The organism is Tabrizicola sp. YIM 78059 (assembly GCF_004959785.1).
GTDB classification, from domain to species: Bacteria; Pseudomonadota; Alphaproteobacteria; order Rhodobacterales; family Rhodobacteraceae; genus Tabrizicola; species Tabrizicola caldifontis.
The window spans coordinates 226,060-275,347 of record NZ_SJZH01000004.1 but is presented as its reverse complement, the minus strand read 5'-3'; the positions used below and the strand labels follow the sequence as shown (position 1 = coordinate 275,347).

Below are 49,288 nucleotides of genomic sequence, written 5' to 3'. Positions count from 1 at the left end.
TCCGCGAAGGCGGCCGCACCGTCGGCGCAGGCGTCGTTTCGAAAATCATCGCCTAGATCGCGGCTTGCAATAGGAACGGGCGGGCTGTAGAAGCCCGCCCTCCGACCAACGAAACAGAACCTCTCGGGTGGGTGCCATTGCTCAGGCCGATGTTCTAAAAGGAAAACAGTGATGCAAGGTCAGACCATCCGCATCCGCTTGAAAGCGTTCGACTACCGCGTGCTGGATGCCAGCACCCAGGAGATCGTGAACACCGCCAAGCGGACGGGCGCCCAGGTGCGCGGCCCGATTCCCCTGCCGAACAAGATCGAGAAGTTCACGGTTCTCCGTGGTCCGCACATCGACAAGAAGTCGCGTGACCAGTGGGAGATCCGCACGCACAAGCGTCTTCTCGACATCGTCGATCCCACCCCGCAGACGGTGGACGCGCTGATGAAGCTCGACCTCGCCGCCGGCGTGGATGTCGAGATCAAGGTTTGAGGAGGGCAGATCGATGCGCTCTGGAGTGATCGCAAAGAAGCTGGGAATGACCCGGCTGTTCCTCGAGGATGGCAAGCAGGTTCCGGTGACGGTCCTGCAACTGGACAGCCTGCAGGTCGTGGCGCAGCGCACCGTCGAAAAGGACGGCTATACCGCCGTCCAGCTGGGCGCGGGCGTTGCCAAGGCCAAGCGGACGAGTGCCGCGCAGCGCGGGCATTTCGCCAAGGCCAATGTGGCGCCGAAGCGCAAGATCGCGGAATTCCGCGTCTCGCCGGATTGCCTGATCGATGTGGGGGCGGAAATCACCGCCGACCATTATCTCGCCGGTCAGTACGTCGATGTGGCCGGCACCTCGATCGGGAAGGGCTTTGCCGGCGCGATGAAGCGGCACAACTTCGGCGGTCTGCGCGCCAGTCACGGCGTGTCGATCAGCCATCGCTCGCACGGTTCGACCGGCCAGTGCCAGGACCCCGGCAAGGTGTTCAAGGGCAAGAAGATGGCTGGCCATCTGGGTGCGGTTCGCGTGACCACGCAGAACCTGCAGGTGGTGCGCACCGATGCCGAGCGCGGTCTGATCATGATCAAGGGCGCTGTGCCCGGGTCCAAGGGTGGCTGGGTCACGATCAAGGACGCCGTCAAGAAGCCCGCGCTGAAGGACGCGCCGCGTCCGGCCGCGATCCGCACCGCTGCCGCTGCTCCGGCCGCCGAAGTTGCCGCCGAAGGGGGTGAAGCATGAAACTTGATGTGATCAAGCTGGACGGCAAGAAGGCCGGCTCGATCGAGCTGGACGAGGCGCTGTTCGGCCTCGAGCCGCGCGCCGACATCCTGCACCGCGTGGTGCGCTGGCAGCGGGCCAAGGCCCAGGCCGGCACGCATTCGACGCTGGGCAAGTCGGACGTCTCCTACTCGACGAAGAAGATCTATCGCCAGAAGGGCACCGGGGGCGCACGCCACGGGTCGAAGAAGGCGCCGATCTTCCGTCATGGTGGCGTCTACAAGGGCCCGACCCCGCGCAGCCACGCCCATGACCTGCCGAAGAAGGTTCGCGCCCTCGGGCTGCGGCACGCACTGTCGGCCAAGGCCAAGGCGGGTGAGCTGGTGATTCTGGACGCGGCTACCCTGGCCGAGGCCAAGACCGCCCAACTGGCCAAGATGAAGGCGGAACTCGGCTGGAAGCGCGTCCTGATCATCGACGGCGCTTCGGTCGATGCGAACTTCGCTCTGGCCGCCCGCAACCTGGAGGGCGTGGACGTCCTGCCGACCATCGGCGCGAACGTCTACGACATCCTGAAGCGTGATACGCTGGTCATCACCAAGGCCGGTGTCGAAGCCCTGGAGGCGCGTCTGAAATGAGCAAGGCACCCAAGACCGCTGCGGCCCTGAAGCCGGAGCACTACGACCTGATCCAGAAGCCGGTCATCACCGAAAAGGCCACCATGGCCTCCGAGGCAGGTGCCGTGGTGTTTCAGGTCGCCATGGACGCGACCAAGCCCCAGATCAAGGAAGCGGTCGAAGCCGTTTTCGGGGTCAAGGTGAAGGCGGTGAACACCACCATCACCAAGGGCAAGGTCAAGCGCTTCCGCGGCCGTCCCGGCGAGCGGAGCGATCGCAAGAAGGCCTATGTCACGCTGGAAGACGGTCAGACTATCGACGTCACCACCGGCCTCTGATAATAGGCGCGCGACTCACGGCGGCCCCGGGAAGACCGGGGCCGTCATGTTTCGCTAAATCGGGGATCTTCGGAGCCCTTCACCGCCGGGTGGCGACACCCGTGCAAGCAAACGGAAGACAGGAAACATGGCACTCAAGTCGTATAAACCGACGACGCCTGGCCAGCGCGGGCTGGTTCTGATCGACCGTTCGGAGCTGTGGAAAGGCCGTCCGGTCAAAGCCCTTACCGAAGGGCTGATCGGCACCGGCGGCCGGAACAACCTCGGACGGGTCACCATGCGTCACCAGGGCGGGGGGGCCAAGCGCCTTTACCGCGTGGTCGATTTCAAGCGTCGCAAGTTCGACGTCCCCGCGACGGTTGAGCGTATCGAATACGATCCCAATCGCACCGCGTTCATCGCCTTGGTCAAGTATGCCGATGGCGAGCTGTCCTATATCCTGGCGCCACAGCGTCTGGCCGTTGGCGACCAGGTCATCGCCGGCGCCAAGACCGACGTCAAGCCGGGCAACGCGATGCCGTTCAGCGGCATGCCGATCGGGACGATCGTTCACAACGTCGAGCTGAAGCCCGGCAAGGGTGGTCAGCTGGCCCGTGCGGCGGGCACCTATGCGCAGTTCGTCGGCCGCGACGGAGCCTATGCCCAGATCCGCCTGTCTTCGGGTGAACTGCGCATGGTCCGTCAGGAATGCATGGCCACCATTGGTGCCGTGTCGAACCCCGACAACTCGAACCAGAATTTCGGGAAAGCAGGGCGCATGCGCCACAAGGGCATTCGCCCGACGGTCCGCGGTGTCGCGATGAACCCGATCGACCACCCGCATGGCGGCGGCGAAGGCCGGACCTCGGGCGGTCGTCACCCGGTCACTCCCTGGGGCAAGGGCACCAAGGGCAACAAGACGCGCAAGCCGAAGGCTTCGGACAAGCTCATCGTCCGGTCGCGTCACGCCAGGAAGAAAGGGCGTTAATCCATGGCACGTTCCGTCTGGAAAGGCCCGTTCGTCGACGGCTATCTGCTGAAGAAGGCAGAGAAGGCGAAGGCATCGGGCAAGGGCGAGGTGATCAAGATCTGGTCGCGCCGCTCCACCATCCTGCCGCAGTTCGTCGGTCTGACCTTCGGCGTTTACAACGGCAAGAAGCACATTCCCGTGCTCGTCACCGAGGAAATGATCGGCCAGAAATTCGGCGAATATTCGCCGACGCGGACCTACTATGGTCACGCCGCCGACAAGAAAGCGAAGAGGAAGTAAGCCATGGGTGCGGAAAAGAACCCCCGCCGCGTGGCGGACAACGAAGCGATGGCCGTGCTGCGCATGCTGCGCACGTCGCCGCAGAAACTGAACCTGGTTGCCGGCATGATCCGCGGCAAGAAGGTAGACAAGGCACTGGCTGACCTCACCTTCTCCAAGCGCCGCATCGCGGGTGACGTGAAGAAGTGTCTGCAGTCGGCGATCGCCAACGCAGAGAACAACCACAACCTCGACGTGGACAATCTGATCGTGGCGGAAGCCTGGGTCGGCAAGAACCTGGTGATGAAGCGGGGCCGTCCGCGGGCGCGTGGCCGGTTCGGCAAGATCATGAAGCCGTTCTCGGAAATCACCATCAAGGTCCGTCAAGCCGGGGAGACCGCGTAATGGGACAGAAGGTTAACCCGATCGGGATGCGCCTGCAGGTCAACCGCACCTGGGACAGCCGCTGGTTCGCCGAGTCGAAAGACTACGGCAATTTGCTGCTGGAAGACCTGAAGATGCGCGATTTCATCCATCAGGAGCTCAAGCAGGCGGGCATCAGCCGCGTGATCATCGAGCGTCCGCACAAGAAGTGCCGTGTGACCATTCACAGCGCGCGTCCGGGCGTGATCATCGGCAAGAAGGGTGCTGACATCGAGACGCTGCGCAAGAAGCTGTCGCAGTTCACCAAGTCGGAGCTGCACCTGAACATCGTCGAGGTCCGCAAGCCGGAGCTCGACGCCCAGCTGGTGGCCGAATCGATCGCTCAGCAGATGGAACGCCGCGTCTCCTTCCGCCGCGCGATGAAGCGCGGCGTGCAGAACGCGATGCGGATGGGCGCGCTTGGCATCCGGGTCAACGTGTCGGGCCGCCTCGGCGGGGCCGAGATTGCCCGGACCGAATGGTATCGCGAAGGCCGCGTGCCGCTGCATACCCTGCGCGCCGACATCGACTATGCGCTGAGCGAAGCCCAGACCCCCTATGGCGTCATCGGCGTCAAGGTCTGGATCTTCAAGGGCGAGATCCTGGAACACGATCCGCAGGCGCATGACCGTCGTCTGGCCGAATCCGCCGACGGTCCGGCTCCGCGCGGTCCGCGCCGCGAACGGGCGTAAGGAGTAGAGAAGATGCTGCAACCCAAGCGCACCAAGTATCGCAAGATGCACAAGGGCCGCATCCATGGCGAAGCCAAGGGTGGGTTCCTGATCAACTTCGGCTCCTTCGCCCTCAAGGCAACCGAGCCCGAGCGCGTCACCGCGCGGCAGATCGAGGCGGCCCGCCGCGCGATTACCCGCCACATGAAGCGCCAGGGCCGGGTCTGGATCCGGATCTTCCCGGACGTTCCGGTGTCGGCGAAGCCCGTCGAGGTCCGGATGGGTTCGGGCAAGGGTTCGACCGACTATTGGGCCTGCAAGGTCAAGCCGGGCCGGATCATGTTCGAGATCGACGGCGTGAACGAGGAGACAGCACGCGAGGCGCTGCGTCTCGGCGCGATGAAGCTGCCGGTCAAGACCCGCGTCGTCGCGAAGGAAGACTGGTAAGGATCGGTGCGCTGTAGCGCACCCTGCGATCATGGCCCCCGCTGGAAACGGCGGGGGCTTTTTCATCGAACGGCCACCCCGCGCCTCTCCTCCCCTCGTGCGGGGGGATGAGGGAGGGGGGCACCCGCGAGGACAGTATGCCGGACATCACCTCCCTTTTCGTCACCCGCCTCTACCGCGCGAAACTGAACGAACTCGCCAAGAAGAAGGTTGATTACGACGAGTTGCGCATCACCTGCGAAACCATCGCCGAGGATGACGAGGCGGGCCAGGAGTGGTGCGAGGCGAACGGCTATCCCGGCTATACGTCCTATGCCTCGCTGAATGATCTGGCGTGGCGGATGCCGATCTTCGCCGATCTGGAAAAGGCGCTCGACCGCCACGTCGCCGCCTTCTGCGCGGACCTCGGCTTCGACCTGGGCGACCGCAAGCTGAAATGCAACTCCCTCTGGATCAACATCCTGCCCGAAGGCGGCACCCACGCCAGCCACATCCACCCGCATTCGGTGATCTCGGGCACGACCTATGTCGCGATGCCGGAGGGGACCTCTGCGCTGAAGCTGGAGGATCCGCGCCTGCAGATGATGATGCTGGCCCCCGTGCCGCTGAAAACCGCACCGCAGGAATTGCAGCGGTTCGTCTATGTGAAGCCCGCGGTGGGCGAGGTTCTCCTCTGGGAAAGCTGGCTGCGCCACGAGGTGCCGATGAACATGTCCGAGGAGGAGCGGATCTCGGTCAGCTTCAACTATGGGTGGGCGTGAAGGCGGGATTGTAAGGTGTGCTCCAGCGCACCGTCCGCCGGTGTGCTGGAGCACACCCTACGATTGCCCTTGCCCCCTGCCGACTTCCCCCCTATACGGGCGCATCTGCGATTCCCGGGGGCGACTCGGGCGTCGCGGATTGTCATTGATCCGCCAGGCGATCAGTTACCCTGACCCAGGGGCTGACTGGCGATTGTGAAAAGGAAAGACCGGCATGAAAGCCGAAGAACTGCGTTCGAAGACGCCGGACCAGCTGCGCGACAGCCTGATCCAGCTGAAGAAGGAAGCCTTCAACCTGCGCTTCCAGCAAGCGACCAACCAGCTTGAGAACACTGCCCGCATGCGTGCCGTCCGCCGCGACGTTGCCCGCATCAAGACCGTTCTCAACCAAAAAGCCGCTGAAGCTGCGAAGTAAGGGGTAAAGCCATGCCGAAACGCATCCTGCAAGGCGTCGTCACCTCGGACAAGAACGAGCAGACGATCACCGTTCTCGTGGAACGCCGCTTCAAGCACCCGCTGCTGCAGAAGACCGTCCGCAAGTCGAAGAAATACCGGGCGCATGACCCGGAGAACAAGTTCAAGGTCGGCGACGTGGTCCGCATCGAGGAATGCGCGCCGATCTCGAAGACGAAACGCTGGACCGTGGTGACCGACGCTACCGCGTAAGTCGCTCCGGTCCCGAACGAAACCCCAGGGCGCGTCCCTGAAGGTCGGGAGACTGAAAAAATGATCCAGATGCAGACGAATCTGGATGTCGCTGACAACTCCGGCGCGCGCCGGGTGCAGTGCATCAAGGTTCTTGGCGGTTCGCACCGCCGTTATGCTTCCGTGGGCGACATCATCGTGGTGTCGGTCAAGGAGGCGATTCCGAAGGGCCGCGTGAAGAAGGGCGACGTCCGCAAGGCCGTCGTCGTGCGCACCGCCAAGGAAGTCCGCCGTGAAGACGGCACCTCGATCCGTTTCGATCGCAACGCCGCCGTCATCCTGAACAACCAGGGCGAACCGGTCGGCACCCGCATCTTCGGGCCGGTCGTGCGCGAGCTGCGGGCCAAGAACTTCATGAAGATCATCTCGCTGGCTCCGGAGGTGCTCTGATGGCTGCCAAGCTGAAGAAGGGTGACACGGTCGTCGTGCTTACCGGCAAGGACAAAGGCAAGACCGGCGAGATTTCGGCTGTCTTCCCGAAGGAAAACAAGGCCATCGTGGAAGGTGTGAACATCGCCATCCGGCACACGAAGCAATCGGCGGCGTCGCAGGGCGGCCGGCTGCCGAAGGCGATGCCGATCGACCTGTCGAACCTGGCGATCGTGGACAAGAACGGCAAACCGACCCGCGTCGGCTTCCGCATGGAAGGTGACAAGAAGGTCCGTTATGCCAAGACAACCGGGGAGGTGATCTGATGCTGGATGCAGCGAAATACACGCCCCGCCTGAAGGCCGTCTATGCGGACAAGATCCGCGCGGCGATGAAGTCGGAATTCGGCTACAAGAACGACATGCAGATCCCGAAGCTGGACAAGATCGTCCTGAATATGGGGGTCGGTGAGGCGGTCAAGGACACCAAGAAGGTGAAGCAGGCCGCCGAAGAGCTGTCGCAGATCGCCGGTCAGAAGGCCGTGGTCACCAAGGCCAAGAAGTCGATCGCCGGCTTCCGGGTCCGCGAGGACATGCCGATCGGCTGCAAGGTCACGCTGCGCGGCGACCGGATGTACGAATTCCTCGACCGGCTCATCAACGTGGCGCTGCCCCGCGTCCGCGACTTCCGCGGCGTCAAGGGCAACAGCTTCGATGGTCGCGGCAACTATGCCATGGGCCTGAAAGAGCACATCGTGTTCCCCGAGATCAACTTCGACAAGGTCGATGAGGTTCTGGGGATGGACATCATCATCTGCACCACCGCGAAAACCGACGCGGAAGCCAAGGCGTTGTTGAAGCATTTCAACATGCCCTTCACGTCGTAAGCCGCGAGGAACCTGAGATATGGCAAAGAAATCCATGGTGAACCGCGAAGTGAAGCGGGCGAAGCTGGTGAAGCAGCATGCTGCCAAGCGCGCCGCGCTGAAAGCGGTGATCAACGATCAGTCGAAGCCGATGGAAGAGCGTTTCAAGGCGACTCTGAAACTGGCCGAGATGCCCCGCAACTCGTCTGCGACGCGGATCCACAACCGCTGCCAGCTGACGGGCCGTCCGCATGCGTATTACCGCAAGCTCAAACTCAGCCGCATCATGCTGCGCGACCTGGCCTCGTTCGGCCGGATTCCCGGCATGGTCAAGTCAAGCTGGTAAGGGAGGCATCAGATGTCCATGAACGATCCTCTCGGCGATATGCTGACCCGTATCCGCAACGCCCAGATGCGCGGCAAGTCCACCGTGACGACCCCCGCCTCGACGCTGCGCGGTCGCGTGCTGGAAGTGCTGCTGTCCGAAGGCTACATCCGTGGCTACGAAAAGAACGACACGGCCAATGGCCAGGGCGAATTCGTCATCAGCCTGAAATACTACGAAGGCGAGCCCGTGATCCGCGAACTGAAGCGCGTGTCCAAGCCCGGCCGTCGTGTCTACATGGGTGTCAGCGAGCTTCCCTCGGTCCGGAACGGACTGGGCGTCGCTATCGTCTCGACCCCCAAGGGCGTTCTTTCGGATGCAAACGCACGCGCAGCCAATGTCGGCGGCGAAGTGCTTTGCACCGTGTTCTGAGGAGGGTTGCATGTCCCGTATCGGCAGAAAACCGGTTACGCTGGTCAAAGGCACCTCTGCCTCGATCAGCGGCCAGACCATCGAGGTGAAGGGCCCGAAGGGCACCCGTTCCTTTACTGCGGGCGACGATGTCACCATCACCATCGAGGGCGATGAGGTGAAGGTCACCCCGCGTGGCCTGTCCAAGCGTGCGCGTCAGCAGTGGGGGATGACCCGCTCGATGATCGAGAACCTGGTGACCGGTGTCTCGAACGGCTTCAGGAAAGAGATGGAAATCCAGGGCGTCGGCTACCGTGCCGCCGTTCAGGGTAACATCCTGAAACTGTCGCTCGGTTACAGCCACGAAGTGAATTTCGAAGTGCCGAAGGGGGTGACCGTCACTTCCTCGAAGCCGACCGAGATCATCGTGGAAGGCATCGACCAGCAACTGGTCGGCCAGGTCGCCGCTAACATCCGCGAGTGGAAGCGGCCGGAGCCCTACAAGGGCAAAGGCATCCGCTACAAGGACGAGTACATCTTCCGCAAGGAAGGCAAGAAGAAGTAAGGGTGGCGAAAATGGCTTTGAAAAAGAGAGAGCTGTTCCTCAAGCGCCGCCTGCGCGTCCGGAACAAGATCAAGGCGACCTCGCATGGCCGCCTGCGCCTGTCGGTGCACCGTTCTTCGAAGAACATCAGCGTCCAGCTGATCGACGACGTGAAGGGTGTGACCATTGCTTCGGCGTCGAGCCTGGAGAAGGAACTTGGCGTCGTCGGCAACAACAACCTGGAAGCGTCGGCCAAGGTCGGCGCGGCGATTGCCGAGCGGGCAAAGAAGGCCGGTGTGGAAGAGTGCTACTTCGACCGTGGCGGCTTCCTGTTCCACGGCAAGATCAAGGCGCTTGCCGATGCCGCCCGCGAAGGCGGCCTGAAGTTCTGATCCCGTCCGCGCAGGCGGGCAGATTGAACAAGGCGGGCGGCATCCGTGCCGCCCCGATGATCCGGGTTCCCGGCCAGACCGGGGGCACCAGGATTGGCTGCAACGGCGCGAAGTGCGCCACCACGAAGGAATTGCCAGATGGCAGAACGTGAGAACCGCCGGGAGCGTCGTGACGACCGTCGCGACAACCGGCCCGAAGAAACCCCGGAATTCGCCGACCGTCTGGTCGCGATCAACCGCGTCTCGAAAACCGTCAAGGGTGGCAAGCGCTTCGGCTTTGCGGCCCTGGTGGTCGTTGGCGACCAGCGCGGCCGTGTCGGCTTTGGCAAGGGCAAGGCCAAGGAAGTGCCGGAAGCGATCCGCAAGGCGACCGAGCAGGCCAAGCGCAGCATGATCCGCGTGCCGCTGAAGGACAGCCGCACGCTGCATCACGACATGGAAGGCCGCCACGGCGCGGGCAAGGTGGTGATGCGTTCCGCTGTCGCCGGTACCGGGATCATCGCCGGCGGTCCGATGCGCGCCGTGTTCGAGATGCTTGGCGTGCAGGATGTCGTCGCCAAGTCGATCGGCAGCCAGAACCCCTACAACATGATCCGCGCCACCATCGACGGGCTCAAGCGCGAAGCTTCGCCCCGTTCGGTTGCGTCGCGTCGTGGCAAGAAGGTGGCCGAGATCCTTCGGAAGCCCGAAACTGATACCGTGGAGGCCTGAGCATGGCTGACAAGAAGAAAACCATCGTCGTGAAGCAGATCCGCTCGGCCGCCCGCCGTCCGGCCGTGCAGACCGCGACGCTCAAGGGCCTCGGCCTGAACAAGCTGAACCGCACCCGCGAGCTGGAGGACACCCCCTCGGTGCGCGGCATGGTGAACTCGATCAGCCACCTGGTCCAGATCATCGAAGAGCGCGGGTAAGCGACCGTCGGCCGTAGGGTGGGCAATCTGCCCGCCGACTGCTGGAGCACAGAACGCCCTCGCGGAAACGCGGGGGCGTTTTGCCGTTGGCCGCAAGACCACACTTTGGCGCAAAGCATGGATTGGCCCGGTCGTTCCTTGCCGGCTAGGCTTTGACGGCCAGCCACTTACTTAATGGAGCCGCCATGATCGTCCGCACCCTCTCCTCCATCCTTGACACGCCGGCACACGTGAAGGGCGATGCCTTCGAAAGCCGCCGCATCCTGCTGGCGTCTGACGGGCTTGGCTATTCGCTGCACGACACGGTCTGCAAGGCCGGGACCGAGCAACATCTGGAATACAAGCACCACGTCGAGACCAACTACGTGATCGAGGGGCAGGGGGCTGTGACCAATGTGGCCACCGGGCAGAGCTGGCCGCTCGGTCCCGGCACGGTCTATGTATTGGACAAGCACGAGGCGCATCTGTTGCGGGCCGACACCGACCTCAGGATCATCTGTGTCTTCACCCCGGCGCTGACCGGCCAGGAAAGGCACGATGCCTCGGGCAGCTATCCGGCTGCCATCGAGGCCCCATAGCCTTGCCAAGTGGCCCGGGGTCGTGTATCGGCCCGCGGTGGCCTGCTGGTGCCACTGGAATCAACAAGAAAAGCCGTGTTGTCCCCATCCGTCGCAGGTAGGGATATTCCGGCCAAGGAGATTGCGACATGAAACTGCATGAACTCGCCGACAACGAAGGCGCGGCCAAGAAGAAGAAGCGCGTGGCGCGTGGTCCGGGCTCGGGCAAGGGTAAGACCGCCGGGCGCGGGATCAAGGGCCAGAAGTCCCGGTCGGGCGTTGCTCTGGGGGGCTACGAAGGCGGCCAGATGCCGCTCTATCGCCGCCTGCCGAAGCGCGGCTTCAACAAGCCGAACAAGCTGCACTACGCGGTCGTGAACCTCGGGATGATCGAGAAGTTCATCGCCGCCGGCAAGCTGGACGCCAAGGCCGATATCACCGAGGACGCGTTGGTCGCGGCCGGTGTCACGTCGAACAAGCGCGACGGCATCCGCGTGCTGGCCAAGGGCGAGATCACGTCCAAGGTCAAGCTGGTCGTGACCGGCGCTTCGGCCTCGGCGGTGGCAGCGGTGGAAAAGGCGGGCGGCAGCGTCACGCTTCTGGCGCCGGTTGCGGCTGCGGCCGAATAGGGCCCCGGGCGCGGAGGCGATCAAATAGCCATTGTGAGCGGCCGGAAGGTCGCTTACATCAGCTTCCAGTTTTCCCGCGCCGCCAACCGGAGAACGGTCTGGCGGCGCTTGCCCTGAAAGAGACCCGACATGGCATCTGCTGCAGAGCAAATGGCCGCCAACCTCAGCTGGAGTGCGCTGGGCAAGGCAACCGACCTGCGCCAACGCATCTTCTTCACCATCGGCCTGCTGATCGTCTACCGGCTTGGCACTTATATTCCGGTGCCGGGAATCGACGGCCAGGCCCTGCGGGAGTTCATGTCCCAGGCGTCGCAGACAGTCGGGGGGATGCTGAACCTGTTCACCGGTGGCGCACTGGCCCGGATGGGGATCTTCGCGCTGGGGATCATGCCCTACATCAGCGCCTCGATCATCGTGCAGCTTCTGGCCACGATGTATGCGCCCTGGCAGCAGCTGCGCAAGGAGGGCGAACAGGGTCGGAAGAAGCTGAACCAGTACACCCGCTACGGCACGGTGGCGCTGGCGATCCTTCAGGGCTATGGCATTGCCATGTCGATCCAGGCAGGCGGGCTGGCCCATTCTCCGGGTCCGTTCTTTGTTGCCGCCTGTGTCATCACGTTGGTCGGCGGCACGATGTTCCTGATGTGGCTGGGCGAACAGATCACCGCACGCGGTATCGGCAACGGGATTTCTCTGATCATCTTTGTCGGTATCGTTGCGGAAATCCCCGCAGCCATTGCCCAGTTCCTTGCGCAGGGGCGGTCGGGCGCGCTGTCAACCCCGGTGATTCTGGGGATCCTTGTGATGGTTGTCGCCGTCATCACCTTCGTCGTCTTCATGGAACGCGCGCTGCGCAAGATCAGCATCCTTTACCCGCGCCGCCAGGTTGGGATGAAGGTCTACGAAGGTGGGTCGTCGCACCTGCCGATCAAGGTGAACCCCGCTGGGGTGATTCCGGCGATCTTCGCCTCGTCGATCCTGCTGCTGCCGACGACCGTCAGCACCTTCTCTGGCGGGGGGACAAATCCGGTTCTGTCTTGGCTGGCGGCGAATCTGGGCTACGGCCAGCCGCTGCATCTTCTGTTCCTGGCGGTGATGATCATCTTCTTCGCCTATTTCTACACCTTCAACGTGGCGTTCAAGGTGGACGATGTGGCCGAGAACCTGAAGAATCAGAACGCGTCGATCCCGGGTATCCGGCCGGGCAAGAAGACCGAGGACTACCTGGAATATGTGGTGAACCGCATCCTCGTGCTGGGGTCGGCCTATCTGGCTGCGGTCTGCCTCCTGCCCGAGGTGCTGATTGCCGAACTGGGGATCCCCTTCTATTTCGGCGGTACTTCGGTGCTGATCGTGGTCTCGGTCACGATGGACACGATCCAGCAGGTCCAGTCGCATCTGCTGGCGCACCAGTATGAGGCCCTGATCGAGAAATCGCAGCTGCGCGGCAAGAAGAAGACTGGCGCGCCCAAGGCTCCTGCACGGCGCTGATCCTATGGCGAACATCATCCTTCTGGGGCCGCCCGGCGCGGGCAAGGGAACGCAGGCAAAGCGGCTGGAACAGACGCGCGGCATGGTGCAGCTTTCGACTGGCGACATGCTGAAGGAAGCGATTGCCAAGGGCACCGAGCTGGGCAAGCGAGTCGAAGGCATCATGGCCCGGGGCGAGCTGGTGACGGACGAGATCGTGATCGGCCTGATCGAGGCGAAGCTGCACGAGGGCGCGAGAGGCGGTTTCATCTTCGACGGGTTTCCGCGCACGCTCCGACAGGCCGATGCGCTGGGTGAGCTCCTTCAACGGATGGGGCAGAAGCTTGATGCCGTGATCGAGATGCAGGTGGATGATGCGGCTTTGGTGGCGAGGGTCACCGGACGCTTCACCTGTGGCAACTGCGGTGCGGTCTATCATGATGTCACCCGCCCGACGAAGGTTGCAGGAACCTGCGACGTCTGCGGCAGCACGAACCTGAAGCGCCGGGCGGATGACAACGAGGAAACCCTCAAGACCCGACTGATGGAATATTACAAGAAGACGTCGCCCCTGATCGGTTACTATTACGCCAAGGGGCTGCTGTCTGCCGTTGATGGGCTGGCCGATGTGGGCCAGGTTGCCGATGCCATCGACCGGGTTCTTGACAAAACCTGAAGAATGTCATCCGTGCCCTTGACGGGCCGGGCAAAAGCCCCTAATGCACGGCGTCCCGCGGTGGAATCGCCTTGCGGGCCTTCCTGATTGGAAGTTCGGATCGTCGGGGCAACGCCCCTGGCGGAGTTGTGAAAAAAGGTTCTGGCATTACGGAACCGCAACAGAAAAGGACGATACGCGTGGCACGTATTGCTGGCGTCAACATTCCGACCGCGAAACGGGTTCCGATCGCGCTTACCTACATCACCGGGATCGGGCCGCACACGGCCGAAACCATCTGCGAGGCGCTGAACATCGACCGCGCCCGCCGGGTGAATCAGCTGACCGACGCCGAGGTGCTGGCGATCCGCGAATACATCGACGCCAACCTGACCGTCGAGGGCGATCTGCGCCGTGAGGTCAGCATGAATATCAAGCGTCTGATGGACCTCGGCTGCTACCGCGGACTGCGTCACCGCAAGGGCCTGCCGGTCCGCGGCCAGCGCACCCACACCAACGCCCGCACCCGCAAAGGCCCCGCGAAGGCCATTGCCGGCAAGAAGAAATAAGGGGGCTGAAAGATGGCACGCGATACCAAGGTCGTCCGCGGCAAGAAGAAAGAGCGCAAGAACATCGCCGCCGGCGTGGCGCATGTGAACTCTTCGTTCAACAACACCAAGATCCTGATCTCGGACGTGCAGGGCAACGCGATCTCGTGGTCGTCGTCGGGCACCATGGGCTTCAAGGGGAGCCGGAAGTCGACGCCCTACGCCGCCCAGATGGCTGCCGAGGATGCGGGTCGCAAGGCGCAGGAACACGGCGTCCGCACGCTTGAGGTCGAAGTGCAGGGCCCGGGTTCGGGCCGTGAATCAGCGCTGCGGGCGCTTGCGGCCGTGGGCTTCCAGATCACCTCGATCCGCGACGTGACCCCGCTGGCGCACAACGGCTGCCGCCCGCCGAAGCGTCGCCGCGTCTGAGACATTGTTTTCTGCCGGGCCGCGGGGAGCCATCTCCTCGCGGCCCGGTTTTCGTCGTTTACGATCCTCGGGCGTCCGCCGGCTTTCGGACATTGGCCACGGACAGGAATAGGGGCTTCAGAATGATCCACAAGAACTGGCAGGAACTCATCAAGCCGACGCAGCTTGTCGTGAAGCCGGGGGCCGATGCCGCGCGCACCGCCACCGTCATCGCCGAGCCGCTGGAGCGCGGGTTCGGCCTGACGCTGGGCAACGCGTTGCGCCGTGTGCTCATGTCGTCGCTGCAGGGCGCGGCCATCACCAGCGTGCAAATCGACAACGTCCTGCACGAGTTTTCCAGCGTGGCGGGCGTGCGCGAGGACGTGACAGACATAGTGCTGAACCTCAAGGGCGTCAGCCTGAAGATGGAGGTCGAGGGGCCGAAGCGGCTGACGATCTCGGCCAAGGGTCCGGGCGTGGTGACGGCTGGCGACATCTCGGAATCGAACGGCATCGAGATCCTGAACAAGGATCACGTCATCTGCCACCTGGACGACGGCGCCGACGTCTTCATGGAACTGACGGTCAACACCGGCAAGGGCTATGTCGCAGCCGACAAGAACCGCCCGGAAGATGCACCGATCGGCCTGATTCCGATCGACGCGATCTATTCGCCGGTCAAGAAGGTCAGCTACGAGGTCACACCCACCCGCGAGGGCCAGGTGCTGGACTATGACAAGCTGACGATGAAGGTTGAAACCGACGGTTCGCTGACGCCTGAGGACGCGGTGGCCTACGCCGCACGCATCCTGCAGGATCAGCTGTCGATCTTCGTCAACTTCGAGGAGCCGGAATCCGCCAAGGCTGGCGAGATCGACAGCGGCTTGGAGTTCAACCCGCTGCTGCTGAAGAAGGTGGACGAGCTGGAGCTTTCGGTGCGCTCGGCCAACTGTCTGAAGAACGACAACATCGTCTATATCGGCGACCTGATCCAGAAGACCGAAGCCGAGATGCTGCGCACCCCGAACTTCGGCCGCAAGTCGCTGAACGAGATCAAGGAAGTGCTGTCCAGCATGGGCCTGCACCTTGGCATGGATGTCGAGGACTGGCCGCCGGAGAACATCGAGGATCTGGCCAAGCGCTTCGAGGACCAGTTCTAAGGCATGGGTGCGCGGTAGCGCACCCTACGATGAATGCCCGGGAAGCCGGGGAAACCCTGGGCTAGCCGCCCCAACGACGCCGCCCGCAACGCACGGGCGGCAACACAAAGCAAAACGCGACCATAGGAGACCGTCATGCGTCACGCCCGCGGCTATCGCCGCCTGAACCGCACCCACGAACATCGCAAGGCGCTGTTCGCCAACATGGCCGGCTCGCTGATCGAGCACGAGCAGATCAAGACCACCCTGCCCAAGGCCAAGGAGCTTCGTCCGATCATCGAGAAGCTGATCACGCTGGCCAAGCGCGGCGATCTGCATGCCCGCAGGCAGGCTGCGGCACAGCTGAAGCAGGACATGCACGTTTCCCGTCTGTTTGACGTTCTGGCGCCCCGCTACAAGGACCGTCAGGGGGGGTATGTCCGCATCCTGAAGGCTGGCTTCCGCTATGGCGACATGGCGCCGATGGCGATCATCGAGTTCGTCGATCGCGACACCACGGCCAAGGGTGCAGCCGATCGCGCCCGGGAAGAGGCTGCCGAGAGCTGATAGCCCCGCAGCCCGAATCCACCCGAAAGGCCCGCAGCGATGCGGGCCTTTTTGCTGCAAGCTCATGAAATTCGCCCCTTTTTGACCGCAATCCTGCAATACAGCTTGAACTGAAGCTGCAAGGGGACAAGATCAATTCACGGTAGAATCGTGCGAGTTGGATTCGTGGCGCGACATGTCCGAGCGGAAGGCCATCACCATGCTGCTTGAGCAGCTCGATCAGCTTGCCCCGATGGGCTACACGGTCGGGCTGCACATCCGTTTTGCAACTCCGCTGATCTACAAGAGCTCCTATCCCCCTGCCTGGGTCGAACATTACAACAGCCACTCCTACTATCTCCGCGACCCCCTTGTGTTCTGGGGCGTGGGCGTCGAGGGCACCACGCGATGGAGCTCGATCCCGCTTCCCGATCCTTTCGGCGTGATGAAGAAGGCTGCCGCGCATGGCCTGAAGTTCGGCGCTGTATCTTCCTACGGACCGATCACCTCGCGTTCGATCGTCGGCATCAGCCGGTCGGATCGGGAGTTCGACGACGATGAACTTGCACGTCTGAAAGAGTTGACGATCAAGCTGCATATCGAGGCAAAGCCGCCCTCCGAACTGACGAAAGCGCAGATCGAGGCGCTGCAATGTCTTGCCAACGGGGACAGGCACGCAGCGGCGGCGGAAAAGCTTGGCATTACGGAAAGTGCCTTCAAGGCGCGGCTTCAGTCGGCGAAGGTCCGTCTGGAGGCCCGCACCACATCGGAGGCGATCCGGAAGGCACGGGAATATCGGCTGCTGTGACGGGTGCCGTCCCCTTCGAAGGGTTCTTGAACCAGAAGAAGGAGAGACGGAAATGCAAGCGATCACGTTGTCCTACGACAACCTGCACAACCACGGCGAGCTGTTCGCCAACATGTTCCGGGCAAGGCACCGGACCTTCATCCAGAACAACCGGTGGGATCTTCCCGAAGCGAACGGGATGGAGTTCGACCAGTATGACACGCCGGCCAGCCGCTGGGTTTGCGTCCACAAGGATGGCGAGGTTCTGGCCGGGGTCCGGCTGACGCCGACCACCCACAAATGCGGCATATATACCTACATGATCCGGGATGCGCAGCGTGGGCTGCTTGAAACCATCCCGCGGGATCTGATGAATTTCGAAGCACCCGTCGATCCGCACATCTGGGAATCCAGCCGCGTCTTCGTGTCGAACGATGTGCCCGCGGCCGATCGTCTGCGGGTTCAGATGCAGCTGATCCACGAGATGGTGATCTCGGCCCGTGCGTTGGGGGCCACGACGCTTCTGGGTATCATCCCGGAACATTCGCCGCGTCTTGCGCGCCGGGTTGGCCTTGACTGCATACCCTGCGGTCCGGTTTTCGATGCGGGCGGAACCCGGTCGGTCTGCGTGACGATCAGCATGGCCACGAAGCTGCACTAGGACGTGTCATGCGCTTGCACCGCCCGTGTCTGCCGCGCCGCCGGCGGAGCGCTGCAAAACCCAAGCCCTGCAGCCCCGAAAGGGTGCAGAAGCGCGCTGTCGTGACTGGAAGGTCCGTGCCATGATCCGCATGCTGTCAGCCCTGCTTCTGACCCTGGCGATCGCCGTTCCCGGCGCCACCGAGACGGTGGTGCCAACGGATCGTGCCGGGATTGCCCTGTCCTTTGCGCCCGTTGCGCGATCAAGCGCGCCGGCCGTGGTGAACATCTACGCCCGCCAGCTGGTGCAGGACCGCAGCAATCCCTTTGCAGGTGACCCCTTCTTCGACCAGTTCTTCCAGGGCATGGGAGGGCCGGCACGAGTGGAAAACTCGCTGGGTTCGGGTGTCATCGTCTCGGCCGACGGCATCGTGGTTTCGAACCATCATGTCGTGGCAGACGCTACCGACATCCGCGTGGTGCTGGCCGACCGCCGGGAATACGCGGCACAGGTGCTGCTGGACGATCCGCAAAGCGATCTGGCCGTGCTGAAGGTGCAGGCCGACGAGCTGCTGCCGGCGCTGGCCATCGGCGACAGCGACGCGCTTCAGGTCGGCGATCTGGTGCTGGCGATCGGCAATCCCTTCGGCGTGGGCCAGACAGTCAGTTCCGGCATCATCTCGGGGCTGGCGCGGTCGGCCCTGCAGGTGGGCGACGGCACCGGCTATTTCGTGCAGACCGATGCGCCGATCAACCCCGGCAATTCCGGCGGCGCACTGGTCGACATGGCGGGGCGGCTGGTGGGGATCAACACCGCTATCCTGACCAAGGACGGCGGGTCGAACGGGATCGGCTTTGCCGTGCCGTCAAACCTGGTCGCGGTGGTGGTGGCCCAGGCCAAGGCGGGAGCTAAGCGGTTCACCCGCCCCTGGGCGGGCATGCAGGCGCAAGAGGTCGATGGCTCGCTGGCCGAGGCCCTGGGGCTGGACCGGCCGCTTGGAGTGATGATTACCCGGCTTCACCCGCAAAGTCCCTTTGCCGCGGCAGGTCTGATGGACGGTGATGTCGTGCTGTCGCTCGGCCGGGCGCCGGTGAACACGCCGCAGGAGTTCATGTATCGTCTTGCCGTGCTGGGCCCCGGTCCGCAGCCGGTAACCTATGTCCATGACGGCGCGCAGGTCGAGGCCGAGGTGACCCTCGCGCCTGCGCCCGAAGATCCGCCGCGGGATACGCTGACCGTGACCGAGGATGTGATCCTGCGCGGGGCAACGCTGGCGCGGATCAACCCGGCCGTGATCGCCGAAATGAACCTGCCGCTGGATGCGACCGGGGTGGTGGTGCTTGGGGTCCGCGATTTTGCCCGCGAGGTCGGCCTGCAGCCGGGCGACATCCTGGTCGGGATCAACGGGTATGGGGTCACCACCCCTGCCGATGCGCTGGATCTGGCCCGCGAAGCCACGCGCCGCTGGCAGATTGACCTGATCCGCCAGGGCCAGCCCCTGCGCCTGCGCTTCCGGCTTTAGTCCGGCTTCGCGCCCGGGTAAGGTGGCGGGATGGCCGACCTTTTCGACATGCCCTCCACCCGTCCTGACAGTGGCCCGCGCCCGCTGGCCGATCGCTTGCGGCCGAAGGCGTTGGCCGAGGTGATCGGACAGGAAAAGGTTCTGTCCCGTGACGGTCCCCTGGGGGCGATGCTGGCCGCAGGATCACTGTCCTCACTCATCCTCTGGGGGCCGCCCGGGGTGGGCAAGACGACCATCGCCCGCCTGCTGGCCGATGAAACCGACCTGCATTTCGTCCAGATCAGCGCGATCTTCACCGGGGTGCCAGAGCTGCGCAAGGTGTTCGAGGCCGCGAAGCTGCGCCGCCAGAATGGCCAGGGCACCCTTCTGTTCGTGGACGAGATCCATCGGTTCAACAAGGCGCAGCAGGACAGCTTCCTGCCACATATGGAAGACGGCACGATCCTGCTTGTCGGGGCCACCACGGAAAACCCCAGCTTCGAGCTGAATGCGGCGCTTCTGTCCCGCGCTCAGGTGATCGTGCTGGAACGTCTTTCCCTGTCCGATCTGGAGCGCCTGGCACAACGGGCCGAGAAAGAGCTTGGACACCCCCTGCCGTTGAGGGGCGATGCGCGCGAGGCTTTGCTGGAAATGGCCGATGGCGACGGGCGGGCGCTGCTGAACCTGATCGAACAGGTCGCTGCCTGGAAGGTGGACATGCCGCTTGACCGTGAGCAGCTGGCGCAACGACTGATGCGGCGGGCGGCGAAATACGACAAGTCGGGCGACGAACATTACAACCTGATCTCGGCCCTGCACAAATCGGTCCGCGGCAGCGACCCGGATGCCGCGTTGTACTGGTTCGCGCGCATGCTGGAGGGGGGCGAGGATCCCCGCTTCCTTGCCCGCCGCATCACCCGCATGGCGGTTGAGGACATCGGGCTGGCTGACCCACAGGCACAGGCGGTGTGTCTGGACAGCTGGCAGACCTATGAGCGGCTGGGCAGCCCGGAAGGCGAACTCGCGCTGGCGCAGGCGGTGGTCTATCTGGCGCTGGCTCCCAAGTCGAACGCGGTCTATGTCGCCTACAAGGCCGCCCGCGCGGCGGCACGGGACACCGGCAGCCTGATGCCGCCGAAGCACATCCTGAATGCGCCGACCCGCATGATGAAGGATCAGGGCTATGGCGCGGGCTATGCCTATGACCATGATGCCGAGGATGGTTTCTCTGGCCAGAACTACTTCCCCGAAGGCATGAAGCGGCCGGTCTGGTATCTGCCGCCCGAACGCGGTTTCGAGCGCGAGCTGAAGAAGCGCGTGGACTATTTCGCAAAGCTGCGGGCAAAACGGCAGCAGGGATAGCGCCAATCGCCGCACCGCGCGCCATTTATCGGCGTTTCAGCCGTGGCGCAGGAATTTTTCGGAACTTCCTTGCCAGATTGACAATCCGGCCGCCGCGACGCAAAGGGGGCGCATGTTCCACAACCTGATCCAGGTCGCCCTTGGCGGCGCCATCGGCGCAAGCTTGCGCTATCTGACCAACGTCGGCACGATGCGCTGGATCGGGCCAGGCTTTCCCTATGCCACGGTCATCGTGAACGTCATCGGCTCTTTCCTGATGGGGGTTCTGGTCGTCGTGCTTGCGCGCAAGGGCGGCAATCAGTTCGCGCCCTTTCTGATGACCGGCATTCTTGGGGGGTTCACAACCTTTTCAGCCTTCTCGCTGGACACCCTTAGCCTGTGGGAACGCGGCCAGCACGAACTTGCCCTGGCCTATGTTGTGGTGTCGGTCGTCCTGTCATTGTCGGCCATCGTCGCCGGCCTTGCCGTGGCGAGGGCGCTGGCATGAGCGTCCAGTTCCTGACCGTGACCGAGGACGAGGGCGCGCAGCGCCTGGACAAGTGGTTGCGCCGCCGCTTTCCACATCTGACGCAAGGCGCGGTCGAGAAGATGTGCCGCACCGGGCAATTGCGGGTGGACAAGGGGCGGGTCAAGGCCTCGGACCGCGTGGCGCCGGGCCAGGTCGTGCGCGTGCCCCCGCTGCCGCCCGCCGGACCGCCGCCGGACCCGCGCCCGCAGGGTATCAGCGCGGCGGATGCGAAGATGATCCAGGCCGCGGTCCTTTACAGGGACGAGCATCTGATCGTCCTGAACAAGCCCCCGGGCCTGCCGTCGCAAGGCGGCAGCGGGCAGGGCGAGCGGCATGTGGACGCTTTGGCCGAGGCGCTGAAATTCGGTTACAAGGAAAAGCCGAAGCTGGTTCACCGGCTGGACAAGGACACCTCGGGTATCCTCATGCTTGCCCGGACCGATCGGGTGGCCCGCGCCCTGTCCGAGGCGCTGCGTCACCGCAATGCGCGCAAGATCTACTGGGCCGTCGTCGCCGGCGTTCCGAACCCCCGGCAGGGCTCGATCAAGTTCGCGCTTGAAAAGGCGCCAGGCCGGGGCAGGGGGGGCGAGGGCGAGAAGATGCTCTGCGTCCATCCGGCGAAGATGGCCGACCACCCCGAGGCCAAGCGCGCCCATACCGACTATTTCACGCTCTGGTTCCTTGGGAACCGCCTTTCGTGGATGGCGCTGGAGCCGGTCACGGGCCGCACCCACCAGCTGCGTGCCCACATGGCCGAGATCGGCCATCCGATTCTTGGCGACACGAAATACGGTGGCAGCCAGTCCGAGAACCTGGGTGACGGCTGGGGTGCCGGGGTCGGGGGAGAGTTGTCGAAGAAGCTGCACCTGCATGCGCGCAGTCTTACCATCGAACATCCGGTCACGAAGAAGCTGATGACCTTCACCGCGCCGTTGCCCGACCACATGGCGCGCACCTGGAAACTTCTGGACTGGAAAGAGGACGATGTCCCCGCCGACCCGTTCGAGGTGATCAGGTGAGCGTCTGGACCCCGCGCCGCTTCTGGACTGCTGTCGGCGTCGCGTCGGCCGACGGTGGCTTCACCGTGCATCTGGACGGCAGGCCGGTGCGCACGCCGCTCAAGGCGCCGCTGGTCTTGCCGACCGAGGCGCTGGCGCGCGAGATCGGTGCCGAATGGCAGGCGGTGGAGGGCAAGGTCGAACCTGCGCGGATGCCTTTTACCCGGATGGCCAACTCGGCAATCGACAAGGTCGCGCCGCAGTTCGATGCGGTGGCGGCCATGCTGGCGGAATACGGCGGGTCGGACCTGATCTGCTATCGCGCCGAGCGGCCCGCGGGCCTTGCCGCGCGACAGGCCGAATGCTGGGATCCCCTGCTAGGCTGGGCCGCCGACGAGCTTGCCGCCCCGCTGGTTGCGACTGCCGGGGTGATGCACCGGCCGCAGGCCGATGCAAGCCTTGCCGCCTTGCACCGGGCGGTCAGGGCCCTGACGCCGTTCCAGCTGGCGGCATTCCATGACCTTGTCGCACTCTCGGGCTCGCTGGTCATCGCGCTTGCCCTTGCCCGCGGGCGTCTGGCGGCGGAAGAGGCCTGGACGCTTTCCCGGATCGACGAGGATTGGCAGATCGCCGAGTGGGGCGAGGACGAAGAGGCAGCTGAAATCGCCGCGCAGAAGAAGGCCGACTTCCTGCGCGCCGAGCGATTCTTCGGATTGTGCGGGTAACAAGTTTGCCCAAATCCTGGGCAGGCCGGTTTGCACAGGTCGAATGGCCCGCGCAAGCCACCGAAATCATGCGTTTTTCCTGTTTCTGACCCGAGCCGCTTGACCTTTCAAACCGCTTTCTATGAAACTGGCCGGCACTGGGAGAGGCTCACCTCCAACAGTTTCGCCGCCGCGAGGGATCGTGGGGCACCATAAAACGCGGCCCGCGAACGGTCGCTTACTCAGGAAGAGGTAAGAATGAAAAAATCCGTGTTCTTCGGCACGCTCGCGGCTACCACGATGGCTGCGGGCCTTGCCATGGCCGGCACCCTTGAAGACGTGAAGGCGCGTGGCGAGCTGATCTGCGGGTCGAACACCGGCCTGACCGGCTTTGGCGCGCCGGATGCGAACGGCAACTGGGCCGGCTTCGACGTGGACCTGTGCCGCGCCGTGGCGGCGGCGGTGCTGGGCGATGCCTCGAAGGTCAAGTTCGTCCCGACCACCGGCGAAACCCGCTTTACTGCGCTGCAGTCAGGCGAAGTCGATCTTCTGGTCCGCAACTCGACCTGGACGGCGACCCGCGACAGCGAACTGGCCTTCGACTTCGTGGCCGTGAACTACTATGACGGCCAGGGCTTCATGGTGAAGAAGGATCTGGGCGTTTCCTCGGCCAAGGAACTGGATGGCGCGACCGTCTGCATCCAGACCGGCACCACGACCGAACTGAACCTGGCCGATTTCTTCAAACAGAACAACATCAGCTATCAGCCCGTCACGGTGCAGGACGATTCCGAAGCGCAGCGTCAGTATCTGGCCGGCGCCTGCGATGCCTACACCACCGACGTCTCGGGCCTGGCTGCCAGCCGTGCGACCATGCCGGATGCGGAAAACCATGTGATCCTGCCGGAAGTCATCTCTAAGGAACCGCTGGGACCGGTCGTCCGCCACGGCGACAACAACTGGGGCGATGTGGTCCGCTGGACCTATTTCGCGCTGCTGATCGCTGAAGAGAAGGGCATCACCTCGGCCAACGTCAATGAGGTTGCGGCCTCGACCTCGGACGAGGAAGTGAAGCGCCTGCTGGGCGTGACCGGTGACATGGGCGCCAAGTTCGGCCTGTCGAACGATGCGTTCAAGAACGCCATCGCAGCGGTCGGCAACTATGGCGAGGTCTTTGCCCGCAACATCGGCGAAGGCACCACGATCAACCTGGCCCGCGGCCTGAACGCGCTGTGGACCCAGGGCGGCCTGCAATACGCGGCCCCGTTCCGTTGATCCCGGACCCCGGGGGCGCCTGACCGGCGCCCCCACCTTGCTGCAAACGACAACCCGACAGACCAGGGGCCGAAGACCCCGCCGCCACCGGACGAACCGGGGCCGTCTGCGGGCAACAGGGGGAAGCCATGGCAATGGCCACGGACGCGCCGAAGGAAACCTTTCGGCTATCGATGCTCGTCTATGACACGCGCTACCGGTCGTACACGATTCAGATCGTCGTGCTTCTGCTTTTCGCCATGGCTGTCGCCTGGCTGCTGAACAACACGGTCGAAAATCTTGCGGTCCGGGGCAAGGAATTCAACTTCGCCTTCCTGTGGCAGCGTGCCGGCTACGATATCGGCCAGCAGCTGATCCCCTACACCAATGACGACACCCATTTCCGTGCGTTGCTCGTCGGGCTGGTCAACACGCTGGTCGTGGCCTTCTGGGGCTGTGTCTTCGCCACGATCCTGGGCGTCATCATCGGCGTGCTGCGACTGTCGAACAACTGGCTGATCGGGCGGCTGATGACGGTCTATGTCGAGGTGTTCCGCAACGTGCCCCTGCTGCTGTGGATCCTGTTGTCCTACGTCATCCTGTCCGAGACGACGCCCCAGCCACGCGATTTCCGCGTCACGGACGAGATGATCGCGGCGGGCGAGGAGCCCAAGGCCTCGATGATCCTGTTCGACACCGTGGCCGTCACCAACCGGGGCACCAACATTCCCGCGCCGCTGTTCGACCGCAGCCTCGGGTCGATCCAGATCGGTTTCCTGCCGGTCAGCCTGAACCTTCTGGCCTTCATCGTGGTCATCATCGCCTCGGTCTGGGCCAACCGCCGGTTGCTGGCCCATGCCAAGGCGGTGCAGGAGGCGACGGGCGACCGCCCCGTGACATGGTGGAAGTCGCTTCTGATCCTGTTCGGCCCGGTGATCGCGCTGAAGTTCGCCCTTGGCCTGCATCTGGAGATCCCGGAGCTTAAGGGCTTCAACTTCCAGGGCGGCATCCTGGTGGCGCACAGCTTCACTGCGCTTCTGATCGCGCTGTCCCTCTATACCGCGGCCTTCATTGCCGAGATCGTGCGGGCAGGCATCCTGGCGATCAGCCGGGGCCAGACCGAGGCCGCCTTCGCCCTCGGCCTGCGCCCGAACCGCACCATGAGCCTGATCATCCTGCCGCAGGCGCTGCGGGTCATCATTCCGCCCTTGATCAGCCAGTTCCTGAACCTGACCAAGAACACCTCGCTGGGCATCGCCGTCAGCTACCTTGACCTTCGCGGAACGCTGGGCGGGATCACCCTGAACCAGACAGGACGCGAGCTGGAGTGCATGCTCTTGATGATGCTGATCTACCTGTCGATCAGCCTGATGATCTCGGCGGTCATGAACATCTACAACAAGTCCGTCCAGCTGAAGGCGCGCTGAGCCATGTCGGTAAGCTTCACCCGGAAAGAAATGCTTCCCCCCCTTCCGCCGCCGGTCGGTGAACGGGGGGTCGTGAAATGGGCGCGCGAGAACCTGTTCTCTTCGCCTCTGAACATCGCGCTGACCGTGCTGGGCGTGCTGATCGTCTGGTGGCTGGTCTCGGCCTCGCTGCCCTGGTGGCTGAATTCGGTCTGGAATGCCTCATCGCTGGGTGAGTGCCGCGAGATCGTGGCGGCAAGGGCCGGCGAGGGCGCGACGGGCGCCTGCTGGGCGATGATCCGCGAACGCTGGCACCAGTTCATCTTCGGCTTCTACCCGCCGTCGGAATACTGGCGGCCGGTGCTGGCTTTCGGCCTGCTGTTCGCGGCGCTTGCGCCGGTGCTGTTCTCGGGCGAGAAGCGGAACCTGCTGATCGTTCTGGGCTCGGTCACGGTCTTCCTGGCGGTGACGCTATGGCTGGCCGAGACCCCGGTCGTGGCGCTGGTGCTGTCGCTGGCCTTGGCCGTCGTGCTGGTCGCGGTCAGCCAGATCGCGCCCGGCAAGGTCCTGTGGTTCACCCTGATCTATCCGCCGCTGTGCTACTGGCTGCTCTGGGGCGGGTCGATCTGGTCGCCCATCGTGGCAATGGCGGGCTTCGCCGTGCTTTATGCGGTTTTCCGCCTGGCTTCGCCGTTGATCGGCCTCGCGCCGGCGGCGGGGGCCGGGGTCGTGGCAGCGGTGCTTTGGTGGCTCTACCTCGATGTTCCGATTGCCAGCTTCCTGCAATCTGCGCTTCCCTTCGGCATCGATGCCATCAACTCCGACCGGTTCGGGGGGTTCTTGCTGGCCATCGTGATCGGGGTCACCGGCATCAGCTTCTCCTTGCCCATCGGCATCCTTCTCGCCCTTGGCCGCCAGTCGGACATGCTGATCGTCAAGACCCTGTCGGTGGGCTTCATCGAGTTCATCCGCGGCGTGCCGCTGATCACGCTTCTGTTCACCGCCTCGCTTCTGTTGCAGTACTTCCTGCCGCCGGGGACGAACTTCGACATCATCCTGCGCGTCATCATCCTGGTGACCTTCTTCGCCGCCGCCTATCTGGCCGAGGTGATCCGGGGCGGTCTCGCCGCCCTGCCGCGCGGTCAGTATGAGGCGGCGGATGCGCTGGGCCTCGACTACTGGCGGGCGCAGCGGCTGATCATTCTGCCGCAGGCATTGAAGATCTCGATCCCCTCGATCGTGTCCACCTTCATAGGCCTGTTCAAGGACACCACGCTGGTCGCCTTCGTCGGACTGATGGACCCGCTGAAGGGCGTGACGCAAATCGTCCGCGCCGACATCAACTGGAAGGGCATCTACTGGGAGCCCTACATCTTTGTCGGTGCCATTTTCTTCGTCTTCTGCTTCGGCATGTCGCGATATTCGATGTATCTCGAACAGAAGCTCAAGACCGACCACCGCTAGGGGCACATCATGGCAGAAGCATCGAAAATGCAGGTCTCGGACGAGGTCGCGATCCAGATCCGGGGCATGAACAAGTGGTACGGGCAGTTCCACGTCCTGCGCGACATAAACATGACGGTGAACCGGGGTGAACGCATCGTGATCTGCGGCCCCTCGGGGTCGGGCAAGTCCACGCTGATCCGCTGCATCAACCGGCTGGAGGAACACCAGCAGGGCCAGATCATCGTGGACGGGACGGAACTGACCAACGACCTGAAGAACATCGACAAGGTGCGCTCCGAGGTCGGCATGGTGTTCCAGCACTTCAACCTGTTCCCGCACCTGACGATCCTGGAAAACTGCACGCTGGCGCCGATCTGGGTGCGCAAGGTGCCGAAGAAGGAAGCCGAGGAAACGGCGATGCACTTCCTGCGCAAGGTGAAGATCCCGGAACAGGCGCACAAGTATCCCGGCCAGTTGTCCGGCGGTCAGCAGCAGCGCGTGGCCATCGCGCGCAGCCTGTGCATGCGGCCGCGGATCATGCTGTTCGACGAGCCGACCAGCGCGCTTGACCCCGAGATGATCAAGGAAGTCCTGGACACGATGATCGAGCTTGCGGAAGAGGGGATGACCATGCTCTGCGTCACGCATGAGATGGGCTTTGCCCAGGCGGTGGCGAACCGGGTCATCTTCATGGACCAGGGCCAGATCGTCGAGCAGAACGAGCCGAAAGAGTTCTTCAACAACCCGCAGAGCGAGCGGACGAAGCTGTTCCTCAGCCAGATCCTGGGCCACTGATCATGCGGCTTCTGTCTCTGGCGGTGCTGGGGGCAAGCCTGGCCGTACCGGCGCTGGCCGAGACCAACGCGGAATGCATCTTCCAGATGGACCGCCATGATGTTCTGGTCGGCCCCTGTCTGGGGTCCGAAAGAGAGCCGTCAAAGGCCTTCGCCATCTCCTCGCCGGATGGGTCGATTGCTGCCCGCGTCGCCTCGACCGGCGGGGGGGCTGGGCACAGCCTACTGGAACGGCGGCACAGCGGGCCAACCGGCCGATATCCTGATCGGCCCCGTTGTGCTGGTGGGCGCCTGCTGGGCCAGCGACAAGACCAAGCTTTGCATGACGCGATAGCGGGCGGCACCCGGTTCGACTAGGTGTTGTCGTCGGGTGACCCCGCGCGACGTGTGACGAAGTCACGGACGGGCAGCCGCTAGCCGGCGACCCGCGCCAGCAATTCCTCTACCTTCGGCCCCAGCCCCTCGACGATCAGCTTCACGCCCTCGGGGTTGGGGTGGATGCCGTCAGGCTGCATGAAGGCTGCCAGCGAGGCGGGATCGGACGGATCGGCCCCCGCAGCACGCAGACCGGCAAAGAAATCCTCGGCCAGAACCGCGTCGTAGTCTGCCGCCAGATCACCATAGATTCCGTCGAACGCCGCCTTGTAGTCCGGCCCGAAATTTGCCCCGGCCTTCATGCCGACCAGCAGGACCGGCAGGTCGCGCGCCTGTGCTTCCTTCAGGATGCCCTCCAGATTGCGCCGCGCTTCGGCCGGGTCGATCCCGCGCAACAGGTCGTTGCCGCCCAGCGTTACCACCAGCGCGTCGGCATCCGGCCCCAGCGTCCAGTCGATCCGCGCCAGCCCACCCGCAGTGGTATCCCCGGAAACTCCGGCATTCTGCACCACCACGTCATGCCCGCGCGCCTTCAGCCAGCCCTCCAGCTGCGGCACCAGACCCTGCGACTGATCCGCCAGACCATAGCCGGCCGTAAGACTGTCGCCCAGTGCCACGATCGTGACCGGTTCGGCCCAGGCTGAACTTGACAGTGCAAATATCGCCACCGCAGCATTGCGGACCCTGCGGAGCGCGCCATATCCCAGTGCTGAACCTATCCGAAGGATCTGCCCGATGACCGACCCCGTCCTCGACCTGACCGATGCCCGGCTTACGCTGGCCGGAAATGCCGGGCCGGTCGAGATCCTGAAGGGGATAAGCCTGCGGGTGGACCGGGGGGAAACGGTGGGGCTCATCGGGCCGTCGGGTTCGGGCAAGTCGTCGCTCCTCATGCTCATGGGCGGGCTGGAACGCGCCACCGGCGGCAGGGTGCTGGCCTTGGGGCAGGACCTGACCGCGATGGACGAAGACGCGCTCGCCCGGTTCCGCAGGGGGAATATGGGGGTGGTGTTTCAATCCTTCCACCTCATTCCGACGATGACGGCGCTGGAGAATGTGGCCCTGCCCCTTGAACTGGCGGGCGCGGCCGATCCCTTCGCGCGGGCCGAGGCGGAACTGGCAGCAGTGGGTCTGGGCACCCGCATGCACCACTATCCCAGCCAGATGTCCGGCGGAGAGCAGCAGCGCGTCGCTCTGGCCCGTGCCGCCGTACCGCGCCCCGCGATCCTGCTGGCGGATGAGCCGACCGGCAATCTGGACGGGGTGAACGGGCAGGCGATCATGAACCTGCTGTTCGGCCTGCGTGACCGGCACGGGGCAACGCTGGTGCTGGTGACCCATGCCCCGGAGCTGGCGGCGCGCTGCGACCGGGTGATCCGGCTGGTCGATGGCCGGCTTGCGCCCGACGCCATGGCGAAGGCTGCGGAATGACCCTTGCCCTGACCATCGCCCGACGGGAACTGCGCGGCGGCCTGCGAGGCTTTCGCGTATTTCTTGCCTGCCTTGCCCTTGGCGTCGCGGCCATCGCCGCCGTGGGAACCCTGCGTGCGGGCATCCAGCAGGGGCTGACCGACCAGGGCGCCGTGATTCTGGGCGGCGACGCCGAGATGCGCTTCACCTACCGCGTCGCGGACACCGAGGAACGCGCCTGGATGCAGCGGGTGGCAACCACGGTCTCCGAGGTCTACGACTTCCGCTCGATGGTCCTGACCGAGGGCGACCAGGCGCTGACCCAGGTCAAGGCGGTGGATGGGGCCTGGCCGCTGACCGGTGCGGCTGTTCTCGACCCGCCGATCCTAGTGGCTCAGGCTCTGGCCTCGCAGGACGGCCTGCCCGGCGCGATCATGGACCCGGTGCTGATCGACCGGCTGGACCTTGCGATCGGCGACAGGTTCCGGCTGGGCACGCAGGAGTTCCGCCTGACCGCGGCGCTGACCCGCGAACCTGACAGCGCCTCGACCGGGATTACCCTGGGGCCGCGTACGGTGGTGCGCAGCGCGGACCTGGCGAATTCGGGCCTTCTGGCCTCGGGCTCGATGTATGAGACACGCTATCGCCTGCTGCTGCCGCCCGGCGCCGATCTGGCCGCGCTGAAGCGCGAGGCGGAAACCACCTTCCGCGACAAGGGCATGCGCTGGACAGACAGTCGCCGCGCCGCACCTGGGATCGAGACCTTTGTCGACCGGATCGGCAGCTTTCTGGTGCTCGTGGGGCTGGCCGGGCTGGCGGTGGGCGGTGTCGGTATCTCGGCCGCAATCCGCAGCTATCTGGATGGCAAGACCGAGACCATCGCCACGCTGAAGACCTTGGGTGCCGAGGGCGGGCTGATCTTCCGCACCTACCTGTGGCAGACTGCGCTGCTGGCGGGCCTTGGCATCCTGATCGGGGTGGCGCTGGGCGCCTTGGCTCCGGTGCTTGCGGCACCGCTGATCGAGGCATCCCTGCCTTTCCCGGCCGATATCCGGCTTGCCCCCTTGGCGCTGGGCGAGGCCGCGTTCTATGGCGCACTGTCGGCCCTGATCTTCACCCTTCTGCCGCTGGCCCGCACCGAAAGCATCCGGCCTGCCGCACTGTATCGCGGCGGCGACGGCACCCGTGCCTGGCCTCGCAAACGCTATCTGGCGGCCCTTGCAGCGCTGGCGCTGATGCTGGTCGGCAGTGCGACCTGGCTGTCGGGCATTCCCGAACTTGCCCTGGGCGCCGCCGGCGGCATCGTCGGCGCGCTGGCGATCCTGGCGCTGGCCGCGCTTGTGTTGCGCAAGGCCGCGCGGCGACTGGCCAGAACCCGCCTGACCCATGGTCGCCCCGCAACCCGCGCCGCCCTTGCCGCGATCGGTGCGCCGAGGTCGGATGCGACGCCGGTGGTGCTGTCGCTGGGCCTTGGCCTTTCGGTTCTGGCCGCCGTGGGCCAGATCGACTGGAACCTGCGCTCGGCCATCGCCACCGACCTGCCGACCCGCGCCCCCGCCTTCTTCTTCATCGACATCCAGCCCGACCAGATCGACCCGTTCCTGACGATGGTCCGCGCCAACCCGGCCGTCTTGGAGGTTGAGACCGCCCCGATGCTGCGCGGGGTCATCACCCAGATCAACGGTCGCCCGGCGCGACAGGTCGCGGGCGACCACTGGGTGGTACGCGGCGACCGTGGCATCACCTATGCTGCGGCGCCCGGCGAAAAGACCCGCATCACCGCCGGCAGCTTCTGGCCCGAGGATTATGCGGGCGAGCCGCAGATCAGCTTTGCCGCCGAAGAGGCCGAGGAGATCGGCCTGAAGCTTGGCGACACGATGACGGTCAACATCCTTGGCCGCGACCTCACCGCGACGGTCACCTCGTTCCGCGAGGTCGATTTCTCGAACGCGGGCATGGGTTTCGTGATGACGCTGAACCCCTCGGCGCTGGCCGGGGCGCCGCATACCCATATCGCCACCGTCTATGCCCCGCCCGAGGCCGAGGCGGCGATCCTGCGCGAGGTGACCAAGACCTGGCCCAACATCACCGCGATCCGCATCCGCGAGGCAGTGGACCGCGTGACCGAGGCTTTGTCGGCCATCGCCACAGCGACGGCCTGGGCAGCTGCGGGAACCTTGCTCACCGGCTTTGTCGTGCTGATCGGCGCGGCTGCGGCGGGTGAACGGGCGCGGATCTACGAAGCGGCCATACTGAAGACCATAGGCGCGACCCGGCGCAAGATCCTTGCCAGTTTTGCGCTGCGTTCGGCGCTGATGGGCGGTGCGGCGGGTGCGGTGGCGGTCCTTGCCGGCGGTCTTGCCGGTTGGGGCGTCATGACCTTCGTGATGGACAGTGCCTATCGGTTCGAACCGCTGTCGGCCATCGGCATCGTGCTGGGCGGGGTCGTTGCGACGCTGGTTGCAGGTCTGATGTTTTCGTTGCGCCCGCTGTCAGCGCGCCCGGCCCGGACGCTGCGCGCACAGGATTAGCATTCGCGGCGAAGACGGCCCTCTAGGTGCGGCGCAGCCGTGAAAGGGTCAGCCCCACCGCGCGCAGTTCCCGGTTGCCCGGCTTCAGACGGGCCAGCGCCCCCGCAAGGAAGCCAAGCGGCGTCAGCCACCGGGCGAGCCGTGCAGCCTGGGCCAGGGCTTCTGGTGGGGCGTTGACGGCATAAGCCCCCAGCGCCGCGTCCAGCCAGCGCGTATCGTCGGGCCATAGCGTGAAGCAGGTCTGCACGAACATCACCAGATCCATGGCCTGCCACAGGCCGCCTCGCCGCCCAGGCCGGAACCGTTCAAGGTCGATGAAGCGGGCGGTGCGTCCATCCCAGCAGATGTCGCGCACTGCCGGGCGTCCATGGACCTGACCGGCCCAGTGCAGATCGCCCAACGCCCGCCCGGCTTGGCGAAAGGCAGCCAGCCGTGCTGCGTCATCCCGTGCGGCATCCGCTACCACCTCGGGCAGGGAGGGCCCTGCATCCGGCATCAGAATCCAGCCCGGCCCCTCGGCCACGATGCCGGCCACCGGCAGACCAGCCGCGTCCAGCACCCGCAGGCCTTCGCGCTCGGCCGCGAAGGCCTTGCCCGGATCGCCCTTCTGCAGACGCAACAGGCCCGACAACCGCTCTACCCGCTTCAGCCAGAAACGGCGACCATCCGGCAGGTCCAGCCGTCGCACCCGGCGAAGCGGAGCAGAGAGGGCCGCGCTGACCGCCCTGTCCAGGTCGATGTCACTCAAGGTTCGGGTCCATCCGGTTGCTGCGGCGCCGAATGTAATCCTTTTGCAAAAGATTTGTAAGACGGGCCGACCCGGCGAAGCCCCCCGCACGGGCGGCGTGACCGGCCCCTAGCCGAAGAATCCCGGCCCGGCGCGGTTCAGCAGATCCTCGGCCAGGCTCTTGCCGATGCCGTCCCCTTGCGCCACCGGTCCGCGCCTTTCACCCGTCACCGAGGCCGCCCCATCCGGCCGCAGGATTTCGCCCCGCAGCCAGATTTCGGCCCCCTCGATCACCGCCAGCCCGGCAATCGGTGTTTCGCAGGATCCGTCAAGCCGGGCAAGAAAGCTGCGTTCCGCCGACAGCCGCAGCCCGGTGGCTCGATCGTGGATTGCTGCCAGCATCGCTGCCACCCGGTCGTCGGCCAGACGCCGTTCGACACCTATCGCACCCTGGGCGACAGCTGGCAGCATTTCTTCCGGTGCGATGGCCGAACGCGCCACTTCCAGCATTCCCAGTCGCGTCAGCCCCGCCATGGCCAGGAAGGTCGCATCCGCCACACCGTCTTCCAGCTTGCGCATCCGGGTCTGCACGTTGCCGCGGAACTCCACCAGCTGCAGGTCCGGCCGCCGCAGCGCCAGCTGTGCCCGCCGCCGCAGAGAAGACGAGCCGACGGTCGCCCCCTGCGGCAGTTCGGCGATGGAGCCGTAGCGCGGCGAGACGAAGGCATCGCGCACGTCGGCGCGCGGCAGGTAGCAATCCAGGATCAGGCCCTCGGGCTGGACGGTCGGCATGTCCTTCATCGAATGCACCGCGATGTCGATGGTGCCGTCCAGCAGAGCCTCTTCGATCTCGCGGGTGAACAGACCCTTGCCGCCGATCTCGCGCAGCGCCTTGTCCTGGATCTGGTCGCCCGTGACCTTGATCACCACGATCTCGAAGGCCGCCTCTGGCAGTGCAAAGGCCGCCATCAGACAGCGCCGGGTCTCATGCGCCTGCCATAGTGCCAAGGGCGAGCCTCGGGTTCCGATCTTCAGGGGGCGGGCGGGGGTGGGCAGATCATCGCGCATGGGCCAAGGCATAGCCGTGTCAGGCCGGGGTGACAACTCTTGACAAGCCCGCCCCGGCATCGGACCCATGGACCGTCACGAAAGGACCAGCGATGACCAAGACGATCCTGCGCGCTCTCGGCGGTGAAGTGCTGCCCACCCCGCCGATCTGGATGATGCGCCAGGCGGGGCGCTATCTGCCGGAATACCGCGAAACGCGGGCCAAGGCCGGCGACTTCCTGACGCTGTGCTACACGCCCGAACTGGCGGCCGAGGTGACGTTGCAACCGATCCGCCGCTTTGGCTTCGATGCGGCGATCCTGTTCGCCGACATCCTGCTTTTGCCGCAGGCGCTGGGCCCGAAGCTCTGGTTCGAGACGGGCGAGGGGCCGCGAATGGAAACGACCACCACCCCCGGCCAGATCGCCAACCTGAAGCCGGCAGAGGCGATCCACGAGACGCTGGCACCTGTCTATGAAACCGTCCGCATCCTGGCGCGCGAACTGCCGAAAGAGACGACGCTGATCGGCTTTGCCGGGGCGCCATGGACGGTGGCGACCTACATGATCGCGGGCAGGGGCTCGAAGGACCAGGCCGCCGCGCACCGGCTGAAGGATACGGACCGCGCCACCTTCCAGGCGCTGATCGACCGGATCGCCGACGCAACCGTCGAATATCTCTCGGCCCAGATCGAGGCCGGGGCCGAGGTGGTGAAACTGTTCGACAGCTGGGCTGGCAGCCTGAAAGGCCAGGACTTCCGCGATTTCGCCGAGGCCCCCGTGGCGCGCATCATAGCCGCACTGAAGGCCCGCCATCCCGGCATTCCCGTTATCGCTTTCCCGCGCGAGGCTGGGCAGGGCTATATCGGCTTTGCACATCGTACCGGGGCCGACTGTGTGGCGCTTGACAATTCCGTCAGCCCGGAATGGGCGGCGGCGAACGTGCAGATCGACGGCTGCGTGCAGGGCAACCTTGCCCCCGAACACATGGTGACCGGGGGTGCCGCCCTGGTCGCGGCCACCCGGCATGTGGTCAAGGCCTTCTCGAAGGGGCCGCACATCTTCAACCTGGGTCACGGCATCACGCCGGATGCCAGCCCCGACAATGTGCAGCTGATGATCGACACGGTGCGCGGGGGCTGACACCCGGGACAGATCAGGCCGCGATCTCGCGCGGGACGATGAAATCGACCGCCGTTCCACTGCCGAAGGTGACCTGGGACCAGTCAGCCACGTCGAAATCGACGACCAGCGTCGCGCCGGTCGGGTATCGGGCGAAATCGGCGCTGTGGGGCGGATGGGCGACCAGTCGCGCGGCGAACTCTGCGATGCCGGGGTTGTGCCCGATCATCATCACGGTGTCACCCTTTGCGTGGCGCAGGACCGCCATCATCACATCCGGGCCGGCGTGGTAGAGAGCCGGCTTCAGCTCCAGCACCGGGGCACCGGGCAGGGCGGGTGCAATCCCGGAGAACGTCTTGCGCGTGCGGACCGCGTCAGAGCAAAGCACCTCGTCTGGCACATAGCCCCGGCTGGCCAGCCATTGGCCCAGATCGGCGGCAGCCGCCTTGCCCCTTTCGTTCAGCGGTCTGTCATGGTCGGGCATGAGCGGGTCGTCCCATGAGGATTTCGCGTGCCGCGTCAGGATCAACCGCTTCATCTGTGGAACTGCCCCATGTGATAGGCCGACTGTTCCGGCAGTCTTGCATAGGTCTGCGACAGCGGGCAAGCGCGGCGCACCAGACAGCCGCCGGACATGCAGTCCCGGCCCTCGGGCCGGTCGAGGAAGGCGTGGCATGATGGCAGGTCGTAGCTCGCCGTGGTCAGCGCGCCAGGCGGGCAGGCCGTGGTGCAGGGGGCGGAACAGTTGTCGCAGGGCCGCGGGACGGCAGGGGGAAGCCCGACCGCGTGCTTCAGTGCCAAGGCGCCGCGAAAACTGACCATCAGCCCCTGGGTGGCATGGACCAGAAGGCGCACGGGGCTTTCCCACACCCTGCCCGAGCGCAGGGCCCAGCTGTAGAACGGGTGCCAGGGCGGCCCGCCAAAGGGAAACAGGGCCTTGGCCCCCAGGTCACAGGCGAGCTTGCCGATGACACGGCGTGACCACCGGTCCACCGGGTCGGGTGTTCCGTCCTGCCATTCCGGCTGGGCAGTCAGGTGCGCCCAGAAGCCGGGTTCGGACGGTCCGAGAAGCAGAAGCGTGCGCGTTCCGGGGGGAAGGCCTGGTTCATCAGTCTGCACGCCGAAGCCGCCCAGCACCTCCAGCCGATGGGGGGCAAGATGGGCAACGATTTCGGCCAGCGCCAGGGTATCGGGGTGTGAAGTGGGGGGGTGCATGGGGGTCAGAATGGGGCAGGGCAGGGCGAACGCAAGGCCCGAAACGGGTGTGACGGGTCAGGGTTCCGGGAACGGTCCGGGCCATCAGACGCCGCTTGGGCAAGTGCAGGTCAGGGCGTGGACGTGACAGGAGATTCGGTCGCAGGGGGCGGGTTGTCCGTCTGTGTCCCGGTCGGGGCGCCATCGTTCGAGGGGACATCCGCAGGCGCGGCGTCTGCGGGCGTCTCGGGCGGGGCGGTCAGGATGCCGTTCTGCCAGATACCTTCGGCGACCTGGCCGCTGGCATAGGTCAGCTTGCCTTGTCCTTCACGGATTCCGGCGCGGAACTGGCCAACATAGACGTCGCCTGAAGGATACGTCGCCGTTCCCTGCCCTTCGATCTGGCCGGCGACCCATTCGCCGACATAGCGAAAGCCGTCCGGGGTAGAGAACTCGCCCTCGCCGTGGCGCAGGCCCGCCCTGAACGTGCCCTTGTAAAGGCTGCCGTCAGGGTAGACCGCAGCGCCGATTCCTTCGCGCTGCCCGTCCACCCAGTCGCCTTCGTAGCGGTAACCGTCCGGCTGCGTCATCGTACCGGTGCCATGCGGCAGGGCATTGACGAAGCTGCCTTCGTAGACGCGGCCATCCGCATACGTGGCGCGTCCCTGGCCGGTGATCATCCCGCGCTGCCATTCGCCCTGGTAGGTGGACCCGTCGGGATAGGTGATCGCGCCCTGGCCATGCGGCTGGTCGGCCTGCATCGCGCCGACATAGACCGATCCGTCAGGATAGGTGATGGTCCCGGTGCCCTCCATCCGCCCTTCGACCCAGGTGCCTTCGTAGGTGAAACCGTCTGCGGCGGTGAAGGTGCCCTTGCCATGGCGGCGGTCGGCCAACCAGCTGCCCGAATAGATGTCCCCGTTCTTGTGCACCATCCGGCCCTGGCCCTGGCGCTGACCGTTGACGAAGGCCCCTTCGTAGACGTCGCCGTTTGGCTGGGTCAGCTTGCCTTGGCCGTTGATCTGCCCATCGGCCCAGTCGCCCTCATAGACCAGGCCATCCGGCATGGTCAGCTTCCCGTGGCCGGACCGCTGGCCCTGCACCAGCGTGCCTTCGTAGACCGTGCCGTCCGGGTAGGTGATCCTGCCAGTGCCTTCCTTGACGCCCATGACCCACTGGCCTTCGTAGGTATAGCCCGAGGGGTTGGTCAACGTGCCCCGCCCGTTGTGCTGGCCGCGGGTGAAGGTGCCCGTATAGACCGACCCGTTGGCATAGGTCGCCACACCCTGCCCGGTCATCTGGCCATTGACCCAGTCACCTTCATAGGTGCGGCCATCCGGGGCGGTGATCTTGCCCTTGCCGTCGGGCTGGCCGTTCAGGAAGCTGCCCTCGTAGACCGAGCCGTTGGGATAGCGCGCGACGCCCTGGCCGGTGATCTCGCCCTCGATCCAGTCGCCGGTATATTCGAAGCCCGAGGGCAGCCGGTAGGTGCCGGTGCCGTGCTGGCGGCCATTGAGGAACGTGCCCTCGTAGACCGAGCCGTCGTCATACTGCTTGGTGATGATCTCGCCATCCTGCGCAAGGGCGGGCAGCGCGATCAGGGCAAGAAAGGCGGCAATCGGCAGGCGCATGGGCGAATCCCCCCAGGGTCAGGCTGCGAAGGTAAGGGGGCAGCTGCGGTGTGACAAGCTTGGGGCGGTTCGGCTTTCCCTTGGCCATCAGTCTGGTAGAAGGAATGTGACCGATGGGGGCCCGCGATGACCGATACCTTCCGACTGAGACTTGCGCAGTTGAATCCGGTGGTGGGGGACATCGCCGGAAATGCGGCGCGGGCGAAGGCCGCATGGGATACGGGGCGCGCCGACGGCGCCGACATGGTCGCGCTGACCGAGATGTTCGTGACCGGCTACCAGACCCAGGACCTGATCCTGAAGCCGGCGTTCGTGACGGCGGCAATCGCGGCGGTCGAACGGCTTGCCGCCGACTGTGCCGATGGCCCGGCGCTGGGCATCGGCGGGCCGGTGCGGGCGGGCGGAAAGCTTTACAACGGCTATTATGTGCTTCACGGCGGCAAGGTGCAGGCGCGCGTCCTGAAGCATCATCTGCCGAATGACTCGGTGTTCGACGAAAAGCGGGTCTTCGCCTCGGCCGACGTGCACGGGCCCTATGTGGTGAATGGTCTGCGCATCGGCACCCCGATCTGCGAGGATGCCTGGCACCCCGACGTGGCCGAGACCCTGGCAGAGACAGGGGCAGAGATCCTGCTGGTGCCCAATGGGTCGCCCTATCATCGTGGCAAGCCGAACCTGCGGCTGAACCTGATGGTGGCCCGCGTGGTCGAGACCGGCCTGCCGCTGGTCTATCTGAACATGGTGGGCGGGCAGGATGATCAGGTGTTCGACGGGTCTTCAATGGTGCTGAACCCCGGCGGACGGCTGATGGCGCAGCTGCCGCAGTTCGACGAATGCGAGATCACGGTCGTCTTTCGCCGCACCCCCGAAGGCTGGCGCGCCGATCCGGGCGAGATCGCCGAGATCCCGCCGATCGGCGAGGCGGATTATCGCGCCTGCGTCATGGGCCTGGGCGACTACATGCGCAAGACCGGGTTCCGCAAGGCGCTGCTGGGCTTGTCGGGCGGGATCGACAGCGCCATCGTCGCGGCCATGGCAGTGGATGCGCTGGGGCCGGAAAACGTGCGCTGCGTCATGCTGCCCAGCGAATTCACCAGTGCCCATTCGCTGGAGGATGCGGCGGCGGCGGCGAAGGCTTTGGGTTGCCGGCTGGACACGGTGCCGATCACCGGCGCGCAAGCCGCCGTGGGAGAGGCGCTGGCCCCGCTCTTCGCCGGCACGGAGCCCGGCATCACCGAGGAAAACATCCAGTCCCGGCTGCGTGGGCTGTTGCTCATGGCGCTGTCGAACAAGTTCGGCGAGATGTTGCTGACCACCGGCAACAAGTCGGAAATAGCGGTGGGCTACTGCACGATCTACGGCGACATGAACGGCGGCTACAACCCGGTCAAGGACATGTACAAGACCCGCATGTTCCTGACCGCGCGCTGGCGCAACGAAAACCACCGACCCTGGATGAAGGGGCCGGCAGGCGTCGTGATCCCGCACCGCATCATCGAGAAACCCCCCAGCGCCGAACTGCGCGCCAACCAGACCGACCAGGACAGCCTGCCACCCTACGAGGTGCTGGACGCGATTCTGGAATGTCTGGTGGAAAAGGAGATGTCGGTGGCCGAGATCATCGCCCTTGGCTTCGAGCGTGAGACGGTGAAGAAGGTGGAGCACTTGCTTTACCTTGCGGAATACAAGCGGTTCCAGTCGGCGCCGGGGGTGCGGCTGACGCAGAAGGCCTTCTGGCTGGACCGCCGCTATCCGATCACCAACAGCTGGCGGGACGATGGCTGAACTGGTCGCGGTCAACCGTTATGCCTGCGCGACGCGGGGGCGTTCCGCGCTGCGGCCGCGGCGCTGGCGGCCAGGGTGTGTGACGAAGGCCACCCCGGCATTCTGGCCTGCCGGTTCTTCTGCTCCGGCCGGGCCGAAGGTCGCGCCGTGGTAACTTATGCCGACCCCGGGGCCTGGATCGGCCACCACGATCTGGTCACGAGCTGGTCCGAGGCTGCGGCGCCGAGAGCTTCGGCCGATCTGGAGGAGGTGCTGCTCTTCGGCCCTGCAACTGCCGCGATGCTGGACTGGTTGGCGCGGATGGGGCTGGAGGCCAAGGTGCGGCTCATCGGCGAACCAGTGGCGGGATTTCTGCGCTGGAACGGCTGAACTTCGGCCCCAGTGCGGCATGAACCTCTCAGACCGCTGTCACCGTGCATTCGGGCAAGAGGCGCATCACGTCCTCGGGCCGGCAAAGCTGGGTTGCATCGGTCATCACCGCGGCAGAAGCGGCTGCGGACCCCAGGGCCAGCGCCTCGGCATTGGACTGGCCGCGGGCCAGCGACAGGACGAAAGCGGCGACGAAACTGTCGCCGGCGCCTACGGTCGATTTCACCCTGACCTTGGCAGCCTTGCCGAACAGCCTCTGGTTGGCGTCGGCAAGCACGTTGCCCTCGGCGCCGCGGGCGATGATGACGGTCCGTGCCACGCCCTTCCCGACCAGAGATTGCGCGAAATCGGCGGTGTCCTCTACCCTGGGAAGGGACTTGCCGGCCAGTTCCTCTCCCTCTGGTCCATCCATGCGAAGGACTTCCAGCCCCGGAATCGGGTGGCGCACCGCCTCGGTCAGGGTCGCGCCGGATGTATCCAGCACCACACGGCTGTCCGGCATGGAGGCCGCAAGCTGTGCCGGGAAATCGACCGGCACGCCGGGGGGCTGGCTGCCCGAGATCACGGAGATCCCGCCCGGCCGTGCCGTGGCGCGCAACAGGGTGAACACGCGGGCGCGTTCGGCCTCGCCCCAGACCGGGCCCGGGAGCATGAAGCGGTATTGCCGGCCGGTGGTGACCTCGTTCACGGTCAGCGATTGCCGCGTCTCGCCGGGGCCGAGGATCGATAGGAACGTCACGCCTTCCGCCCGGATCAGACCGGCCAGCCGGTCGCCCGTCAGCCCGCCGATGGCCACCAGCGCCAGGCTGTCGCCCCCCAGCGCCTTGATCGCCCGGCTGACGTTCAGCCCCCCGCCGCCGGGATCGAGCAAGGGCTCGGTGCAGCGCAGCTTCTGTCCGGGAATCAGCTCGTGCACCTCGGTCGCCATGTCGAGCGCGGGGTTCAGCGTCAGGGTCAGGATCGGGGCTTGGGTCATGCGGCACCTGTTCGTGTTACCGCTATCATAAACCCTCCACAGCGAAATGGAACCGCCCCCGGCAGGCCATGCCGGGGGGGGCAGTGCGCCGCGCGAACGGGGTTGCCGACTTAGCCGTTCAGCAGCAGCTGGTAGCTGGCCGGCACATAGCGGAAACCATCTTCCATGGCCTCGACATAGCCGAGGCCCGGGAAGGGCATGTGGTAGCCGATGAAGGGGATGCGGTCGGCGGCGATCATGCCGAAGACCCGCCGGCGCGTCGCGGCGGCGGCGGCCTTGTCCATGTCGAAGCGAACCTCCCAGTCGGGCCGTTGCAGCGACCATACATAGTGGTTGGCGGTGTCGGCGGTGATGATCAGGCGCTGGCCGTCCGATTCGACCTGATAGACCATATGCCCCGGCGAATGACCGAAGGCGGCCATGCCGGTGATGCCGCCGGTCACGATGCCGCCGTCGTCAAGGAAGGTGAACCTGTCGTTCAGGGGTTTCACGTTCCTGTCGAAGCCTTCGTTGCCGGCGGCCGACCAGTGGTTGTGTTCCACCGCTCCGGTGACGTAGCGGGCATTGGCGAAGGTTGGCGTGGTGCCGTCGGCGCCCATCAGCCCCCCGATGTGATCGCCGTGCATGTGGGTCAGGACGACCGTTGTCACCATGTCGGCCGTCATCCCGGCCGCAGTCAGCGCGGCCAGTGTTCCCTCGGCGGACAGGCCGGTGTCGAACAGCACGACATCGGCACCGGTGTTGACCACCGTCGGGGTGAAGAAGTTCAGCGACCTGTCGGCGGGGATGAAGTTCGCGGCGCTGAGGGCGGCAAAATCTTCGGGATTTGCATTGGTTCCGAAGGTTTCCTGCGGATTGTCAAGCAGGCGGCTGCCGGCGGAGAGCGTGGTCACCTCGAAGCTGCCGAGCCTGAACCGATTCCACGGCGCGAAGCCCGCGCCCTGCATGGGCGCCTGCGCCTGAACGGCGCGTGGCATGAACGTGGCGGCCAAGGGCAGGGTGGCACCGGCGACAAGGGCCTGACGACGGGAAAGCATGACGATGTCCTCCTTTGGGTCCATGACCGGCAGATAGGGCACGGGGACCGGAAGGCGGATCACGGGCGCGTCAGGGGCGGTGCCTGTCTGCACATGGACTGTGCGGCAGGGACGGGAAGCGGATCATTCCCACCAGGGATCGATGGCGGCGATATCGTCGTCCGACCAGCCAAAGTGGTGCGCCAGTTCGTGGATCACCACATGGGTCACCAGTTCCTGAAGAGAGACGTTCCCGCGTTCGGCCCATTCGTCAAGGATCGGCCGCCGGAAAAGCCAGATCACGTCGGGCCTGGTCATCTGCTCGGCGGTCGATTTCTCTGTCAGGGGAATACCCTCGTACAGACCGGTCAGCTCGAACGGGTCGTCCAGGCCCAGTTCTTCGACCATGTCGTCTTCGGGAAAATCCTCGACGCGCAGGCGGACATGGGTGGCGGGCTCGCGGAACGGATCGGGCAGGGTCGAGATGGCCTCATGGGCAAGCTGTTCGAGGAAGGCCAGGGTCGGGGCGATGCTGTCGGGGGCTGGATTGGTCATGGCCTGAAGATAGGCAGGCCCCGGAGCGGAGGGAAGGGGGGCGGCCCGGCGGGGCGGGGCCGTTGCCGGGGGCATCGAACCCCCGGCAACGGCGTTGCCACGGCCGGCGGCATCGGAGTCCACCAGACCGGACGCGGCGCAAAACTGGACAAGACGCGGGGCTTGTGACAGGGAAGGGCGGTTCAAGGAGCCGCCCCGATGACCGTCACCACCCGCTTCGCCCCCTCGCCCACCGGCTGGATCCATGTCGGCAACCTGCGCACCGCGCTTATGAACTACCTCATCGCGCGGCAGAACGGCGGCACCTTCATCCTGCGGCTGGACGATACCGACCAGGAACGCTCGAAGCAGGAATACATCGATGGGCTGATGGAGGATCTGTCCTGGCTGGGCCTGACCTGGGACCGGGTCGAGCAGCAGTCGAAACGGCTGGCGCGCTATGCGGAAGCCGCCGAGCAGCTGAAGGCTGCGGGCCGGTTCTACGAATGTTTCGAGACACCGGTCGAGCTGGATTTAAAGCGCAAGAAGCAGCTGAACATGGGCAAGCCCCCGGTCTATGACCGTGCGGCCCTCAGCCTGACCGAGGAGCAGAAGGCCGCCTATCGCGCCGAGGGCCGCAAGGGCTACTGGCGCTTCAAGCTGGATCAGGAACGGATCGAGTGGAAGGACGGGATCATCGGCGAAATCTCGATCGACGCGGCCTCGGTCAGCGATCCGGTGCTGATCAAGGCGGACGGGCAAGTGCTTTACACCTTCGCCTCGTCGGTGGATGACGTGGACATGGGGGTGACGCATATCGTGCGCGGCGCCGACCATGTGACCAACACCGCGACCCAGATCCAGATCATGAAGGCGCTGGGCGGCACGCCCCCGACCTTTGCGCATCACAGCCTTCTGACCGGGCCGCAGGGCGAGGAACTGTCGAAGCGTCTGGGCGTGCTTTCGCTGCGCGACCTGCGCGCGCGGGGGGTGGAGCCGATGGCGCTTTTGTCTCTCATGGCGCGCCTGGGGTCGTCGAAGCCGGTGGAACTTGCGCGCTCGATGGAAGAGCTGATTGCGGGCTTCGACGTGGGTTCCTTCGGCACCGCGCCGACCAAGTTCGATGCCGAGGATCTGTTCCCGCTGACCCGGCAGCATCTGCAATCGCTGCCCTTCGCGGCGGTGAAGGAGCGGGTGCTGGCGCTGGGCGTGCCCGAGGCCGAGGCCGAAGCCTTCTGGAATGTGGCCAAGGGCAACATCACCGTGCTCGCCGATCTGGCGGACTGGTGGACGCTGTTCCGCGACGGGGCCGAGCCGGTGGTGGAGGAGGCCGACCGCGACTTCGTGCGGCAGGCGCTGGCGATGCTGCCGCCGCGACCCTGGACCACGGCAACCTGGGGCGAGTGGACCCAGGCCGTGAAGGAGGCGACGGGGCGCAAGGGCAAGGATCTTTTCCGCCCGCTGCGCCGGGCCTTGACGGGGCGCGAAGCGGGGCCGGAGATGGCCGATGTCATGCCGCTTCTGCGCAAGGTTCCGAGCGTCTGAGCCCTCGTGCACCGCCCCGGGGGCCGTCTGCCCCCGGACCCCCGAGGATATTTGGGAACGGAAGAAGGGGCTGGCACATGGCCGGACCGCAGGCGAAGTTCGTCGAGGGGAACCTGTTCCGGCATGTGTCGGTCATGGCGCTGACCTCGTCTGTCGGGCTGATGGCGGTTTTCGTCGTCGATCTGGTCAACATGTTTTACATTGCGCTGTTGGGGCGCGAGGAGCTGGCGGCGGCGATCGGCTATGCCGGGGCGATCCTGTTCTTCACCACCAGTTTCGGAATCGGCATGTCGATTGCCGTGGGGGCGTTGGTGGCGCGGGCGCTGGGCGCGCGCGATCCGGCGCTGGCGCGCGAGAAGTCGACGACCGGCCTGGTGCTGGGCTTCGTCTTCGGGTCGATCTTCGCGGCCGTCGTATGGCTGGCGCTGTCGCCCTTGGTGAGCCTTCTGGGTGCCACGGGCGAGACGCATGATCTGGCGGTGCACTTTCTGGCCATCGTGGTGCCGTCGCAGCCCCTGTTGATGGTGGGTATGGTGGGCGGCGCGATCCTGCGCAGCCATGGCGATGCGCGGGCGGCGATGATGGCCACGGTCTGGGGGGCGGTTGCGACGGCGGTGCTGGACCCGATCCTGATCTTTGGCCTCGGGCTGGAGCTGACGGGGGCGGCGATTGCAAGCTTTGCAGCGCGCGTGGTGATAGCCTGGGTCGCCTTGCAACCGATCCGGCGGAAGTACGGGGGCTTCGACCGGCCGACGACGGGACAGGTTATTGCCGACATGGGGCCAATCTGGGCCATCGCGGTGCCCGCGATCCTGACCCAGGTGGCGACGCCCGTGGGCCAAGCCTTCGTCACCCGTGCCACCAGTGCCTATGGCGAGGCGGCTGTGGCGGGCATGGCGATCGCCGGCCGGCTGACGCCGGTCGCCTTCGGGGTGATCTTCGCGCTGTCCGGGGCCATCGGGCCGATCATCGGGCAGAACTTCGGCGCCGGGCAGATCGACCGGGTGCGGCGCGCCTTTCTGGACGGGCTGATCTTCACCGCTATTGTGATCCTTGTGGTCTCGGCGCTGCTCTTTGCGTTGCGCGGGCCCATCGCCGATGCGTTCCGCGCCGAGGGGCTGACGCGCGATCTGGTTTATCTGTTCTGCGGGCCGCTGGCGCTGTTGTGGTTCTTCAACGGCGCGATCTTCGTCGGCAATGCGGTCTGCAACAATCTGGGACGGCCGTTCTGGTCCACGGTGGTGAACTGGGGCCGGCACACGCTGGGAACCGTCCCGCTGGCCCTGTGGCTGGGCGGCTACTGGGGTGCGCAGGGGGTGCTGGTCGGGCAGGCCGTCGGCGGGGTGATCTTCGGGTTGGCGGCAATCTGGCTTGCCCTGCTGGTGATCCATTCGCCGGCCGTTTCCCATGCCCGCGCGCGCCCGCAGCCTGAGCCTGATGCCGAAGCGGTCGCCAGCCCCGGTGAACGCCGGGCATGACGCCTGGCGCGGTATGCGATCGTATTCCGGATTTCGCTTGCCCGCCCCGCCCCGGATGGGTTAGTCAGGATGCGTCAGTTTCGGGAGAATCCGGGGAAAGCCCGGTGCCGAAGGAGCAACCGCCCCGGTAAACTCTCAGGCGCAAGGGACCGTAGCTGACGACAGACTCTGGAGAGTTCCCGGCCAGGGCCGGGACGCCGAAGGGATAACGATCTCAGGCGCGCCAGCCGGCGCAGGGACAGAGGGGGCATCGAGCGGCGGGGATCAGCCCGCCGGAACGGTGCCGGTTGCTTTCCGGCCGAACTGTGGGAGGACGGCGATGGCCGACCCTGAGGGCTTGATCCGGCTGGGTCTGCATGACCTGCATGTTGAACTCGGCGGCAAGATGGTGCCCTTCGCGGGCTATGAGATGCCGGTGCAATATGCCGAAGGCGTGCTGAGGGAACATCTGCACACGCGCTCGGCGGCGGGGTTGTTCGATGTCAGCCACATGGGGCAGGTGATCCTTAGGCCGAAAGGGTCGATCGAGGATCTCAAGCGCGCATTCGAGGCGCTGATGCCGGTGGATGTGCTGGGGCTGGCCGAGGGGCGGCAGCGCTATGGCCTGTTCACCAATGATCAGGGCGGGATCCTGGACGACCTGATGTTCACCAACCGCGGCGATCACCTGTATGTCGTGGTGAATGCGGCCTGCAAGGCAGCCGACATCGCCCACATGACTGCGGCCATGCCAGGCGTGGAAGTTCAGCCAGTGACCGACCGTGCGCTTCTGGCCTTGCAGGGACCGGGCGCCGAGGCGGCGCTGGAGGGATTGGTGCCGGGCGTCGCGGCGATGCGTTTCATGGATCACCGGATCTTCGGCGGGATCTGGGTCAGCCGCTCGGGCTATACCGGCGAGGACGGGTTCGAGGTCTCGGTGCCGCAGGCAGAGGCCGAGAGCTTCGCGCGCCGCCTGCTGGCCCAGCCCGGTGTGGCCCCCATCGGTCTTGGTGCGCGCGACAGCCTGCGGCTGGAGGCGGGGCTTTGCCTCTACGGCCATGACATTGACACCACCACAAGCCCGGTCGAGGCCAACCTGACCTGGGCGATCCCAAAGGCCCGCCGTGCGGGCGGCGTGCGCGAGGGGGGCTTTCCGGGCGCGGCGCGGATCCTGCGCGAACTGGCCGAAGGGCCGGCGCGGCTGCGCGTCGGCCTGCGCCCCGAGGGCCGTGCGCCCATGCGCGAGGGTGTGGAACTTTTCACCGATGACGGCACGCCTGCCGGCCGCGTCACCTCGGGCGGGTTCGGTCCCAGCGTGAATGCCCCAGTCGCGATGGGTTACGTTGCGCGATCCCATGCTACCATCGGCACGATTCTTCAGGGCGAACTGCGTGGCAAGCGCCATCCCGTCACCGTTGCCGACCTTCCCTTCCATCCCACCAGCTACAAGCGTTGAGGCAAGACGATGAAATACACCAAGGATCATGAATGGCTGCGCGTCGAGGGGGACCTGGTGGTCGTTGGCATCACCGAACATGCCGCAACGCAACTGGGCGATGTGGTCTTCGTGGAACTGCCCGAACCCGAGACCCAGGTGGCCGAGGGTGACGAGGTCTGCGTGATCGAAAGCGTGAAGGCAGCCAGCGACATCCTGGCGCCGGTGGATGGCGAGATCGTCGCCGTGAACCAGAAGCTGGTGGATAATCCGGCCCTGGTAAACGAGGATCCGCTTGGCGAGGGGTGGTTCTTCAAGATGAAGGTCGATGACCTGAGCGTGCTCGACGACTTCATGGACGAGGACGAATATCAGGATCTGATCGGCTGATCGCCCCGGCCCGGAGTTTTCGAAAACTCCGGGCAAGTTTCTTCGAAGAGAATTGCAGATTCCTTTGCAGGAATTTGCCCGCCCCTTGCCAAAGGTATGCGCCATGACCTTCACGCCGACCGACTACAACCCCTATGATTTCGCCAACCGCCGGCACATCGGCCCCTCGCCCTCGGAGATGGAGGAGATGCTGGCGGCGGTCGGCGTGCGAACTCTGGACGAGCTGATCGACCAGACCGTGCCGCCCTCGATCCGGCAGGCGCAGCCCCTGTCCTGGGCGCCGCTGGCCGAGCACGAGCTTCTGGCGAAGATGAAGGAGGTCGCCGCGAAGAACCGGGTGATGACCAGCCTGATTGGGCAGGGTTATTACGGCACGGTCACGCCGCCCGCGATCCAGCGCAACATCCTGGAAAACCCGGCCTGGTATACCGCCTATACGCCCTATCAGCCGGAAATCGCGCAAGGAAGGCTCGAGGCGCTTCTGAACTTCCAGACCATGGTCTGCGACCTCACCGGTCTGGACGTCGCCAATGCCTCGCTATTGGACGAGGCGACAGCAGCGGCCGAGGCGATGACCATGGCCCAGCGGGTGGCAAAGTCGAAGGCGCAGGCTTTCTTTGTCGATCGCTTCTGCCATCCCCAGACCATCGCCGTGATCCGCACCCGAGCCCTGCCGCTGGGCATCGAGATCATCGAGGACGACGTGCGCAAGCTCGACCCATCGCAGGTCTTCGGCGCGATCTTCCAGTATCCGTCCAGCTATGGCCATGTGACCGACTTTACCCAGCGCATCGCCAGCCTGCATGCGGCCGGGGCCATCGCGATCATGGCGACCGACCTGCTTGCGCTCTGCCTGCTGAAGGAACCCGGTGCGATGGGGGCCGACATCGCCGTAGGCTCGGCGCAGCGCTTCGGGGTGCCGATGGGCTATGGCGGGCCGCATGCGGCCTTCATGGCCTGCCGCGACGCTTACAAGCGGCAGATGCCGGGCCGCATCGTCGGGGTCTCGATCGACGCGCAGGGCAACAAGGCCTATCGCCTGTCGCTCCAGACGCGCGAACAGCACATCCGGCGCGAGAAGGCGACCTCGAACGTCTGCACGGCGCAGGCGCTGCTGGCGGTGATGGCCAGCATGTATGCGGTGTTCCACGGGCCGAAGGGCCTGCGCGCCATCGCCGAGCGGGTGCACTTCCTGACCCAGCGGCTGGCGCGCGCGCTGAAGGCTGCGGGAGCGAAGGTCGCGCCGAAGGCCTTCTTCGACACGATCACCGTCGAGGTCGGCGTGGGTCAGGCCGGCATCCTTGCAGCCGCGCGGGCCGAGGGGCTGAACTTCCGCAAGATCGGCCTCGACCGAATCGGAATCAGCCTCGACGAGACCACTGACGAGCGCGTGCTGATCAAGGTTCTGCGCGCGTTCGGGATTGATGGGGTGCCGCCCCACCGCGCCACCCTTGGCTTCCCCGAAGAGATGCTGCGCACCTCTGATTATCTGACCCATCCGGTTTTCCACATGAACCGGGCCGAGTCGGAAATGATGCGCTACATGCGCCGCCTGTCGGACCGCGACCTCGCGCTCGACCGGGCGATGATCCCGCTCGGCTCCTGCACGATGAAGCTGAACGCCGCAGCCGAGATGATGCCGATCACCTGGCCGGAGTTCTCGTCCCTGCACCCCTTCGTCCCGCGCGATCAGGCGGCGGGCTATCACGAGGCCATCGCCGACCTGTCGGCCAAGCTGTGCGAGATCACCGGCTATGACGCCTTCTCGATGCAGCCGAACTCGGGCGCGCAGGGGGAATATGCGGGGCTATTGACCATCCTGAACTATCATCGGGCCCGCGGCGACCATCAGCGCAAGGTCTGTCTGATCCCGACCAGCGCACATGGAACCAACCCGGCCAGCGCGCAGATGGCAGGAATGGAGGTCGTCGTGGTCAAGTCCGCCCCAAACGGCGACGTGGACGTGGACGATTTCCGCGCCAAGGCCGAGGCGGCGGGCGACAGGCTGGCGGCCTGCATGATCACCTACCCCTCGACCCACGGGGTGTTCGAGGAAACCGTGCGCGAGATCTGCCGGATCACCCATGATCATGGCGGGCAGGTCTATATCGACGGGGCGAACATGAACGCGCTCGTGGGTTTGGTGAAACCTGGCGAGATCGGCGGCGATGTCAGCCACCTGAACCTGCAC

60 protein-coding genes and 1 riboswitch (1 of these 61 cut by a window edge) are annotated in these 49,288 nt (G+C 65.3%); of the genes, 51 read left to right on the top strand and 9 right to left on the bottom strand.

Annotated features, from left to right (window positions below; all coding sequences use genetic code 11):
* The first annotated feature begins 171 nt into the window (after positions 1-171).
* The 41 genes from rpsJ (at position 172) to EZM81_RS07910 (ending at position 27,911) form a co-directional block, all read left to right on the top strand.
* A complete protein-coding gene (gene rpsJ / locus EZM81_RS08110) occupies positions 172-480 on the top strand; it encodes a 30S ribosomal protein S10 (RefSeq protein ID WP_023666234.1) in 309 nt (102 codons plus the stop codon).
* 13 nt (positions 481-493) lie between these two features.
* Positions 494-1,216, top strand: a complete 723-nt coding sequence (gene rplC, locus EZM81_RS08105; protein ID WP_135449728.1) for a 50S ribosomal protein L3 — start codon at positions 494-496, stop codon at positions 1,214-1,216.
* The gene (rplD, locus tag EZM81_RS08100; RefSeq protein WP_135449730.1) at positions 1,213-1,833 is read left to right on the top strand and encodes a 50S ribosomal protein L4; all 621 of its coding nucleotides are present in this window, start codon (positions 1,213-1,215) and stop codon (positions 1,831-1,833) included. Before rplC ends, rplD begins: the two co-directional genes overlap by 4 nt.
* Positions 1,830-2,150, top strand: a complete 321-nt coding sequence (locus EZM81_RS08095; RefSeq protein WP_135449732.1) for a 50S ribosomal protein L23 — start codon at positions 1,830-1,832, stop codon at positions 2,148-2,150. Before rplD ends, EZM81_RS08095 begins: the two co-directional genes overlap by 4 nt.
* Positions 2,151-2,277: 127 nt before the next feature.
* Positions 2,278-3,117, top strand: a complete 840-nt coding sequence (gene rplB, locus EZM81_RS08090; RefSeq protein WP_135449733.1) for a 50S ribosomal protein L2 — start codon at positions 2,278-2,280, stop codon at positions 3,115-3,117.
* Between the two features lie 3 nt (positions 3,118-3,120).
* Positions 3,121-3,399, top strand: a complete 279-nt coding sequence (rpsS, locus tag EZM81_RS08085; RefSeq protein WP_135449734.1) for a 30S ribosomal protein S19 — start codon at positions 3,121-3,123, stop codon at positions 3,397-3,399.
* Between the two features lie 3 nt (positions 3,400-3,402).
* On the top strand, positions 3,403-3,783 hold the full coding sequence (gene rplV / locus EZM81_RS08080) for a 50S ribosomal protein L22 (protein ID WP_135449735.1): 381 nt from the start codon (positions 3,403-3,405) through the stop codon (positions 3,781-3,783).
* Entirely contained in the window at positions 3,783-4,493 is a 711-nt protein-coding gene (rpsC, locus tag EZM81_RS08075; RefSeq protein WP_135449736.1) for a 30S ribosomal protein S3, read from the top strand. Before rplV ends, rpsC begins: the two co-directional genes overlap by 1 nt.
* A gap of 12 nt (positions 4,494-4,505) precedes the next feature.
* Positions 4,506-4,919 (top strand): 50S ribosomal protein L16, encoded by a 414-nt coding sequence (gene rplP, locus EZM81_RS08070; RefSeq protein ID WP_135449737.1) that lies wholly within the window; start codon positions 4,506-4,508, stop codon positions 4,917-4,919.
* A 137-nt stretch (positions 4,920-5,056) separates the two neighbouring features.
* On the top strand, positions 5,057-5,680 hold the full coding sequence (locus EZM81_RS08065) for a TIGR02466 family protein (RefSeq protein ID WP_136645366.1): 624 nt from the start codon (positions 5,057-5,059) through the stop codon (positions 5,678-5,680).
* A gap of 214 nt (positions 5,681-5,894) precedes the next feature.
* Complete coding sequence (rpmC, locus tag EZM81_RS08060) at positions 5,895-6,095, top strand: 50S ribosomal protein L29 (protein WP_128515231.1); 201 nt, start codon at positions 5,895-5,897, stop codon at positions 6,093-6,095.
* A gap of 11 nt (positions 6,096-6,106) precedes the next feature.
* Positions 6,107-6,346: a 30S ribosomal protein S17 gene (gene rpsQ / locus EZM81_RS08055; protein ID WP_135449739.1), complete on the top strand. Its 240-nt coding sequence runs from the start codon at positions 6,107-6,109 to the stop codon at positions 6,344-6,346.
* A gap of 60 nt (positions 6,347-6,406) precedes the next feature.
* Positions 6,407-6,775: a 50S ribosomal protein L14 gene (gene rplN / locus EZM81_RS08050; protein ID WP_023666245.1), complete on the top strand. Its 369-nt coding sequence runs from the start codon at positions 6,407-6,409 to the stop codon at positions 6,773-6,775.
* Positions 6,775-7,080, top strand: coding sequence for a 50S ribosomal protein L24 (rplX, locus tag EZM81_RS08045; protein ID WP_135449740.1), 306 nt, complete (start codon positions 6,775-6,777; stop codon positions 7,078-7,080). Before rplN ends, rplX begins: the two co-directional genes overlap by 1 nt.
* Entirely contained in the window at positions 7,080-7,640 is a 561-nt protein-coding gene (rplE, locus tag EZM81_RS08040; RefSeq protein ID WP_136645365.1) for a 50S ribosomal protein L5, read from the top strand. Before rplX ends, rplE begins: the two co-directional genes overlap by 1 nt.
* 19 nt (positions 7,641-7,659) lie before the next feature.
* The gene (gene rpsN, locus EZM81_RS08035) at positions 7,660-7,965 is read left to right on the top strand and encodes a 30S ribosomal protein S14 (protein ID WP_135449742.1); all 306 of its coding nucleotides are present in this window, start codon (positions 7,660-7,662) and stop codon (positions 7,963-7,965) included.
* Between the two features lie 12 nt (positions 7,966-7,977).
* Positions 7,978-8,376, top strand: coding sequence for a 30S ribosomal protein S8 (rpsH, locus tag EZM81_RS08030; protein WP_135449743.1), 399 nt, complete (start codon positions 7,978-7,980; stop codon positions 8,374-8,376).
* A gap of 10 nt (positions 8,377-8,386) precedes the next feature.
* Positions 8,387-8,920: a 50S ribosomal protein L6 gene (rplF, locus tag EZM81_RS08025; RefSeq protein WP_136645364.1), complete on the top strand. Its 534-nt coding sequence runs from the start codon at positions 8,387-8,389 to the stop codon at positions 8,918-8,920.
* 11 nt (positions 8,921-8,931) lie between these two features.
* Positions 8,932-9,291, top strand: a complete 360-nt coding sequence (rplR, locus tag EZM81_RS08020; protein ID WP_136645379.1) for a 50S ribosomal protein L18 — start codon at positions 8,932-8,934, stop codon at positions 9,289-9,291.
* Positions 9,292-9,429: 138 nt separating this feature from the next.
* On the top strand, positions 9,430-10,002 hold the full coding sequence (gene rpsE / locus EZM81_RS08015; RefSeq protein WP_135449745.1) for a 30S ribosomal protein S5: 573 nt from the start codon (positions 9,430-9,432) through the stop codon (positions 10,000-10,002).
* Positions 10,003-10,004: 2 nt separating this feature from the next.
* Entirely contained in the window at positions 10,005-10,202 is a 198-nt protein-coding gene (rpmD, locus tag EZM81_RS08010; protein WP_135449746.1) for a 50S ribosomal protein L30, read from the top strand.
* Between the two features lie 185 nt (positions 10,203-10,387).
* A complete protein-coding gene (locus tag EZM81_RS08005; protein WP_136645363.1) occupies positions 10,388-10,780 on the top strand; it encodes an ectoine synthase in 393 nt (130 codons plus the stop codon).
* A 128-nt stretch (positions 10,781-10,908) separates the two neighbouring features.
* Entirely contained in the window at positions 10,909-11,388 is a 480-nt protein-coding gene (gene rplO / locus EZM81_RS08000) for a 50S ribosomal protein L15 (RefSeq protein WP_136645362.1), read from the top strand.
* Positions 11,389-11,517: 129 nt separating this feature from the next.
* Entirely contained in the window at positions 11,518-12,879 is a 1,362-nt protein-coding gene (gene secY / locus EZM81_RS07995; protein WP_135449748.1) for a preprotein translocase subunit SecY, read from the top strand.
* A 4-nt stretch (positions 12,880-12,883) separates the two neighbouring features.
* The gene (locus tag EZM81_RS07990) at positions 12,884-13,534 is read left to right on the top strand and encodes an adenylate kinase (RefSeq protein ID WP_136645361.1); all 651 of its coding nucleotides are present in this window, start codon (positions 12,884-12,886) and stop codon (positions 13,532-13,534) included.
* Between the two features lie 179 nt (positions 13,535-13,713).
* The gene (gene rpsM / locus EZM81_RS07985) at positions 13,714-14,082 is read left to right on the top strand and encodes a 30S ribosomal protein S13 (RefSeq protein ID WP_135449750.1); all 369 of its coding nucleotides are present in this window, start codon (positions 13,714-13,716) and stop codon (positions 14,080-14,082) included.
* A 12-nt stretch (positions 14,083-14,094) separates the two neighbouring features.
* Positions 14,095-14,490 carry a 30S ribosomal protein S11 gene (gene rpsK / locus EZM81_RS07980; protein WP_135449751.1) on the top strand — a complete coding sequence of 132 codons (396 nt, stop codon included), beginning with the start codon at positions 14,095-14,097 and terminating at the stop codon, positions 14,488-14,490.
* Positions 14,491-14,612: 122 nt separating this feature from the next.
* Complete coding sequence (locus EZM81_RS07975) at positions 14,613-15,629, top strand: DNA-directed RNA polymerase subunit alpha (protein WP_135449752.1); 1,017 nt, start codon at positions 14,613-14,615, stop codon at positions 15,627-15,629.
* Between the two features lie 135 nt (positions 15,630-15,764).
* Positions 15,765-16,175 carry a 50S ribosomal protein L17 gene (gene rplQ / locus EZM81_RS07970; protein WP_135449753.1) on the top strand — a complete coding sequence of 137 codons (411 nt, stop codon included), beginning with the start codon at positions 15,765-15,767 and terminating at the stop codon, positions 16,173-16,175.
* Positions 16,176-16,350: 175 nt separating this feature from the next.
* Positions 16,351-16,962, top strand: coding sequence for an autoinducer binding domain-containing protein (locus tag EZM81_RS07965; RefSeq protein WP_135449754.1), 612 nt, complete (start codon positions 16,351-16,353; stop codon positions 16,960-16,962).
* 52 nt (positions 16,963-17,014) lie between these two features.
* Positions 17,015-17,602 (top strand): acyl-homoserine-lactone synthase, encoded by a 588-nt coding sequence (locus EZM81_RS07960; protein WP_135449755.1) that lies wholly within the window; start codon positions 17,015-17,017, stop codon positions 17,600-17,602.
* Between the two features lie 121 nt (positions 17,603-17,723).
* A complete protein-coding gene (locus EZM81_RS07955; protein ID WP_136645360.1) occupies positions 17,724-19,103 on the top strand; it encodes a trypsin-like peptidase domain-containing protein in 1,380 nt (459 codons plus the stop codon).
* A 30-nt stretch (positions 19,104-19,133) separates the two neighbouring features.
* Complete coding sequence (locus EZM81_RS07950) at positions 19,134-20,444, top strand: replication-associated recombination protein A (RefSeq protein WP_136645359.1); 1,311 nt, start codon at positions 19,134-19,136, stop codon at positions 20,442-20,444.
* Positions 20,445-20,556: 112 nt separating this feature from the next.
* The gene (gene crcB / locus EZM81_RS07945; protein WP_135449758.1) at positions 20,557-20,931 is read left to right on the top strand and encodes a fluoride efflux transporter CrcB; all 375 of its coding nucleotides are present in this window, start codon (positions 20,557-20,559) and stop codon (positions 20,929-20,931) included.
* On the top strand, positions 20,928-21,971 hold the full coding sequence (locus EZM81_RS07940; protein ID WP_135449759.1) for an RluA family pseudouridine synthase: 1,044 nt from the start codon (positions 20,928-20,930) through the stop codon (positions 21,969-21,971). The genes crcB and EZM81_RS07940 overlap by 4 nt, the downstream gene beginning before the upstream one ends.
* On the top strand, positions 21,968-22,675 hold the full coding sequence (locus EZM81_RS07935; RefSeq protein WP_135449760.1) for an ATP12 family chaperone protein: 708 nt from the start codon (positions 21,968-21,970) through the stop codon (positions 22,673-22,675). The genes EZM81_RS07940 and EZM81_RS07935 overlap by 4 nt, the downstream gene beginning before the upstream one ends.
* Before the next feature lie 237 nt (positions 22,676-22,912).
* Entirely contained in the window at positions 22,913-23,929 is a 1,017-nt protein-coding gene (locus tag EZM81_RS07930) for an amino acid ABC transporter substrate-binding protein (protein ID WP_135449761.1), read from the top strand.
* A gap of 128 nt (positions 23,930-24,057) precedes the next feature.
* A complete protein-coding gene (locus EZM81_RS07925; RefSeq protein WP_135449762.1) occupies positions 24,058-25,335 on the top strand; it encodes an amino acid ABC transporter permease in 1,278 nt (425 codons plus the stop codon).
* A 30-nt stretch (positions 25,336-25,365) separates the two neighbouring features.
* Positions 25,366-26,778 carry an amino acid ABC transporter permease gene (locus tag EZM81_RS07920; protein ID WP_135449763.1) on the top strand — a complete coding sequence of 471 codons (1,413 nt, stop codon included), beginning with the start codon at positions 25,366-25,368 and terminating at the stop codon, positions 26,776-26,778.
* A 27-nt stretch (positions 26,779-26,805) separates the two neighbouring features.
* On the top strand, positions 26,806-27,555 hold the full coding sequence (locus EZM81_RS07915) for an amino acid ABC transporter ATP-binding protein (protein ID WP_167850976.1): 750 nt from the start codon (positions 26,806-26,808) through the stop codon (positions 27,553-27,555).
* Positions 27,556-27,557: 2 nt separating this feature from the next.
* Positions 27,558-27,911 carry a hypothetical protein gene (locus EZM81_RS07910; RefSeq protein ID WP_136645358.1) on the top strand — a complete coding sequence of 118 codons (354 nt, stop codon included), beginning with the start codon at positions 27,558-27,560 and terminating at the stop codon, positions 27,909-27,911.
* Between the two features lie 56 nt (positions 27,912-27,967).
* On the opposite strand, the gene EZM81_RS07905 is transcribed toward EZM81_RS07910, so the two are convergent.
* A complete protein-coding gene (locus tag EZM81_RS07905) occupies positions 27,968-28,597 on the bottom strand; it encodes an arylesterase (RefSeq protein WP_248298163.1) in 630 nt (209 codons plus the stop codon).
* 67 nt (positions 28,598-28,664) lie between these two features.
* Between EZM81_RS07905 and EZM81_RS07900 the strand changes: the two genes are divergently transcribed.
* Entirely contained in the window at positions 28,665-29,360 is a 696-nt protein-coding gene (locus tag EZM81_RS07900; protein WP_240784050.1) for an ABC transporter ATP-binding protein, read from the top strand.
* Entirely contained in the window at positions 29,357-31,870 is a 2,514-nt protein-coding gene (locus tag EZM81_RS07895; protein WP_136645356.1) for an ABC transporter permease, read from the top strand. Before EZM81_RS07900 ends, EZM81_RS07895 begins: the two co-directional genes overlap by 4 nt.
* Positions 31,871-31,892: 22 nt before the next feature.
* On the opposite strand, the gene EZM81_RS07890 is transcribed toward EZM81_RS07895, so the two are convergent.
* Entirely contained in the window at positions 31,893-32,618 is a 726-nt protein-coding gene (locus EZM81_RS07890) for a hypothetical protein (RefSeq protein WP_136645355.1), read from the bottom strand.
* A 108-nt stretch (positions 32,619-32,726) separates the two neighbouring features.
* Positions 32,727-33,665, bottom strand: coding sequence for a hydroxymethylbilane synthase (hemC, locus tag EZM81_RS07885; protein ID WP_135449769.1), 939 nt, complete (start codon positions 33,663-33,665; stop codon positions 32,727-32,729).
* A 92-nt stretch (positions 33,666-33,757) separates the two neighbouring features.
* Between hemC and hemE the strand changes: the two genes are divergently transcribed.
* Positions 33,758-34,786, top strand: coding sequence for a uroporphyrinogen decarboxylase (gene hemE, locus EZM81_RS07880; protein ID WP_136645354.1), 1,029 nt, complete (start codon positions 33,758-33,760; stop codon positions 34,784-34,786).
* A 13-nt stretch (positions 34,787-34,799) separates the two neighbouring features.
* Here hemE and EZM81_RS07875 read toward each other — a convergent pair whose 3' ends face one another.
* From EZM81_RS07875 to EZM81_RS07865, 3 genes are all read right to left on the bottom strand, one after another.
* On the bottom strand, positions 34,800-35,303 hold the full coding sequence (locus EZM81_RS07875) for a histidine phosphatase family protein (RefSeq protein ID WP_135449771.1): 504 nt from the start codon (positions 35,301-35,303) through the stop codon (positions 34,800-34,802).
* Positions 35,300-35,980, bottom strand: coding sequence for a ferredoxin (locus EZM81_RS07870; protein WP_248298162.1), 681 nt, complete (start codon positions 35,978-35,980; stop codon positions 35,300-35,302). The genes EZM81_RS07875 and EZM81_RS07870 overlap by 4 nt, the downstream gene beginning before the upstream one ends.
* A 110-nt stretch (positions 35,981-36,090) precedes the next feature.
* Positions 36,091-37,590 carry an MORN repeat-containing protein gene (locus tag EZM81_RS07865; protein WP_136645353.1) on the bottom strand — a complete coding sequence of 500 codons (1,500 nt, stop codon included), beginning with the start codon at positions 37,588-37,590 and terminating at the stop codon, positions 36,091-36,093.
* A gap of 126 nt (positions 37,591-37,716) precedes the next feature.
* Here EZM81_RS07865 and EZM81_RS07860 point away from each other — a divergent pair, with 126 nt between their 5' ends.
* Complete coding sequence (locus EZM81_RS07860) at positions 37,717-39,375, top strand: NAD+ synthase (protein ID WP_136645352.1); 1,659 nt, start codon at positions 37,717-37,719, stop codon at positions 39,373-39,375.
* A gap of 75 nt (positions 39,376-39,450) precedes the next feature.
* Complete coding sequence (locus tag EZM81_RS07855) at positions 39,451-39,744, top strand: hypothetical protein (protein WP_135449774.1); 294 nt, start codon at positions 39,451-39,453, stop codon at positions 39,742-39,744.
* A 28-nt stretch (positions 39,745-39,772) separates the two neighbouring features.
* Here EZM81_RS07855 and EZM81_RS07850 read toward each other — a convergent pair whose 3' ends face one another.
* From EZM81_RS07850 to EZM81_RS07840, 3 genes are all read right to left on the bottom strand, one after another.
* Positions 39,773-40,720, bottom strand: a complete 948-nt coding sequence (locus EZM81_RS07850) for a 1-phosphofructokinase family hexose kinase (protein ID WP_135449775.1) — start codon at positions 40,718-40,720, stop codon at positions 39,773-39,775.
* Between the two features lie 110 nt (positions 40,721-40,830).
* Positions 40,831-41,757 carry an MBL fold metallo-hydrolase gene (locus EZM81_RS07845; RefSeq protein ID WP_371685729.1) on the bottom strand — a complete coding sequence of 309 codons (927 nt, stop codon included), beginning with the start codon at positions 41,755-41,757 and terminating at the stop codon, positions 40,831-40,833.
* Between the two features lie 123 nt (positions 41,758-41,880).
* Positions 41,881-42,291, bottom strand: coding sequence for a metallopeptidase family protein (locus EZM81_RS07840; RefSeq protein WP_135449776.1), 411 nt, complete (start codon positions 42,289-42,291; stop codon positions 41,881-41,883).
* Between the two features lie 198 nt (positions 42,292-42,489).
* On the opposite strand from EZM81_RS07840, the gene gltX reads away from it, so the two are divergent.
* From gltX to gcvP, 5 genes are all read left to right on the top strand, one after another.
* Entirely contained in the window at positions 42,490-43,815 is a 1,326-nt protein-coding gene (gene gltX / locus EZM81_RS07835) for a glutamate--tRNA ligase (RefSeq protein ID WP_136645351.1), read from the top strand.
* A 77-nt stretch (positions 43,816-43,892) separates the two neighbouring features.
* Complete coding sequence (locus EZM81_RS07830; protein ID WP_136645350.1) at positions 43,893-45,293, top strand: MATE family efflux transporter; 1,401 nt, start codon at positions 43,893-43,895, stop codon at positions 45,291-45,293.
* A 71-nt stretch (positions 45,294-45,364) separates the two neighbouring features.
* Positions 45,365-45,455: riboswitch (glycine riboswitch) on the top strand.
* A gap of 157 nt (positions 45,456-45,612) precedes the next feature.
* Positions 45,613-46,728 (top strand): glycine cleavage system aminomethyltransferase GcvT, encoded by a 1,116-nt coding sequence (gene gcvT, locus EZM81_RS07825; RefSeq protein ID WP_136645349.1) that lies wholly within the window; start codon positions 45,613-45,615, stop codon positions 46,726-46,728.
* A gap of 9 nt (positions 46,729-46,737) precedes the next feature.
* Positions 46,738-47,097 (top strand): glycine cleavage system protein GcvH, encoded by a 360-nt coding sequence (gene gcvH, locus EZM81_RS07820; protein WP_135449780.1) that lies wholly within the window; start codon positions 46,738-46,740, stop codon positions 47,095-47,097.
* A gap of 103 nt (positions 47,098-47,200) precedes the next feature.
* Positions 47,201-49,288 carry the 5' portion of an aminomethyl-transferring glycine dehydrogenase gene (gcvP, locus tag EZM81_RS07815; protein ID WP_136645348.1) on the top strand. The gene runs 750 nt beyond the window's last position, so 2,088 of the gene's 2,838 nt are visible here — the first part of the coding sequence; it begins with the start codon at positions 47,201-47,203; its stop codon lies beyond the right edge, outside the window.

Bases quoted from the DNA above. Each gene is read 5' to 3' on its own strand.
- rpsJ (WP_023666234.1), top strand. From the start codon at position 172: ATGCAAGGTCAGACCATCCGCATCCGCTTGAAAGCGTTCGACTACCGC.
- rplC (WP_135449728.1), top strand. From the start codon at position 494: ATGCGCTCTGGAGTGATCGCAAAGAAGCTGGGAATGACCCGGCTGTTC.
- rplD (WP_135449730.1), top strand. From the start codon at position 1,213: ATGAAACTTGATGTGATCAAGCTGGACGGCAAGAAGGCCGGCTCGATC.
- EZM81_RS08095 (WP_135449732.1), top strand. From the start codon at position 1,830: ATGAGCAAGGCACCCAAGACCGCTGCGGCCCTGAAGCCGGAGCACTAC.
- rplB (WP_135449733.1), top strand. From the start codon at position 2,278: ATGGCACTCAAGTCGTATAAACCGACGACGCCTGGCCAGCGCGGGCTG.
- rpsS (WP_135449734.1), top strand. From the start codon at position 3,121: ATGGCACGTTCCGTCTGGAAAGGCCCGTTCGTCGACGGCTATCTGCTG.
- rplV (WP_135449735.1), top strand. From the start codon at position 3,403: ATGGGTGCGGAAAAGAACCCCCGCCGCGTGGCGGACAACGAAGCGATG.
- rpsC (WP_135449736.1), top strand. From the start codon at position 3,783: ATGGGACAGAAGGTTAACCCGATCGGGATGCGCCTGCAGGTCAACCGC.
- rplP (WP_135449737.1), top strand. From the start codon at position 4,506: ATGCTGCAACCCAAGCGCACCAAGTATCGCAAGATGCACAAGGGCCGC.
- EZM81_RS08065 (WP_136645366.1), top strand. From the start codon at position 5,057: ATGCCGGACATCACCTCCCTTTTCGTCACCCGCCTCTACCGCGCGAAA.
- rpmC (WP_128515231.1), top strand. From the start codon at position 5,895: ATGAAAGCCGAAGAACTGCGTTCGAAGACGCCGGACCAGCTGCGCGAC.
- rpsQ (WP_135449739.1), top strand. From the start codon at position 6,107: ATGCCGAAACGCATCCTGCAAGGCGTCGTCACCTCGGACAAGAACGAG.
- rplN (WP_023666245.1), top strand. From the start codon at position 6,407: ATGATCCAGATGCAGACGAATCTGGATGTCGCTGACAACTCCGGCGCG.
- rplX (WP_135449740.1), top strand. From the start codon at position 6,775: ATGGCTGCCAAGCTGAAGAAGGGTGACACGGTCGTCGTGCTTACCGGC.
- rplE (WP_136645365.1), top strand. From the start codon at position 7,080: ATGCTGGATGCAGCGAAATACACGCCCCGCCTGAAGGCCGTCTATGCG.
- rpsN (WP_135449742.1), top strand. From the start codon at position 7,660: ATGGCAAAGAAATCCATGGTGAACCGCGAAGTGAAGCGGGCGAAGCTG.
- rpsH (WP_135449743.1), top strand. From the start codon at position 7,978: ATGTCCATGAACGATCCTCTCGGCGATATGCTGACCCGTATCCGCAAC.
- rplF (WP_136645364.1), top strand. From the start codon at position 8,387: ATGTCCCGTATCGGCAGAAAACCGGTTACGCTGGTCAAAGGCACCTCT.
- rplR (WP_136645379.1), top strand. From the start codon at position 8,932: ATGGCTTTGAAAAAGAGAGAGCTGTTCCTCAAGCGCCGCCTGCGCGTC.
- rpsE (WP_135449745.1), top strand. From the start codon at position 9,430: ATGGCAGAACGTGAGAACCGCCGGGAGCGTCGTGACGACCGTCGCGAC.
- rpmD (WP_135449746.1), top strand. From the start codon at position 10,005: ATGGCTGACAAGAAGAAAACCATCGTCGTGAAGCAGATCCGCTCGGCC.
- EZM81_RS08005 (WP_136645363.1), top strand. From the start codon at position 10,388: ATGATCGTCCGCACCCTCTCCTCCATCCTTGACACGCCGGCACACGTG.
- rplO (WP_136645362.1), top strand. From the start codon at position 10,909: ATGAAACTGCATGAACTCGCCGACAACGAAGGCGCGGCCAAGAAGAAG.
- secY (WP_135449748.1), top strand. From the start codon at position 11,518: ATGGCATCTGCTGCAGAGCAAATGGCCGCCAACCTCAGCTGGAGTGCG.
- EZM81_RS07990 (WP_136645361.1), top strand. From the start codon at position 12,884: ATGGCGAACATCATCCTTCTGGGGCCGCCCGGCGCGGGCAAGGGAACG.
- rpsK (WP_135449751.1), top strand. From the start codon at position 14,095: ATGGCACGCGATACCAAGGTCGTCCGCGGCAAGAAGAAAGAGCGCAAG.
- EZM81_RS07975 (WP_135449752.1), top strand. From the start codon at position 14,613: ATGATCCACAAGAACTGGCAGGAACTCATCAAGCCGACGCAGCTTGTC.
- rplQ (WP_135449753.1), top strand. From the start codon at position 15,765: ATGCGTCACGCCCGCGGCTATCGCCGCCTGAACCGCACCCACGAACAT.
- EZM81_RS07965 (WP_135449754.1), top strand. From the start codon at position 16,351: ATGTCCGAGCGGAAGGCCATCACCATGCTGCTTGAGCAGCTCGATCAG.
- EZM81_RS07960 (WP_135449755.1), top strand. From the start codon at position 17,015: ATGCAAGCGATCACGTTGTCCTACGACAACCTGCACAACCACGGCGAG.
- EZM81_RS07955 (WP_136645360.1), top strand. From the start codon at position 17,724: ATGATCCGCATGCTGTCAGCCCTGCTTCTGACCCTGGCGATCGCCGTT.
- EZM81_RS07950 (WP_136645359.1), top strand. From the start codon at position 19,134: ATGGCCGACCTTTTCGACATGCCCTCCACCCGTCCTGACAGTGGCCCG.
- crcB (WP_135449758.1), top strand. From the start codon at position 20,557: ATGTTCCACAACCTGATCCAGGTCGCCCTTGGCGGCGCCATCGGCGCA.
- EZM81_RS07940 (WP_135449759.1), top strand. From the start codon at position 20,928: ATGAGCGTCCAGTTCCTGACCGTGACCGAGGACGAGGGCGCGCAGCGC.
- EZM81_RS07930 (WP_135449761.1), top strand. From the start codon at position 22,913: ATGAAAAAATCCGTGTTCTTCGGCACGCTCGCGGCTACCACGATGGCT.
- EZM81_RS07925 (WP_135449762.1), top strand. From the start codon at position 24,058: ATGGCAATGGCCACGGACGCGCCGAAGGAAACCTTTCGGCTATCGATG.
- EZM81_RS07920 (WP_135449763.1), top strand. From the start codon at position 25,366: ATGCTTCCCCCCCTTCCGCCGCCGGTCGGTGAACGGGGGGTCGTGAAA.
- EZM81_RS07915 (WP_167850976.1), top strand. From the start codon at position 26,806: ATGCAGGTCTCGGACGAGGTCGCGATCCAGATCCGGGGCATGAACAAG.
- EZM81_RS07910 (WP_136645358.1), top strand. From the start codon at position 27,558: ATGCGGCTTCTGTCTCTGGCGGTGCTGGGGGCAAGCCTGGCCGTACCG.
- EZM81_RS07900 (WP_240784050.1), top strand. From the start codon at position 28,665: ATGACCGACCCCGTCCTCGACCTGACCGATGCCCGGCTTACGCTGGCC.
- EZM81_RS07895 (WP_136645356.1), top strand. From the start codon at position 29,357: ATGACCCTTGCCCTGACCATCGCCCGACGGGAACTGCGCGGCGGCCTG.
- hemC (WP_135449769.1), bottom strand. From the start codon at position 33,665: ATGCGCGATGATCTGCCCACCCCCGCCCGCCCCCTGAAGATCGGAACC.
- hemE (WP_136645354.1), top strand. From the start codon at position 33,758: ATGACCAAGACGATCCTGCGCGCTCTCGGCGGTGAAGTGCTGCCCACC.
- EZM81_RS07875 (WP_135449771.1), bottom strand. From the start codon at position 35,303: ATGAAGCGGTTGATCCTGACGCGGCACGCGAAATCCTCATGGGACGAC.
- EZM81_RS07870 (WP_248298162.1), bottom strand. From the start codon at position 35,980: ATGCACCCCCCCACTTCACACCCCGATACCCTGGCGCTGGCCGAAATC.
- EZM81_RS07865 (WP_136645353.1), bottom strand. From the start codon at position 37,590: ATGCGCCTGCCGATTGCCGCCTTTCTTGCCCTGATCGCGCTGCCCGCC.
- EZM81_RS07860 (WP_136645352.1), top strand. From the start codon at position 37,717: ATGACCGATACCTTCCGACTGAGACTTGCGCAGTTGAATCCGGTGGTG.
- EZM81_RS07850 (WP_135449775.1), bottom strand. From the start codon at position 40,720: ATGACCCAAGCCCCGATCCTGACCCTGACGCTGAACCCCGCGCTCGAC.
- EZM81_RS07845 (WP_371685729.1), bottom strand. From the start codon at position 41,757: ATGCTTTCCCGTCGTCAGGCCCTTGTCGCCGGTGCCACCCTGCCCTTG.
- EZM81_RS07840 (WP_135449776.1), bottom strand. From the start codon at position 42,291: ATGACCAATCCAGCCCCCGACAGCATCGCCCCGACCCTGGCCTTCCTC.
- gltX (WP_136645351.1), top strand. From the start codon at position 42,490: ATGACCGTCACCACCCGCTTCGCCCCCTCGCCCACCGGCTGGATCCAT.
- EZM81_RS07830 (WP_136645350.1), top strand. From the start codon at position 43,893: ATGGCCGGACCGCAGGCGAAGTTCGTCGAGGGGAACCTGTTCCGGCAT.
- gcvT (WP_136645349.1), top strand. From the start codon at position 45,613: ATGGCCGACCCTGAGGGCTTGATCCGGCTGGGTCTGCATGACCTGCAT.
- gcvH (WP_135449780.1), top strand. From the start codon at position 46,738: ATGAAATACACCAAGGATCATGAATGGCTGCGCGTCGAGGGGGACCTG.